The sequence below is a fragment of the Streptococcus sanguinis genome, assembly GCF_019928825.1.
GTDB lineage: Bacteria > Bacillota > Bacilli > Lactobacillales > Streptococcaceae > Streptococcus > Streptococcus sanguinis_L.
On record NZ_JAHZOP010000002.1, the window covers coordinates 172,611 to 230,281 of the forward strand.

51 protein-coding genes and 2 pseudogenes (2 of these 53 cut by a window edge) are annotated in these 57,671 nt (G+C 43.9%); 27 read left to right on the forward strand and 26 right to left on the reverse strand.

Features of this window, described 5'->3' with window-relative positions:
- Positions 1-640, reverse strand: the beginning of a protein-coding gene (locus K1J09_RS04415; protein WP_223323049.1) for a serine hydrolase domain-containing protein. It extends 1,142 nt beyond the left edge of the window; 640 of the gene's 1,782 nt are visible here — the first part of the coding sequence; it begins with the start codon at positions 638-640; the stop codon falls past the left edge of the window.
- Positions 641-657: 17 nt separating this feature from the next.
- Positions 658-2,439, reverse strand: coding sequence for a serine hydrolase domain-containing protein (locus tag K1J09_RS04420; RefSeq protein ID WP_223323050.1), 1,782 nt, complete (start codon positions 2,437-2,439; stop codon positions 658-660).
- Between the two features lie 260 nt (positions 2,440-2,699).
- On the opposite strand from K1J09_RS04420, the gene K1J09_RS04425 reads away from it, so the two are divergent.
- From K1J09_RS04425 to K1J09_RS04440, 4 genes are all read left to right on the forward strand, one after another.
- Complete coding sequence (locus K1J09_RS04425) at positions 2,700-3,380, forward strand: response regulator transcription factor (protein ID WP_223323052.1); 681 nt, start codon at positions 2,700-2,702, stop codon at positions 3,378-3,380.
- A 1-nt stretch (position 3,381) separates the two neighbouring features.
- Positions 3,382-4,257, forward strand: coding sequence for a sensor histidine kinase (locus K1J09_RS04430; protein ID WP_009659587.1), 876 nt, complete (start codon positions 3,382-3,384; stop codon positions 4,255-4,257).
- Positions 4,258-4,710: 453 nt separating this feature from the next.
- Positions 4,711-5,544, forward strand: coding sequence for a CPBP family intramembrane glutamic endopeptidase (locus tag K1J09_RS04435; protein WP_009659737.1), 834 nt, complete (start codon positions 4,711-4,713; stop codon positions 5,542-5,544).
- A gap of 109 nt (positions 5,545-5,653) precedes the next feature.
- The gene (locus K1J09_RS04440; protein ID WP_009659809.1) at positions 5,654-6,271 is read left to right on the forward strand and encodes a helix-turn-helix domain-containing protein; all 618 of its coding nucleotides are present in this window, start codon (positions 5,654-5,656) and stop codon (positions 6,269-6,271) included.
- Between the two features lie 88 nt (positions 6,272-6,359).
- Here the strand turns inward: K1J09_RS04440 and K1J09_RS04445 are convergent, their stop codons facing one another.
- The 8 genes from K1J09_RS04445 to pabB all read right to left on the reverse strand — a co-directional run bounded on the left by K1J09_RS04445 (position 6,360) and on the right by pabB (position 14,200).
- Positions 6,360-7,082 (reverse strand): lantibiotic ABC transporter permease, encoded by a 723-nt coding sequence (locus K1J09_RS04445; RefSeq protein WP_223323055.1) that lies wholly within the window; start codon positions 7,080-7,082, stop codon positions 6,360-6,362.
- Complete coding sequence (locus K1J09_RS04450) at positions 7,075-8,007, reverse strand: ABC transporter ATP-binding protein (protein ID WP_223323056.1); 933 nt, start codon at positions 8,005-8,007, stop codon at positions 7,075-7,077. Before K1J09_RS04450 ends, K1J09_RS04445 begins: the two co-directional genes overlap by 8 nt.
- Before the next feature lie 145 nt (positions 8,008-8,152).
- Entirely contained in the window at positions 8,153-8,848 is a 696-nt protein-coding gene (locus K1J09_RS04455; RefSeq protein WP_223323058.1) for an ABC transporter permease, read from the reverse strand.
- A gap of 12 nt (positions 8,849-8,860) precedes the next feature.
- Positions 8,861-9,769 (reverse strand): ABC transporter ATP-binding protein, encoded by a 909-nt coding sequence (locus K1J09_RS04460; RefSeq protein WP_223323060.1) that lies wholly within the window; start codon positions 9,767-9,769, stop codon positions 8,861-8,863.
- A 144-nt stretch (positions 9,770-9,913) separates the two neighbouring features.
- Positions 9,914-10,606 (reverse strand): ABC transporter permease, encoded by a 693-nt coding sequence (locus K1J09_RS04465; protein WP_223323062.1) that lies wholly within the window; start codon positions 10,604-10,606, stop codon positions 9,914-9,916.
- Between the two features lie 37 nt (positions 10,607-10,643).
- Entirely contained in the window at positions 10,644-11,402 is a 759-nt protein-coding gene (locus K1J09_RS04470) for a lantibiotic ABC transporter permease (RefSeq protein ID WP_223323063.1), read from the reverse strand.
- Between the two features lie 16 nt (positions 11,403-11,418).
- The gene (locus K1J09_RS04475; protein WP_223323065.1) at positions 11,419-12,327 is read right to left on the reverse strand and encodes an ATP-binding cassette domain-containing protein; all 909 of its coding nucleotides are present in this window, start codon (positions 12,325-12,327) and stop codon (positions 11,419-11,421) included.
- Positions 12,328-12,430: 103 nt separating this feature from the next.
- A complete protein-coding gene (gene pabB, locus K1J09_RS04480) occupies positions 12,431-14,200 on the reverse strand; it encodes an aminodeoxychorismate synthase component I (protein WP_223323067.1) in 1,770 nt (589 codons plus the stop codon).
- A 132-nt stretch (positions 14,201-14,332) separates the two neighbouring features.
- Here pabB and K1J09_RS04485 point away from each other — a divergent pair, with 132 nt between their 5' ends.
- From K1J09_RS04485 to K1J09_RS04520, 8 genes and pseudogenes are all read left to right on the forward strand, one after another.
- Positions 14,333-14,704 (forward strand): hypothetical protein, encoded by a 372-nt coding sequence (locus K1J09_RS04485; protein WP_061597186.1) that lies wholly within the window; start codon positions 14,333-14,335, stop codon positions 14,702-14,704.
- 88 nt (positions 14,705-14,792) lie between these two features.
- The gene (locus K1J09_RS04490; protein WP_223323069.1) at positions 14,793-15,887 is read left to right on the forward strand and encodes an AI-2E family transporter; all 1,095 of its coding nucleotides are present in this window, start codon (positions 14,793-14,795) and stop codon (positions 15,885-15,887) included.
- Positions 15,888-16,116: 229 nt separating this feature from the next.
- Positions 16,117-18,369: a 5-methyltetrahydropteroyltriglutamate--homocysteine S-methyltransferase gene (metE, locus tag K1J09_RS04495; RefSeq protein WP_223323070.1), complete on the forward strand. Its 2,253-nt coding sequence runs from the start codon at positions 16,117-16,119 to the stop codon at positions 18,367-18,369.
- Positions 18,370-18,507: 138 nt separating this feature from the next.
- Complete coding sequence (gene metF / locus K1J09_RS04500) at positions 18,508-19,386, forward strand: methylenetetrahydrofolate reductase [NAD(P)H] (protein ID WP_002896521.1); 879 nt, start codon at positions 18,508-18,510, stop codon at positions 19,384-19,386.
- Position 19,387: 1 nt separating this feature from the next.
- Positions 19,388-20,332, forward strand: a complete 945-nt coding sequence (locus K1J09_RS04505) for an AraC family transcriptional regulator (RefSeq protein WP_223323479.1) — start codon at positions 19,388-19,390, stop codon at positions 20,330-20,332.
- Between the two features lie 108 nt (positions 20,333-20,440).
- Positions 20,441-22,678 carry an alpha-galactosidase gene (locus tag K1J09_RS04510; protein ID WP_223323072.1) on the forward strand — a complete coding sequence of 746 codons (2,238 nt, stop codon included), beginning with the start codon at positions 20,441-20,443 and terminating at the stop codon, positions 22,676-22,678.
- A gap of 242 nt (positions 22,679-22,920) precedes the next feature.
- Positions 22,921-23,763, forward strand: coding sequence for an HAD family hydrolase (locus K1J09_RS04515; RefSeq protein ID WP_223323074.1), 843 nt, complete (start codon positions 22,921-22,923; stop codon positions 23,761-23,763).
- A gap of 14 nt (positions 23,764-23,777) precedes the next feature.
- Positions 23,778-24,383, forward strand: a pseudogene (locus K1J09_RS04520) (histidine phosphatase family protein).
- Between the two features lie 60 nt (positions 24,384-24,443).
- On the opposite strand, the gene K1J09_RS04525 reads toward K1J09_RS04520, so the two are convergent.
- The 4 genes from K1J09_RS04525 to K1J09_RS04540 form a co-directional block, all read right to left on the reverse strand.
- The gene (locus K1J09_RS04525; RefSeq protein WP_002914358.1) at positions 24,444-25,478 is read right to left on the reverse strand and encodes a DUF4839 domain-containing protein; all 1,035 of its coding nucleotides are present in this window, start codon (positions 25,476-25,478) and stop codon (positions 24,444-24,446) included.
- Positions 25,479-25,639: 161 nt separating this feature from the next.
- Positions 25,640-26,095, reverse strand: coding sequence for a hypothetical protein (locus K1J09_RS04530; RefSeq protein WP_223323076.1), 456 nt, complete (start codon positions 26,093-26,095; stop codon positions 25,640-25,642).
- Positions 26,076-26,987 carry a phosphodiester glycosidase family protein gene (locus K1J09_RS04535; protein ID WP_223323078.1) on the reverse strand — a complete coding sequence of 304 codons (912 nt, stop codon included), beginning with the start codon at positions 26,985-26,987 and terminating at the stop codon, positions 26,076-26,078. The genes K1J09_RS04530 and K1J09_RS04535 overlap by 20 nt, the downstream gene beginning before the upstream one ends.
- Positions 26,984-28,033, reverse strand: coding sequence for a bifunctional glycosyltransferase family 2/GtrA family protein (locus K1J09_RS04540; RefSeq protein ID WP_223323080.1), 1,050 nt, complete (start codon positions 28,031-28,033; stop codon positions 26,984-26,986). The genes K1J09_RS04535 and K1J09_RS04540 overlap by 4 nt, the downstream gene beginning before the upstream one ends.
- A gap of 390 nt (positions 28,034-28,423) precedes the next feature.
- On the opposite strand from K1J09_RS04540, the gene K1J09_RS04545 reads away from it, so the two are divergent.
- Genes K1J09_RS04545 through K1J09_RS04555 form a run of 3 tightly spaced genes read left to right on the forward strand, consistent with a single transcriptional unit; the run spans position 28,424 to position 30,368 of the window.
- Positions 28,424-29,047, forward strand: a complete 624-nt coding sequence (locus tag K1J09_RS04545) for a hypothetical protein (RefSeq protein ID WP_223323082.1) — start codon at positions 28,424-28,426, stop codon at positions 29,045-29,047.
- Positions 29,023-29,856, forward strand: coding sequence for a hypothetical protein (locus K1J09_RS04550; protein WP_002901408.1), 834 nt, complete (start codon positions 29,023-29,025; stop codon positions 29,854-29,856). The genes K1J09_RS04545 and K1J09_RS04550 overlap by 25 nt, the downstream gene beginning before the upstream one ends.
- Positions 29,856-30,368, forward strand: a complete 513-nt coding sequence (locus K1J09_RS04555) for a hypothetical protein (RefSeq protein WP_002901407.1) — start codon at positions 29,856-29,858, stop codon at positions 30,366-30,368. The genes K1J09_RS04550 and K1J09_RS04555 overlap by 1 nt, the downstream gene beginning before the upstream one ends.
- Positions 30,369-30,432: 64 nt before the next feature.
- Here K1J09_RS04555 and K1J09_RS04560 read toward each other — a convergent pair whose 3' ends face one another.
- Complete coding sequence (locus tag K1J09_RS04560; protein WP_002901406.1) at positions 30,433-31,254, reverse strand: PrsW family intramembrane metalloprotease; 822 nt, start codon at positions 31,252-31,254, stop codon at positions 30,433-30,435.
- Positions 31,255-31,414: 160 nt separating this feature from the next.
- On the opposite strand from K1J09_RS04560, the gene K1J09_RS04565 reads away from it, so the two are divergent.
- The gene (locus K1J09_RS04565; RefSeq protein ID WP_125356079.1) at positions 31,415-34,471 is read left to right on the forward strand and encodes an AAA family ATPase; all 3,057 of its coding nucleotides are present in this window, start codon (positions 31,415-31,417) and stop codon (positions 34,469-34,471) included.
- A 61-nt stretch (positions 34,472-34,532) separates the two neighbouring features.
- Here the strand turns inward: K1J09_RS04565 and hutG are convergent, their stop codons facing one another.
- From hutG to K1J09_RS04605, 8 genes are all read right to left on the reverse strand, one after another.
- A complete protein-coding gene (gene hutG / locus K1J09_RS04570) occupies positions 34,533-35,522 on the reverse strand; it encodes a formimidoylglutamase (RefSeq protein ID WP_317627832.1) in 990 nt (329 codons plus the stop codon).
- 142 nt (positions 35,523-35,664) lie between these two features.
- On the reverse strand, positions 35,665-37,206 hold the full coding sequence (gene hutH, locus K1J09_RS04575; protein ID WP_223323086.1) for a histidine ammonia-lyase: 1,542 nt from the start codon (positions 37,204-37,206) through the stop codon (positions 35,665-35,667).
- A 5-nt stretch (positions 37,207-37,211) separates the two neighbouring features.
- Positions 37,212-38,564 (reverse strand): APC family permease, encoded by a 1,353-nt coding sequence (locus K1J09_RS04580; RefSeq protein WP_009659819.1) that lies wholly within the window; start codon positions 38,562-38,564, stop codon positions 37,212-37,214.
- Between the two features lie 75 nt (positions 38,565-38,639).
- Positions 38,640-39,239: a HutD/Ves family protein gene (locus tag K1J09_RS04585; protein WP_223323088.1), complete on the reverse strand. Its 600-nt coding sequence runs from the start codon at positions 39,237-39,239 to the stop codon at positions 38,640-38,642.
- A 12-nt stretch (positions 39,240-39,251) separates the two neighbouring features.
- Complete coding sequence (locus K1J09_RS04590; RefSeq protein ID WP_223323090.1) at positions 39,252-40,925, reverse strand: formate--tetrahydrofolate ligase; 1,674 nt, start codon at positions 40,923-40,925, stop codon at positions 39,252-39,254.
- Positions 40,926-40,991: 66 nt separating this feature from the next.
- On the reverse strand, positions 40,992-41,618 hold the full coding sequence (locus K1J09_RS04595; RefSeq protein WP_223323091.1) for a cyclodeaminase/cyclohydrolase family protein: 627 nt from the start codon (positions 41,616-41,618) through the stop codon (positions 40,992-40,994).
- A gap of 14 nt (positions 41,619-41,632) precedes the next feature.
- Positions 41,633-42,532 carry a glutamate formimidoyltransferase gene (gene ftcD, locus K1J09_RS04600; RefSeq protein ID WP_223323093.1) on the reverse strand — a complete coding sequence of 300 codons (900 nt, stop codon included), beginning with the start codon at positions 42,530-42,532 and terminating at the stop codon, positions 41,633-41,635.
- A gap of 113 nt (positions 42,533-42,645) precedes the next feature.
- Positions 42,646-44,676: a urocanate hydratase gene (locus K1J09_RS04605; protein WP_223323095.1), complete on the reverse strand. Its 2,031-nt coding sequence runs from the start codon at positions 44,674-44,676 to the stop codon at positions 42,646-42,648.
- 199 nt (positions 44,677-44,875) lie between these two features.
- On the opposite strand from K1J09_RS04605, the gene hutI reads away from it, so the two are divergent.
- The 4 genes from hutI to rpsR all read left to right on the forward strand — a co-directional run bounded on the left by hutI (position 44,876) and on the right by rpsR (position 47,392).
- Complete coding sequence (gene hutI / locus K1J09_RS04610; RefSeq protein ID WP_223323097.1) at positions 44,876-46,141, forward strand: imidazolonepropionase; 1,266 nt, start codon at positions 44,876-44,878, stop codon at positions 46,139-46,141.
- Between the two features lie 178 nt (positions 46,142-46,319).
- The gene (gene rpsF, locus K1J09_RS04615; RefSeq protein ID WP_002896497.1) at positions 46,320-46,610 is read left to right on the forward strand and encodes a 30S ribosomal protein S6; all 291 of its coding nucleotides are present in this window, start codon (positions 46,320-46,322) and stop codon (positions 46,608-46,610) included.
- 11 nt (positions 46,611-46,621) lie between these two features.
- On the forward strand, positions 46,622-47,116 hold the full coding sequence (locus K1J09_RS04620; protein ID WP_002896496.1) for a single-stranded DNA-binding protein: 495 nt from the start codon (positions 46,622-46,624) through the stop codon (positions 47,114-47,116).
- Positions 47,117-47,152: 36 nt separating this feature from the next.
- Positions 47,153-47,392, forward strand: a complete 240-nt coding sequence (rpsR, locus tag K1J09_RS04625) for a 30S ribosomal protein S18 (RefSeq protein WP_000068664.1) — start codon at positions 47,153-47,155, stop codon at positions 47,390-47,392.
- 112 nt (positions 47,393-47,504) lie between these two features.
- Here rpsR and K1J09_RS04630 read toward each other — a convergent pair.
- A pseudogene (locus K1J09_RS04630) lies at positions 47,505-47,582 on the reverse strand (DUF1129 domain-containing protein); the annotation flags it as partial.
- Between the two features lie 532 nt (positions 47,583-48,114).
- Between K1J09_RS04630 and K1J09_RS04635 the strand changes: the two are divergent.
- The 6 genes from K1J09_RS04635 to K1J09_RS04660 are packed head-to-tail and all read left to right on the forward strand — an operon-like array spanning position 48,115 to position 53,345.
- Complete coding sequence (locus tag K1J09_RS04635) at positions 48,115-48,843, forward strand: hypothetical protein (RefSeq protein WP_125332043.1); 729 nt, start codon at positions 48,115-48,117, stop codon at positions 48,841-48,843.
- On the forward strand, positions 48,840-49,508 hold the full coding sequence (locus K1J09_RS04640; RefSeq protein WP_125356085.1) for an ABC transporter ATP-binding protein: 669 nt from the start codon (positions 48,840-48,842) through the stop codon (positions 49,506-49,508). Before K1J09_RS04635 ends, K1J09_RS04640 begins: the two co-directional genes overlap by 4 nt.
- A gap of 13 nt (positions 49,509-49,521) precedes the next feature.
- Positions 49,522-50,697 (forward strand): ABC transporter permease, encoded by a 1,176-nt coding sequence (locus tag K1J09_RS04645; protein ID WP_125332047.1) that lies wholly within the window; start codon positions 49,522-49,524, stop codon positions 50,695-50,697.
- A gap of 4 nt (positions 50,698-50,701) precedes the next feature.
- Positions 50,702-51,322, forward strand: coding sequence for a CPBP family intramembrane glutamic endopeptidase (locus K1J09_RS04650; RefSeq protein WP_125356086.1), 621 nt, complete (start codon positions 50,702-50,704; stop codon positions 51,320-51,322).
- Positions 51,323-51,333: 11 nt separating this feature from the next.
- Positions 51,334-51,726: a hypothetical protein gene (locus K1J09_RS04655; protein ID WP_125332809.1), complete on the forward strand. Its 393-nt coding sequence runs from the start codon at positions 51,334-51,336 to the stop codon at positions 51,724-51,726.
- A 2-nt stretch (positions 51,727-51,728) separates the two neighbouring features.
- On the forward strand, positions 51,729-53,345 hold the full coding sequence (locus K1J09_RS04660) for an ABC transporter ATP-binding protein (RefSeq protein WP_126435898.1): 1,617 nt from the start codon (positions 51,729-51,731) through the stop codon (positions 53,343-53,345).
- A 33-nt stretch (positions 53,346-53,378) separates the two neighbouring features.
- Here K1J09_RS04660 and K1J09_RS04665 read toward each other — a convergent pair whose 3' ends face one another.
- Positions 53,379-54,050, reverse strand: coding sequence for a DUF1129 domain-containing protein (locus K1J09_RS04665; protein ID WP_125331258.1), 672 nt, complete (start codon positions 54,048-54,050; stop codon positions 53,379-53,381).
- Between the two features lie 18 nt (positions 54,051-54,068).
- Positions 54,069-55,013 (reverse strand): magnesium transporter CorA family protein, encoded by a 945-nt coding sequence (locus K1J09_RS04670; protein ID WP_032912532.1) that lies wholly within the window; start codon positions 55,011-55,013, stop codon positions 54,069-54,071.
- A 129-nt stretch (positions 55,014-55,142) separates the two neighbouring features.
- On the opposite strand from K1J09_RS04670, the gene uvrA reads away from it, so the two are divergent.
- Positions 55,143-57,671, forward strand: partial view of an excinuclease ABC subunit UvrA gene (gene uvrA, locus K1J09_RS04675; RefSeq protein ID WP_223323099.1) — the 5' portion only. 303 nt of this gene lie beyond the right edge of the window; the window shows 2,529 of its 2,832 coding nt (coding positions 1-2,529); its start codon is at positions 55,143-55,145; the stop codon falls past the right edge of the window.

The following is a 57,671-nucleotide window of genomic DNA, read 5'->3' on the forward strand; positions in this document are numbered from 1 at the left end:
GGAAGATATGCTCGTGGGTATAGTCAGCAAAGGTCTGGCCGGAAATCCGCTCGACAATCAGAGAAGCTAGCCCAGCACCATAGTTGGAATAAGAGGTTACTGTTCCAGGTTCAAAGGACTGGACAGGCTGGAGCATGCGTAGATTTTCCTCTATATTTTTATCACCTTTTGTGTAAGACAGAGATTCATCAAATCCCGTCTGATGATTCATGAGATCCAGCATCGTGATAGCTTTGTCGAAGTGCAGATTTTTAAGAAAATTCTCTGGCAGATAGGTCTTGATATCTTCCTCTAGGTCAATCTTTCCTTGTTCCCAGAGTTGCATGACAGCTATCCAGACGGTCAGCTTGGTCACAGAGCCCCAATCAAAGACGCTACTGTTGTCAGCTTTGATGCCTTTTTCTTTATCCATATAACCGAAGTTTCCTTGGTAAATGGTGCTATCCTTGTCAAATACTGCCGTTTCCATAGCGGCAGTCGTCTTTTCATGCTCCTTGACATAGTCTTGGATTTTCTGGCCGATCTGGTCACGTTCGATACCAGATGGGAGCTTTTGAGCCTCCTCAGCTAGCGCCGTAGCTGGCTGGAAGAGTCCTAGAGTCAAAAGAGTTAAAAGGATTAGGGAAAATGTTTTTTTCATAGCTGGCTCCTTTCATATTAGAATACCCACCACTGATAGAGGGACCAATAGAGGATATTAGTGGCCACTGCTAAGGCAGATAGGCTGGTCATGGCTGTTAGGAAGAGGCGGACTTTGCTGAGCTTTTCTCTGAACTTTCTGAAGAGCGGTAACAGAGCGGCTGCGGTTAGCAGGAGTCCCAAAGCTGCAAAGAGCATGTAGCGCCACTGAGCGATCTCGCCGAAATTTCCTGGAATTGCTGACATGAATAGCAGAAAGAGATTGACGGGAACAGCCAAAATACCAACAGCTGTTAGGAGGTTCCAGACCTTCCAAGTGCGGTCTGGCTGGTCTTGTTTCTTGCGAAAGATAAGCCGATAGACTCCTAGAAGCGGGCTGATGATGAGCAGGCCGAGGGCGTAGATGATACCAAGTCCGGCAAAACCTAGAACAACATAGTCTTTAAAGAAATCAAAGTCAGAGACTTTCTCATAGTCTGCGACAGCCACTGCGATACGGGTCTTGCCTTGGCTCTGATAAATGGTCCAGAAGTTGTTTGGCAATCGCTGATCGTCAGATGGTTCCTGCAAGTAGTCTGCGGAGGCTGGAATCATTTTAAAGATAGCCAGAGGCCCTTGATTAAAGTTACGCAGAGTTCGATAATAGCCTGGACTGAACTGCTCTTTGGTTTCCTTACTGGCTGTTTTGCGCGGTCCAAAGACGAGCTCTGGCATTTGGAAATTATAATTTTGCTCTGTACCTTGATTGGTCATGACGACATAGCCGATACCGTGCTCCAAGTCCAACATTATCCGTGAAGTAGCGCCAGCTGTATTTCCGCCGTGGCCCAACACAGTAGTACCGTATTCGTTGGCCCAAAAGCCATGAGCATTGCGGATGATATCCGTGTCAGGGTAGGTGGAACTGGCAGTATAGAAGGTGTTCCAGGTCTCTGGGCGCTCAAAGAGCGTCTTGCGAGCCAGCAGGGCTTGGGCGAACTTCTCCAAGTCTTTCAAGGTGCCAGTAGCCGCTCCGATAGGATAGATGCTAGTGATGAAATGGTCCTTGCTCAGTAAGTTTCCTTTAGTGTCGTATCCTTTGGTTTCTTGACGCTTTTTCTGAACGTAGGAATTGTCTGATAGATCTGGCAAAATAGCCGTTTTATCCATGCCCAGTGGTTGGAAAATATGCTCATGGGCATAGTCGGCAAAAGTCTGACCAGAGATCCGCTCGACAATCAGAGCAGCCAAGCCAGCACCGTAATTTGAATAAGCTGTGACTGTACCAGGTTCAAAAGACTGAATAGGTTGTTGTTCTTTAAGGATTTCTTCGATACTTTTATCGTCTTGTAAGTACATGGTTACCTCATCGAATCCTGCCTGATGGCTCATCAGATCCAGCATGGTGATAGGCTTATCATAGCGGAGATTCTTAAGAAAGCCCTCTGGCAGATAGGTGCGGATGTCTTCTTCTAAGTTAATCTTACCTTGCTCCCAGAGCTGCATGACAGAGACCCAGATGGTTAATTTGGTTACGGAGCCCCATTCAAAAACGCTATCATCATCGGCCTTGATGCCTTTTTCCTTGTTCATATAGCCAAAGTTGCCTTGATAAATGGTACCATTCTTGTCAAAGATAGCAGTTTCCATGCCGGCTGTTGTCTTTTCATGTTCCTTGACATAGTCTTGGATTTTCTGGCCAATCTGATCCCGTTCGATACCAGATGGTAGCTTTTGAGGCTCCTCAGCCGATGCAGTAATTGGCCAGAAGAGTCCTAGAGTTATAATCGTTAGAAGCGTTAGAATAAATGATTTTTTCATGCGATTCTCCTTTTTTCCTTAGCCCTCAAGGGCGAAAGTAATACTTCTAAAAACGATTTTGCAAAAAATTTTAAACATTCTGAGCCTCCTTTTTATAGCACATACATTTCTTATTTCTTTCTATTTTAAAGTCCGATTCTCAAATATCCTTCAAGTAATTCTAAAATATTTCTAAAGTTTTTCGAATAGTCCATCTTTTATTGACTTAGCTTCTTATCCTTGCTACACTAGTGATAGGAAATTTCTGGAGGCGAGTGTTTATGGCTCATATTTTACTCATCGAAGACAATAGTGATATTCATGAAATTCTAAAAGAACTTTTTCAGAAGGAACACACGGTTTATTCTGCCTATTCGGGGACGGAGGGCATTTCGCTGTTTGAGCGGGAGGAGATTGATTTGGTTCTTCTGGACATCATGCTGCCGGGGAAGAACGGTGATGAAGTGTTGAAGGAAATTCGCAGCAGCAATGCTACGGTGCCAGTGGTTATGCTGACAGCTCTTGGTGAGAAAGCGCTGGTTAGCCAGTACCTGCTGAATGGTGCTAATGATTATATTGTCAAACCCTTCAATCTGGATGAGGTTTTTGCCCGTATCACCGTACAGCTGCGCAGCCAGCAGGCTTTGACTGGCGAGGAAGAAGGCCAGTCCTTTAAAAATATCCGTCTGCTCAAGGCTACCTTTGAAGCGGTCTGTGGTGAGAGAAGCGTCCGTCTGAGCAAGAAAGAATATCATATCCTCCAGCTCTTGCTCCGTCATCCCAAGAAGATCTACACCAAGGAAGAGCTCTTTGAGCAGGTCTGGGAAGAGAGTTATCTGCCTGGGGATAATACCCTGAATACCCACCTCAGCAACCTACGTAAGAAACTGGCTCAGTTGGACCCGACAGAAGAATACATAGAGACTGTTTGGGGTCTGGGTGTCCGTCTCAAGGAGGACTGATATGTTGGTGTTAGTCATTTTATTTGCCCTTATCAGTCTGTTTCTGGCTATTGGTTTCATACGCTATCATCTGGCGGTCAAGGATGTGGCACAGCAGATTCGTCGGAAGCGGCAGACAGGGAGCCAGAATCGTCTGACTCCTGCTGCTCATGCACCTAGTATTTTGGAGCTGACAGAGGAAGCAGAACTGCTCTTTGGGGAGCTAGATAAGACGACCTTTGTCGTCCAGCAGGAAAAGAAGACGCTGGATATGGCTATCAGTAATATCGCCCATGATATCCGCACTCCTCTGACCATTGCCAGTGGCTACACCCAGCAGCTCTTGAAGGATGATAGTCAGGAAAGTCAGCAGCTAATCAAAATTGCAGATAGTCTGGGAATGGTATCCAAACGGCTGGAAGCCTTGATGGAGTATCGCCGGCTGATGGAGGGTGCCATTCGAGCCAATGTCCAGCCGACAGATATATCCCAGCTGGTAACCCAGCAGCTTTTTACTTATTATGACGCCTTTCAGAAAGCCCAGATTGACCTGCAGGTAGAGTTAGCTGAAGGTCTAGAGCTAGAGACAGACCCAGAAATTCTTGAGCGCATTGTTCAAAATATGATAAGCAATGTCCTCAAGCACGGCCGTAAGACCGCCAGCATTTCTCTGAAAAAAGAGGGCGAGCATTGTATCTTTACCGTCAAAAATATCGTCCAGCAGCCTATCCAATATCTGGATAAGCTGACCAATCGCTTTTACTCAGAAAACCTATCCAGCAGCGAGGAGTCTTCAGGGTTGGGGCTCTACATCACCCAGCAGTTAGTCGAAATCCTAGGCGGGGACTTGACAATGAAAGCCGAGGACGACTGGTTTGAACTGGTTGTGACTTTGTAAAAAAGACTTGAAAAAGCAAAAAAGAAAGGCTAAGCTCTATTAGCTAGCCTCAAAATCCGCTCATAAACCTCAGCTAATTTTCGAATTGGCTGAGGTTTATTTTTAGATTAAATCAAAGAAATGCATGATAAAAATGTCTTTTTGTTTTGTGATTTGAAAAGCAAGTCATATCAGCGAGGTCATTTTAACAGTCAAAGTGAAAAATCAGCCAACTGCTCTAAACCCTTGATATAACTGACTTGCAACTGACAGTTGACAATGATTCCAAGTTCAATCACTCAAAAAGCAACTAGATTTTTTCTTTATTCCAAGTCCAGTCGCTAGAAAGGCAACTGGCTTTTTTGTTAATCTGAAAGCAGAAGCCGAGTTTTTGATTTCGGAATGAACGAGTTGCTGTCTTTGAAGATTTGGATCAAAAACTTGAGTTTAATTATATTATAAGGAGGTATTCTCATGAATACAGAAACAACTATCAAACCACAACCAAAACTAATTTTGCCGTTCCTAGCTTGGAACTTCGGCTGGACATGGGGATTCTGGCTGCTGGACATTATCCTCAAAAACCTTTGGCCAGACAGCCCACCTACAGCCTATCTTGCTCTTGAAGCTATTCTAAATGGTATTGCTATGTTTGGGCCTATGCTGGCCAGCCTGATCGTACTGAAAAAGAAAGGCTTCAAGGCCATTTGCTCCTATCTCTTTTCAGGCAAGAAAGAGACCTGGCTCTACTTGCTAATCTATGGTGGCGGTCTGACTGCCTTCTATGCCCTAGCTTCTGGTGGCAAGCTGGTAGACGGCGCTTTAGTAAGCTTTCCTTGGTTTTTTATCTATTGTATTGTCCTATCGGGCGGGATTGAAGAATTTGGCTGGCGCGGCTTCCTACAGCCGGCCTTAGAGAAAAAGTTTTCTTTCTTTGTCTCTACCTTGATGACCGGTGTTATTTGGGCCATCTGGCATATTCCTCTCTGGTTTTACGATCGCTTTTATGATAGAAGCCAGGATCTTTTCTCAGTTTATATCATTTTCTGTATCCTTCTATCTTTTTGGCTTGCAGCTCTGTATAAGAAGACCCAGTCTGGCCTTGCTTGTAACATCTTTCATGCGCTCTCCAACACCCTCATCCCGACTTTTGTTGGAATAGCTCAAGCTAACAATCAATTGGATTTCTCTCAAGTCAATCCCTTCCTTTACTTTGGCGGTGTGATTCTCCTGACACTTTATAGTATCTATCTCTGGTATCGGACGGATAGGGAGGAAAAAGCACTTCCGTCTAAAGAAGAAATCTAGCATTGTATGAAGAGGTGACAGGCAGACTTTGCAGTCTCTCCGCCTTGTGCTATAATAAGTTTCAATGAAAGAAAGTATAAAAAATAAGAAAGAATAGGTAAAATAATCCATGAATCTATCAGACAGAATCCAGTACCTGCGGAAAGCGCGGGGCATTTCGCAGGAGGGGCTAGCCGACCAACTCGGTGTGTCCAGACAGGCTGTTTCCAAGTGGGAGAGTGAGCAGAGTATGCCTGATTTGGATAAGATCATTTCCATGAGTGACTATTTTGAGGTGACCACAGACTATCTGCTCAAGGGAATTGAGCCTGTAGTCCAGAAAGAGGAAGAGCAGTCAATCGAGCACAGGAGAATAGCCAGCAATATTTGCTATCAACTTTCTCTTGGCTTGGTCGGTCTGGGTATCATCCTCTCCATTATCCTAGCTGATTTTCTCAAAATTAGTGTCTTGCTAACGCCGGTGCTGATCGTCCAGGGAGTAGGGCTGCTGGTGTGGGGAACAGGCCGCAATCTATCCGAGGTAAGACCTTCTTTTCAGGTTAAGCTAGCCTTGATTTTATTCCTGCTTTTTGTTCCCCTTGGATTTCTATCTAATGTTCTTTTTCCTATGGGCAAGATCTTTCCATATCCGACCAGTCTGGCAGCTAGTCTTGCTTTTGTCACTTTCTACCTTATCCTAGGAGTCTGCATCAGTCTGTTCTTGAAAAAGCAAGATTGGAAGCAGTGAAAGAAAGCCGATAAAGCCGGCTAGACCAGAAAGGGTGAAATCCGCTCAAAAAAACTCAGCTAATTTAGTGATTAGCTGAGTTTTTATTTTACAAATCTCTCTTCTTCAGTGTAGCCAGTCCTGCTAAGCTAAAGACCGTGATCAGACTGAGAGCAAAGATAGCTGTTTTGGTGATGACACCTGGTATTGAAGCGTCTCCGTAGACGAACTCCATCTTGATAGCCTTGAACCATTCATTATTGGCATCAACCATTTGACTAGGGAGGCCGAGTAAGATGTAGGTCATGATATAGGTGATAAAGACGACACTATAGTTTCGAGTCAAGTAGAGGACAAAGCTGGTAATGCAGTACCAAGCATAGGTACAGATGACCTGCATGACAAAGAGTATTGCGAATTGTCCCCAGAAATTATCTGGCAGGGTTCCCATATTACCACCGGTTCGGACAAATTCGATGACAATACCAAAAATGTAGAGTAGTATGAACTGCATAGGAAGTAAGCTACCGATAGTCAGTGATTTAGAGAAGTAATACTGGGTCCGAGTCTTGCCTGTAGTCAGGTTATTGTGATAAAGTTTGTCATTGAGATCAACACCGAGAAGCAAGCTAGTCATGACATTGCAGGCAATAAAGAGCATGCCGCTGTTGTAGGAGACGACATCTATGGCAAAAAAGATACCGTTGTCGGAACTGACAACTTTGGAAGTGAAAATGCCGAGGAGAATTCCAAAGATGCAGAAAGCCTGCACTCCCCAGAATCCTACGGAGCGGAAGAGACGGTAGTAATCCGCCTTGATACTATTAAACATGAGTGTTTCCTCCTTGTTGGTTGATTAAGTCTGTAAAGTATTTTTCTAAGTCTTTGTGGGCGTAGTAGATTTCCCCGATTGGGATGTCGGCTAGGACTAGTTCCTTGGCAATCTTGCGAATTTCTTGTACCTTACCGGAAATATGCAGCTCATCTTCCTTGTTGGTCGGTCTGAGCTGGTAGCCTAGCTTGTCTTGCACTAAATGAGCAGCTTGCTTGATATTATCCGTTTTGAGGATGATATAGTCGCCGCTTTCTCGGTCAAATTCTTCCTTAGACAGCTCCTTGATGAAACGCCCTTGATTGATAAAGCCAAAGCGAGTTGCTACTAGATAAAGCTCGGACAGGATATGGCTGGAAATGATGATAGTGATGCCTAATTCTTGATTGAGGCGCTTGACCATTTCTCTAAATTCCTGAATCCCAACTGGATCTAAACCATTGATGGGCTCGTCCAGAATGAGCAAGTCGGGACGCCCCAAAATGGCAATGGCAATGCCCAACCGCTGTTTCATCCCTAGAGAGAAATTGCGGAATTTTTTCTTTCCAGTATCGGTCAGGCCGACATATTGCAGGGTTTCTTTGATGACTTTGTCAGCATTTGGAATGCCCCGGTCGGTACAGTAGTAGCGTAGATTTTCATAGGCCGACATGTGGGCATGAGCTACAGGGGTCTCGATAACAGATCCAGTATGGCTGAGAGCCTTGGTCCATTCTTGTTGGTTCTGAGAGCCCAGAACAGACACGGACCCTCCGCTAGGATAGATGACTTGCGTGATGATTTTGATCAGTGTGGTCTTACCAGCACCGTTTTTTCCGATGAGACCGTAGATCTCTCCTTTCTTGATGGAAAGACTGACATCTTTCAGAGCATATTGATCACCGTATTTTTTAGTGAGTCCTTTCACTTCTAAAACATTTTGCATGATGTTTCTCCTTTAATTACTTTGTTTATACTTTTATTATACAAACTAATTATCAAATATTTCTCAAGAAATTCTAAAATATTTCTAAAGAAATTTAAAATTGGAAAGATTAAAATGAGCCAGTCGAGAGCCAGCTCATTGTTTACTATAAATCCTTTTTGTGGAAAGTATAGAGACTTGCTGCGGTGAAGACTGTTCCTAAAAACAAGGCGATTAGAACAATTCTTAAGGTTACACCGTTGCTTTGAAGCGTCTCAAAATCAAAGCTCATGGTGAAATGCTGCAGCCATAAAGATTTGGGATAAAATTGAGCAAGAGCTCCGGTTAAGGATGCGCAGAAAAGGTAACCTCCCAAAGCAGCAATCATAGATTTACTCAGATAAAGAATAAAGGAGATAATAGCTATCCAAGCAATGACAGTCAGGCACTGCACAAAGAATAGAAGAATAAACTGAAGCAGGAAGGTGGCGGATAAATCACCAATACCGTTTAGAATGGCCGCTAGGATAAAGTTGATGCTATAAAAGAGAGCCAACTGCAGGAACGTTACGCAGACCATGACTAGGGCTTTAGAGACGAAGAAACTAGTACGGGAAACGCCGCTGGTTAATGTATTCTTGTAAAGCTTCTTGTTCAGATCTGTCCCGATGACGACCATAGAGAGGATAATGATGATAAAAGTATTATTACCGATAGCGTTGGACACCGCTTGTATAAGCTGGACGGCATTTAATTTGCCAAAGACTGCGCTCAAGGTCGTCAGTAGAAAAATGAATTCGGTAATCCAAACAGCCTTGGAACGAAAGAAACGGTAAAAATCTGCTTGAAAAGTATGTAACATGGTTTTGTCTCCTTACTGGACTAAATCTGTAAAGTATTTTTCTAAATCTTTGTGAGCTGCATAGATACCATTGACATGAATGTTGGATAGGACCAACTCCCTGTTGATGTCATTTAGTTCCTGCTCTTGGGCGACAATGTGCAGTTCGTCAGATTTATCAGCGTCCTTGAGCTGATAGTGGAGCTTGCCTTGGATGAGATTGGCAGCCTGTTCTTTATCGCTAGTCTTGAGGACGATATAATCTTCGCTGGCTCGGTCAAAGTCATCCTTGGTGAATTCTGCGACAAGCCGTCCTTGGTCAATCACTCCAAACTTGGTGGCTACCAGATAAAGCTCGGACAAGATGTGGCTGGAAATGATAAAAGTGATCCCCAATTCTTGGTTGAGCCGCTGGATCATCAGTCGAAATTCCTTGATGCCAAGCGGATCTAGGCCATTTATGGGCTCGTCCAGAATCATGAGTTCAGGCTTGTTTATAAGGGCAATAGCGATCCCCAGACGCTGCTTCATTCCTAGCGAAAAGTTGCGGAATTTCTTTTTTCCTGTATTGCTCAATCCGACATAGTCCAGGGTTTCATTGATGAGGTGGTCGGGCTGGGCAATCTGGTGGACCTTGCAGTAGTAGTTGAGATTTTGATAAGCAGTCATCTGATTGTAAGCGACCGGTGTTTCGATGACGGTTCCTATCTTACGCAGGGCTTCATTCCATTCCTTGGAGTTCTGCGAACCAAAGACAGATACGGTTCCGCTGTTGGCATGGATGAGCCGGCTAATGGTCTTGAGAAGAGTGGTTTTGCCAGCTCCGTTCTTGCCAATCAGTCCATAAATATCGCCTTTCTGAATCGAAAGGCTCACATGATCAAGGGCATATTGCTGGCCATATTGTTTGGTAACTTGCTTTACTTCTAAAACAGTTTGCATGGTATATTCTCGCTTTCTTAGGTTTGATTTTAGTATACAAGCTAGACTTCAAATATTTCTCAAGAAATTCTAAAATATTTCTAAAGAAATGCAGAACCAATCCAAAAGCAATAAAAAAGCAGCCAAAGGGCTGACTGCTTAGATTTATAAGTCTCTGTGCTGAAAGGCTTGGTAACCACCTAAGAGAGAACCAGCTAGGATAAGGAATAAGAATAGTTCAGAATTTATCTGGGGGAAAACGATAACGAGGCTAGACTGAAGCATAATCAGGGCGAAAAAGACCAGATAACTAGCTAGGGTGGAGCGGGTCAGGTAGAGAAGACAGGTAACTACGGAACTGCAGGTCATAATAAAGAAAAAGGAGCGAAAGAAAGACAAGGAAAAGCTCCAGAAAAAGTTCTTTGGCATAGTCCCAAGTCCGTGGAAGAGGCTCCCAAAGATAAAGGCTACAGCAAAGGCTGCCACTAGTTGAAAGATGATAATTATGACAAGAACAGCTATTTTGGATAAGTAAAATTCTTTCCGAGAGACCCCGCTGGCTAATATATTTTTGTATAGTTTTCTAGTCAGGTCACGACCTAACAGAAAGATAATGAGCACAAGGACAGTAATCATGACAAAGGGCAGGAAATCTTTAGCAAGCTGCCCGAGGGCTTCAAATCCTGTCCAACCTTGGATGGCTATTTCTTCTGGATCAGAAGATGTAGAGATATAAAAATTAAAGTTTCGTTCACCAAGAGAGCTGATGAAAATGAGAAAAAAGAGCAGCCCTTCTATTAGCCAAAAAAGCTTGGAGCGGACAAGCTGGTAGAGTTCCGCCTGAATAGTATGTAACATGAAATCTCCTATGAATGATTAAGATTGTTCCTGCTTTTTATAAATCTTTCTTTTTGAAAACCATCAGCCCGCCACCTAGAAAGAGCAGGGTGACCGTTACCACTGTCAGGATAGCCTTGATAACAGCTCCGCTATCTGCTGCCATATCTGTGTTAAATCGCAGAGTCAGATAGATCAGCCATTCATTGTCAGGGTAAAAGATGAGGGGAATAGTCAGTAAGGTACCGCCAAGGAAATAGGTTAGAAAGCTAGATACAATTGAGTGGCTGGCATAGAGTACAAAAGAAATGATGGCAATCCATGCAATCGTGCCGAGAAATTGAACGAAGAAAGCAGCTACCAGCTGAGGCAAAAAAGAGCTGGGGGCACTACCAATTCCGTTGGACAGACTAGCGGTCACAAAGGAGATAGATAAAATCATCAGGAAGTGAAAGGCTGCGATGCTAACGCAGACAAAGAATTTAGAAAAATAATAGCTGAGCTTAGAGATGCCGTAGCTCAGACAGTTTTTATAAAGTTTCCGAGACAGGTCCACTCCAAGGACTATACTGATACCAATGATGGTGAAAAATAGCAGACTGTCTGTATTGCCTGCAAAATAGTCCAGAGCTTGAAGGCCGGTTAGTTTTCCTAGAGATTGACTAGCAGACGCATTACTTGAGATATTTGCTCCAAAATGAATATTTGCATGGAAGAAGGTTGTTGAGATAATCGCACAGAATAATAAAAACTCAGTAATCCAAAAGCCTTTTGAGCGCATGAGCCGGTATAAATCGGCTCTAATGAAATCCATCATGATAAGCCTCCCTTTTTCATTTGACCAAGTCTGTAAAGAAGTTTTCTAGGTTTTGTCGTGCATAGTAAATCTCCTGCACCGGTATATCTGCAGCTGCAAGTTCCTTGACAATATTGCTAATCTCATGCGAATGGGTGAAGATATGAATCTCGTCAGAAGCATTGACCACCTTGATGCGATGCATGAGCTGGTCGTGAATCAGCCGGCTGGCTTCATCTAACTGTGACGTTTTAAGCACGATATAGTCTTCGCTCTGTTCTTCAAACTCCGCCTTGGAAATCTCGCGGATCAGTCGTCCTTCCTCGATAATGCCGAATTGGGTACCAACCAAGTAGAGTTCAGACAGGATATGGCTGGAGATGATAAAGGTCATGCCCAACTCCTCGTTGAGCCGCTGAACCAGCTGGCGGAATTCCTTGATGCCGAACGGATCCAGGCCATTGATAGGCTCGTCCAGTATCATCAGGTCAGGTCTAGTAAGAAGCGCAATAGCCAGACCCAGCCGCTGTTTCATCCCGAGAGAGAAGTCACGAAATTTCTTCTTGCCGGTATCCGTCAAGTCCACGTATTCCAAGGTTTCATGGATGACCTTATCCGCATGGGGAATATGGCGGAGCTTGCAGTAGTAGCTGAGATTTTCATAGGCTGTCAGGTGGTTGTGAGCGACCGGTGTTTCGATAACCGATCCGACCCGCTTGAGGCTCTGCGTCCATTCTTGATAGTTCTGAGAGCCAAAAAGGGAGACATTGCCACTACTCGCTTCCAAGAGCTGGGTGATGACCTTGATCAGAGTGGTCTTACCGGCCCCGTTCTTGCCAATTAAACCGTAAATATCTCCTTTTTTTATCGTCAGACTCACATCGGTCAGAGCGTACTGCCGGCCGAATTTTTTGCTAACTTGCTGTAAAACCAAAACATTTTCCATGATCAATTCTCCTTTTCATGATCTTAGGAAAGAAAACTCCTCTTCTTATTAATTAGTATAGCGCCAAACCTTCAAATATTTATAAAGAATTTCTCAAATATTTCTAAAGTTTTTGATGAGGATTAAAAGCAAGTTGCAAATTGTGGAACTCTTCATCCTCAATCTCCAGCTCGTACAGTCCTCTGACTGCATTGCAGGCGTAGATTTTCTCTGCTTGAGCCAGGTCAGCTAGCGTTAAAACTTTCTCAGTAGCCTGACCCTTATCCAGTAGCTGCTGGCGGTAGATACCCTTGAGCAGGCCAAGTTTAGCTGGAGGCGTGTAGAGCCTGCCGTCTAGTTCCAGCAGCAGATTGCCGATAGAGGTTTCCAGCAGCTGGCCTTGAGCATTGTAGTAAATCTGTTCTTGCTGCTCCAAGGTCAGATGTGGCCGATGGCTGGTTTTGAAATAGGTAAAGGGCTGGGCTAGATTGGCTGTCTGCTCGAGCAGTTTTGCCTTTCTGAAAGTCTTTGTCAGCGGTAGTAGAGGAGTCGTTTCTAGTTCAATACTGCCGTCTTTTTTTAGAGCTATACGCAGCCTGTAATCCTGTCCTTTGTCTAGCTGAGCGCTGGTTTCTTCTAACTCTTGCTCTAGTTTGTCTTGGTCGAAAGGATAGGCGAAGTAGCTAGCTGCTTCTGTCAGTCTTTGCAGGTGTTGGTCTTGCAAGGTCAGCTTTCCGTCCGTCACTTTTCCTGTAGAAATCAGGTCGAATCGCGGATTTTTCCGATAGAGGACGGCAGATTTTTGCTGGGTTTCGATGTATTCAGATTTCCAGGTGCTGTCCCAAGTGATGCCGCCACCAACGCCATAGATGGCTTTCTTTCCCTCCAGCTGAATGGTGCGGATGGCGACGTTGAAAATCCGTCTCTGGTCTGGCAGGCAGATGCCGACTGTACCGCAGTAGACCCCGCGGGCGGCTTTTTCTGTTGCCTTGATGATAGCCATGGTCGAAATCTTAGGCGCGCCTGTGATGGATCCGCAAGGAAAGAGCGCCTTGAAAATCTCTGCCAGCCCGACTCTCTCCTGCAGCTGGCTTTTGATGGTAGAGGTCATCTGCCATACTGTAGAGTATTGCTCGACGCTACAGAGATGCTCAACCCGCTCGCTGCCTGTTTGAGAAATACGGTTCATATCATTGCGCAGCAGATCGACAATCATCATATTTTCTGCTCGGTTTTTGGCATCCTGGGCCAGCCATGCAGCCTGCTCTCTATCCTGCTCTAAGGTCAGTCCCCGATTGGTAGTTCCTTTCATAGGACGAGTGGTCAGTTGACCTCGCTGCTCCTCAAAAAAGAGTTCAGGACTGATGGACAAGATGGCGGTCTCATCATGCTCTACATAAGCATTGTAGGCAGCATTTTGCTCGACGACCAGCCTATTGTAAATAGCCAAGCTGTCCTCAGGATTGAGCTCCGCGCACAGCTGTACCGTGTAGTTGACCTGATAAGTATCGCCCTGGCGGATATGATGATGAATGGTCTCAATAGCCTTCTGGTACTCTTGCTCAGAAGTCAGCCCCTGCCAAGCCGCTGGCATTTCCACTTCCTCATAGGTCAAGGGAATGGAAGCCTGCTCGGCCTTATCGTGGATAGTAAAGTAGAGGAGATATTCTTTCTGGAGCGGAGCGGAATGAACTTGGAACTTTTCTTCGAAGGCTGGAGCTGCTTCATAGCTGACATAACCGACAGCATAGTATCCTTTCTCCTGCCAGCCCTCAATCTCTGTCAAAAGTTCTTCCAATTGGTCAAGATGGCGAGTCTTTAGTTCCTTGATGGGATTCGTAAAAATCAGGCGTTGGCCCAACTGCTTAAAATCAATAATCGTTTTCTTGTGCATAAGCTTATTTTATCATAAGATAATATGAATGAAAACGGATTTATCGGATGAAACAGTCATTCTTTTATAAAGGTTGACAGATTAGAAAGTGGCTAGGTATACTATGTTTAAAAAAGAAAGAATGAGATTGCTATGAAGTCAAAGAAATTGTTATTGGTAAATGGAATTACTGGAATTTTAGGAGGCCTCATCATCTTTTACGCTTCTTCTCAGAGATGGCACTGGGAAATAGTTGCTTTAGTTCCCAAAATGGTCGAAAAGTCTGACTGGGGCGGCTTGATAGTATTAATAAGCTTGCTGTTTTTGGGGCTTTCTATTGTCGGAATGGCTCATTATAGTGAAGAGCCAAGAGTCAATAAGATGAGCCATAAGCTTCTCTTTTTCGCCTTTCTTGCAGGAATCATTCCATTTTTGGGGAACTTGGCCGGCGTTCTAGCTATCATATCGGGGATTTTTTATCTTCAAGATGTACCCAAATTCAAGATCGATGACAAAGCGGACTGACCTGTGTGTTGCCATGCTTCCTCCTGCTCGAAAGCCCTCGGAAATTATGATAAAATAAGGAAATGACAAAACCTTAAAAGGAAGCCTTATGAAAAAAATAAATGAATCTTATAAACTAATCGTATTTGCGGCGCTTGCTCTGGCTCTGGTTCTCTATATCGGGAACATCTGGTCTGGCCTGCAGAGTCTGACTTCGGTTTTTTCACCCATTATATTGGGTGGAGTCCTAGCCTTTATCTTTAATGTCCCAATGAAAAAGCTGGAAGACCTCTTGGACAAATGCCGAGTCCCTCAGAAGTTGCAGCGCGGTTTGGCCTTAGTTTTAGAGGTGCTGATTTTAGTTCTCATTATGACAGGGATTGTTTCTATTGTCGTACCGACTTTGACCACAGCTGTCAATCAGCTGAGCGCAACAATCGGCAAAGTAGCACCTCAGGTAGCCAAGTGGCTGCAGCAGTCTGGCTTGCTTTCCTCTAGTCAGCTGAAAGATTTGACCAAGCAGCTGCAAAACAGCGACATTGTCAACCGAGCCATCTCTCTTCTGGGCAGTCTGACAGGCAATATCTCTGCCATCTTTGGCAATTTCTTCTCTGTCATCATGTCAATCTTTCTCATGTTTGCCTTCTTGAGCAGCAAGGAGCATTTGCAGACAATCACTAGCCGTCTCTTGCAAGTCCTGCTTCCTGGGAAGGCTGTGAAACGCCTATCCTATGTCGGTTCTGTCATTGTTGAGACCTATGATAAGTTTCTGATGGGGCAGATGATAGAGGCCGTCATTGTTGGGATTTTAGTCTTTATCGCCTACTCTCTGACAGGCCTGCCTTATGCTGCCTTGACAGGGGTTTTGGCCGGAGTGCTCTCTTTCATTCCCTACATCGGGCCTTTCTCAGCTTGTGCTCTGGGTGCTATCTTTATCTTCACCGACAGCCCTTGGAAAGCTCTTCTTTCAATCGCAGTCTTTCAGGGAGTGCAGCTGATTGAGGGCAATGTCATCTATCCGCGCGTGGTCGGCCAGTCCGTCGGTCTCCCAACTCTCTTTACTCTAGCCGCGGCCCTGATTGGAGGTAATCTCTTTGGCTTGGTCGGCATGATTTTCTTCACGCCCATCTTTGCAGTTATCTACCGCTTGGTTAGAGAGTTTGTTGTGGAGAAGGAGGAGAAAAAAGCGTTAGTAAAAGAATGAAAAGAAACCAGCGAGATTTTATTCTCGCTGGTTTTTCTTTTTCCAAGGTCATAATTTCTACCTATAGCAAACAATAATTTCAGTCAATAGTGCTGTTAAAATAGGGATTTTGAATTGGTTGATGAGGTTGGTTATAGTTTTAGGCTATATCAAACTCTGGGAAATTCCAATTATACAGAGGGGGGATTTTCTGATAAGATAAAATCAAGAAAAATTTTGGAGGACGTTTATGTCAACGACTATCATTGGTTTCCCACGTTTGGGTGAATTCCGCGAATTGAAATTTACAACTGAAAAATACTTTAGACATGAAATCTCAGCAGAAGATCTTCTGGCTGCAGCTAAGGAGCTGCGCGCTAAGCACTGGAATATTGTTAAGGAAAAAGGGATTTCAGAGATTCCGTCAAATGACTTTTCTCATTATGACAATGTTCTGGATGCGGCTTTTCTCTTTAACGTGGTGCCGTCATCTGTGCAAGGCTTGGAGTTGACTGACTTGGAGCGGTATTTTGCCTTGGCTCGTGGCTATCAGGGCGAAAAAGGGGATGTCCGTGCCCTTCCGATGAAGAAATGGTTCAACACCAATTACCACTATATCGTTCCTAAATTTGAAAAAGAAACCCAAGTCAAGCTGGCTGGGCATAAGATTTTTGATGAATTTGCAGAAGCGAAAGAGCTGGGATTGGTAACCCGTCCTGTTGTGGTCGGACCATTCACCCTCCTGCAAGTATCTGATTTTGAAGATGGTGTGGCGCCGGCTGACTTTGTAAATGGTCTAGCTGCAGCTTATCAAGAAGTTTTTGCAAAATTAGCAGAGCTGGGCGCAGAGCGTATCCAGCTGGATGAGCCAAGTCTGGTCAAGGATCTGTCAGCAGAAGAAAAAGCTCTCTTCTTGGATCTTTATAAGAAACTTTTGGCGGACAAGAAAGGCTTGGAAGTCTTGGTCCAAACCTACTTTGGTGATGTTCGTGACATCTATGCAGACCTTGTAGAGTTGCCAGTAGATGCGATTGGTCTGGACTTTGTCGAAGGCAAGAAAACTTTTGACCTTGTTAAAGGTGGTTTCCCAGCTGATAAGACACTCTATGCGGGTATCGTCAACGGTAAAAACATTTGGCGCAACAACTATGAAAAGAGCCTGGCAGTGCTTGAGCAAATCCCAGCTGAAAACATTGTCTTGACTAGCTCATGCTCACTTCTCCATGTGCCATTTACAACGGCTAATGAAGAGTTTGAACCAGCAATCTTGAACCACTTTGCATTTGCGGTAGAAAAATTGGATGAAATCCGTGACTTGGATGCTATCCGCAATGGTAGTGGTGCAGAAGCACTTGCTGCTAACAAAGCTCTCTTTGCAGCAGAGCGTGTTGGGCAAAATGCAGAGCTGGCTGCTCGAATCGCTGGCTTGACAGATGCAGACTACACTCGCCTGCCGGTCTTTGCAGAACGTGAGGAAATCCAGCACAAGACACTCAATCTGCCACCGTTGCCAACTACGACAATTGGTTCCTTCCCTCAAACCAAGGAAGTCCGTGCCAAACGTTTGGCCTTCCGTAAGGGTGAGCTGTCAGCAGAAGACTATGACAAGTTCTTGGCTGAGCAAATCGATGACTGGATCAAGTGGCAGGAAGAAGTTGGATTTGACGTGCTGGTGCACGGTGAGTTCGAGCGTAATGACATGGTTGAGTACTTCGGTCAAAACTTGTCAGGTTACCTCTTCTCTAAGAATGGTTGGGTACAATCATACGGTATGCGTGGGGTTAAACCACCAATCATCTGGGGTGATGTGACTCGTCTCAACCCAATCACTGTCAAATGGTCTAGCTACGCACAAAGCCGTACTGACAAACCTGTCAAAGGTATGTTGACTGGACCTGTTACCATCCTCAACTGGTCATTCCCACGTGAAGACATCTCTATCAAGGATTCTACCCTTCAAATCGCTCTTGCTATCAAGGATGAAGTGCTTGACCTTGAAGCTGCTGGCGTGAAGATTATCCAAATCGATGAGGCTGCTCTTCGTGAGAAATTGCCACTCCGTCGCAGTGACTGGTACGAAGACTACCTTGACTGGGCGATTCCAGCCTTCCGCTTGGTACACTCAACAGTAGCGCCAGATACGCAAATCCACACTCATATGTGTTACTCAGAATTTACAGATATCATCCCAGCTATCGACAACATGGATGCGGACGTGATTTCCTTTGAAGCCAGCCGTTCTAACTTGGAAATCCTGGATGAGCTCAAGGCTAAGAACTTCCAGACAGAAGTGGGGCCTGGAGTTTACGATATCCACTCACCACGCGTGCCAAATGAAGGGGAAATCGACCATACGATTGAGGCTATCTTGGCTAAGGTGCCAAGCGGCAAGGTCTGGATCAACCCTGACTGTGGTCTTAAAACTCGTGGTATCCCAGAAACCAAGGCTAGCTTGGTGCGCTTAGTAGAAGCAGCCAAAGCAGCTAGACAACATTTGAAATAATCCTCCTGGAACCTCAAAAGTTGAACTTGATGGAGGATACCCCCAAAAAATGAAGCAGAGCTGACAATCCTGCAGAAGCTGTTCTTCTAGGATTGTCCTCGGCTATCACTACCATCATTGAAAGGAACTTTTTGTTATATGGTTCGTCGTCACACACCCAGTCTCTCATTTGAAGTATTTCCTCCCAATCCGGCAGTAGGCAATGATAAGATTTTTCAGGCGTTGAGAGAGATGCAAGATCTGGCTCCTCACTTTATCAGTGTGACAGCCAGCAATAATAAGTTTGACATTGAGGAGACGACGGTTCGTTTGACGGAGTTCATCGCCAACGACCTCAAGATTCCGACGATTGCTCACCTACCCGCGGTTTATCTGACCAAGGACATGGTGTCCAATATTTTGCAGTCTCTAGATCGGGTTGGTGTCCATCAGATTTTAGCTTTGCGAGGGGATATTTTTCCAGATGTAGCACCTAAGGATGATTTTACCTATGCGACTGACTTGATCGAATACATCAAGACAGAAGCGCCGCATTTTGACATCATCGGAGCCTGCTATCCAGAGGGCCACCCGGATTCGCCTAATCAGATTTCGGATATTCAAAATCTCAAGAAAAAGGTCGATGCTGGCTGTTCTAGTTTGGTGACCCAGCTTTTCTTTGACAATGAGCGCTTCTATGATTTTCAGGACAAGTGTATTTTAGCCGGTATTGAAGTGCCCATCCATGCTGGGATTATGCCGATTCTCAACCGCAATCAGGCTCTGCGCCTGCTTAAGACATGTGAGAATATCAAGCTGCCAAGAAAATTCCGGGCTATTCTGGATAAGTACGAACATGATCCAGAGTCTCTGAGAGCAGCTGGTCTGGCTTATGCTGTGGATCAAATTGTTGACTTGGTGACTCAGGATGTGGCGGGCATACACCTTTACACTATGAATAATGCTGCAACAGCCTACCATATCTACAAGGCTACCCATGCCCTCTTTAATCATAATCCATCCGTTCAATCTTTCTAAGATGAATGAAGAAACCACTAATCAGATTCAGTTGCTGTTTAGTGGTTTTTGTTTTATAATAAGGATAAAAAACTTATCCAAATCTAAGGAGGAGCTGATGGAGCATTCGCTGACCTTGGTTAAGTCTATGCAGTTTGGCCAAGAAGATTGTTTTTTTGCCTTCTGCGGTTATTCGAAAACGGAAGCCCATCATAGCTTTGGGCCGGCTGTCCGGGATGTTTATGTCATTCATATCGTACTGGAGGGACGGGGGACTTACTCCGTGGGCAATCAGCGCTATGATTTGCAGGAAGGGCAGGGCTTTGTGGTGCCGCCAGGTCAGTCGGTCTTTTATCAGGCTGATGGAGAAGAGCCATGGTCTTATGTCTGGATGGGACTGGGCGGGCGTCTCTTGCCTCCTTATCTGCAGGCTCTGGGCTTACAGTCGAGCCAATGGTCTTTTGAGCTGACTTCTTTGCAGGAATTTAAGGCCTTGGTCTTTGAAAGTCTGGCTTATGAGGGCAGCGGAATAACAGCTGAACTGGCTCTGCAAAGGCAAGTTTATCGCTTCTTAGAGCTCTTGTCCCAGCGTCTTAAGCAGACATCTTTAATCACGGAAAGCCGTCGGGTCAATCCCTATGTCCAGCAGGTCTTGGAACTGCTGAGCAGTCATCTGCCAGAAAGTTTATCTGTGCAGGAGTTGGCGCAGAAATTGGCGCTGCACCCTTCCTACCTATCTCGGCTTTTCAAGGATGAAGTAGGCAAGGGGATCAAGGAGTACAGCAATGATTTGCGACTCAATATGGCAGCTGATTTGCTGACGGGCAGCCAGCTTTCGGTGGAAGAGATTGCCAATAAGACAGGCTTTGCCGGAACACAGAGCTTTTCAAAAGCCTTCAAGAAGGCGCGCGGCCAGTCGCCTTTGAACTTTCGCAAGGCTAGCTCTCATCTGGGGCAGGAGCTGTAAAAAGTCACATTTAGATAAATAATACTAGAAAGAAAGGCTTACCAAAAGGGGTGGCCTTTTTTATAATGAAAGGAGAAGTATGATTGCAGACTGTGAAAGGAGAAGGTCATGAATAAGGCGAGTATTTGGTTTAAGGAAGAATGCAGGCAATTTCATCTGACTAATGGTGAGATTTCTTATATCTTTCGGGTTTCTGAGGATGGTAAACTCTTGCAGCTTTACTACGGAGCGGCGGTACCAGATCGGGATTATTCTTATCTAGTGGAGCTGCAGCATCGGCCCATGACGACCTATCGGAAAGAAGGAGATTTACGCTATTCTTTGGAGCATGTGCGGCAGGAATTTCCAGAATACGGCACGACAGATTTTCGTCATCCCGCTATCTGTTTGCGGCAGGAAAATGGCTCGCGTATTACTGATTTTGTCTATGTCAGTTATCAGATAGCAGATGGTAAGCCAGCTTTAGAGGGGCTGCCCTCTACTTATACAGAGACTCAAACGGAGGCTAAAACTCTTATTCTAACCCTGCGAGATGCGTTGACAGAAGTAGAAGCTCAGCTGTTTTATACGATTTTTGCTGATTGGCCAGTTATCGCTCGCTCCAGCAAAGTGATTAATCAAGGCGGGGAAACTTGCTATTTGGAATCCCTAGCTAGTCTGTCGCTGGATCTGCCAGATGCTGACTATGACTGGCTGCAGCTATCAGGAGCATGGGCTCGGGAACGCTATATCAAGGAGCGCCCGCTTCAGCAGGGGATTCAGTCCATTGAGTCAACTCGTGGTATTTCCAGTCCTCACCACAATCCTTTTGTAGCTCTTAAGCGCTCGAAAACGACTGAGTTTTCAGGTCCAGTGCTAGGAGCGTCCTTGGTGTACTCAGGCAATTTTTTCATTCAGGCTGAAGTGGACACTTATGATGTGACTCGGCTGCAGATAGGCATCAATCCTTTCGGTTTTGAGTGGAAGCTGGCTGCGGGCCAGTCCTTTACCAGTCCAGAAGCTCTGCTGGTTTACTCTGAGCGGGGCCTCAACGGCATGAGTCAAGTTTTTCATCAGCTATTTCGTCGACGTCTAGCAAGGGGATACTGGCGCGAGCGAGCTCGTCCTGTTCTCATCAATAATTGGGAAGCTACCTATTTTGACTTTAGTGAGGATCAGCTGCTGGATCTTGCTGAAAATGCTCAAGAAGTAGGGGTGGAGCTCTTTGTGCTAGATGACGGCTGGTTTGGCCAGCGGACTAATGACCGAGCTGGGCTGGGTGATTGGTTTGTCAATCCAGAAAGGCTGCCGCAGGGGCTGGGCCCGCTAGCAGAGCGAATTCACGTTTTGGGCATGAAGTTCGGTCTTTGGTTTGAGCCGGAAATGGTCAATAAGGACAGCCAACTCTACCGAACTCATCCTGACTGGCTGTTGGCAGTGCCAGATAGACAGCCCCACCATGGTCGGAACCAGTTTGTTTTGGACTATTCTCGGTCGGAAGTAGTGGATGAGATTTTTGAGCGTCTATCGGTGGTTATCAAGGAAGCGCAGCTGGATTATATCAAATGGGATATGAATCGCCCTCTGACGGATGTCTTCTCAGCTGCCTGGCCAGCTGATCAGCAAGGAGAGATTTTTCACCGCTATGTCTTGGGTGTTTATGACTTGTATGAGCGTTTGATTAGTCGCTATCCGAGATTGTTATTTGAGTCCTGCTCTTCGGGTGGAGGCCGCTTTGATCCAGGTATGCTCTACTATGCTCCGCAAGCTTGGACCAGCGATGACTCGGATGCGATTGAGCGCTTGAAAATCCAGTATGGGACCAGTCTTCTCTATCCGCTTTCATCCATGGGAGCCCATGTCTCCATCGTGCCCAATCACCAGACCAATCGTCTGACTCCGTTGAAGACGCGGGGGAATGTCGCCTTTTTCGGTTCCTTTGGCTATGAGCTGGACCTTAATCAGCTAAGTCCAGAAGAATTGGCTGAAGTCAGGGAACAGATAGCTTTTTACAAGCGCCATCGAGAGCTGATTCATAATGGAACTTTTTATAGACTGCAGTCGCCATTTAAGGGAGATGGACAGACAGCTTGGATGCTTGTCAGTCAGGATCAGAACACTGCACTTTTAGGAACTTTCAAGGTCCTCAATCAAGTCAATCGCTCTCATCAGCGTTTGCAACTGAAAGGACTGGCTGCGGATAAGGTCTATCGGCTGGAGGGGCGTACCTATACGGGGGCTGAGCTTATGCGAGTTGGGCTGGTCACAACGGACGCTTCCAGCGGTCAGCTTTTAGAGGATTCTGAGCAAAAGCCGAGCTATGACTTTGATTCCAAACTCTGGCTGTTTGAAGCAGAAGATGAGTAGATAAGCTGGGTAATAAAAAAAGCAGAAGGAACAAGCTGATTAAAAGCTGTCCTTCTTGTTTTTTCTCTGAGAGAAAAGGATAGTACCATTATCTCTGATAATTCTATAAGAAAAGGCTTTCAAAAAGATATATAATAGGATGAAGAGTTCGTAAAATAATATTGGCCAAAAGTGAGAGAATTTGTAAAAAATGAAGAAAGCATTCGGCAAATGCGAGGAAAATCATGAGAAAAAGGGGCTTTATGACGAGAAAAATCATCTTTCTGGATGTGGACGGTACCATCATCGACTATGATAATCATATACCGGAGTCTGCTGTGGTCGCCATTCGCAAGGCACGGGAAAAGGGCCATCTGGTCTATGTCTGCACAGGTCGCAGCAAGGCTGAGATGCCGCCGGAAATTTGGGATATTGGCTTTGATGGCATGATTGGGGGCAACGGCTCCTATGTGGAGCATGAGGGGGAGGTTATTCTGCACCAACTGATTCCGCGAGATGTCGCTAAAAGGCTAGTCGACTGGCTTCAGGAGCGGGAGCTAGAGTTTTACCTAGAGAGTAATAACGGTCTCTTTGCAAGCAAAGGCTTCCGCGAAGCAGCACGACCAGTGCTTCGGACCTATGTACTTGGAAAAGGTGTCAATCCAGAAAAAGTAGTAAATATGGAGGCTGAAGAAGCTCTTCATGGCCTGGTTTATGGTGGGGAGATCTACCGGGACGACCTGAACAAAGTCAGCTTTATTCTCAGAAGCTATCAAGACCATCTGAACTCTAAGTCAGCTTTTCCTGAACTTAAGGCAGGTACTTGGGGAGGAAAGGACGAGCATGCTCTCTTTGGTGACTTGGGCGTCAAAGACATTACCAAAGCGCATGCCATTGAGCTTCTCCTGAAGCATCTGGATGCTGACAGGGCAGATACTCTGGCTTTTGGCGATGCCAAGGTTGATATTCCTATGCTGGACTATTGTCAGGTCGGGGTCGCTATGGGAAATGGCGGAGCGGAAATCAAGGCCATGGCTGATCTGGTGACAGACTCGGTCAGCCAAGACGGTCTCTACAAGGCCTTTGAAAAGTTAGAACTCATCTAAAGGAGAGATGATTGATGGCAAAAACACTTTATCTGATGCGGCATGGGCAAACCTTTTTCAATCAAGAAGGCTTGGTGCAGGGAGCTTGTGACTCCCCTCTGACTGAACTGGGACAGGATCAGGCACACCAGGCAGGAACTTATTTGAAAGAGCGGGGCATTCGTTTTGGTCAGCTCTATTCGTCCACTCAGGAGCAAGCTTCTGATACGCTGTAACTTGTCTCTGGTCGAACCGACTACACTCGCCTTAAGGGCATTAAAGAATGGAACTTTGGTCTTTTTGAGGCTCAGCCTGAACGTCTGCAGCCGAAATTTCGACCAGGAGCTACCTCTTTTGAAGACCTCTTCGTTTCCTATGGCGGAGAAGGTGTGGACCAAGTCGGTGAGCGCATGCTGGTCACTCTGACTGAGGTCATGGAGCAGGCAGGAGCAGAGCCAGTCTTGGCCGTCAGCCATGGCGGTGCCATGTGGGCCTTCTATCTCAAGATTGCAGCTCAAGCCCTGGACCCCAAGGTACGCTTTGGCAACTGCGCCATCTGCCATTACCATTATGAGAAGGGCTATTTTAGGCTGGCAGAAGTTATTGACCCTCTGACGGGGAGTGTGTATGAGTGTGAATGAAAAATCTGGTTTCTTATAGAGAAACCAGATTTTTATTATACAAAGATAAAACTAACTGTATCATCGTTCTGTTACTTCGACTGGGTCAAGAATCAGAAGCTCACCTTTAGTAAACTCTCTCACACTAGCCTTTATATGCATATTTTGTCCAATGCCAACTCCATCTCCACTAAAATTTTTAAATATTGAGGTCGGAACAACATCATTAAATTGAAAAGCTGGGCCAGGAGTAGCAAGATCAGGTCCAGGATAATCACCTGCATAAATTAGAATATCATAGCGAGTTTTATAATTAGCATGAGGATTTAAATAAGCAATATAACCATTAAATTCTACTGTCTTGCCTTTGTATTTTTGAACGAAGGAAGAAATTGCTGTTGGATCTTCAGTCTGTAAGATGGCAGCAAATTCTGGATTGTTGTCAGGAGTGATAGTTTGTGGTTCAGGTTTTTTTGATGATTCAGATGAGCTTGAGGAAGATTCGGAAGAGCTAGAAGAAGATTTAGTATCAATTGAAGAGGAACTGGAATTTTCCTTTTTTTTATTACCTTCTTGATTCTTTTCCTCTTTTTTAAAAGTGTGATAGGTGACTGTAATATGAGCATTTTTAGGAATTTTTTCTCCCTTTTGAAACTCCGTCTTTCCTTGAATAGATACACTTTCAATTTGTCCATCTTTTATAAGCCAGCCGTTGATAAGATCTTCAATTTTCTCAGTTTTCACATTTGTAAAACCAGTATCCTCTAGTTGACTAACAATCACTTTATAATTTTTTTGATTAATGTTTTCTGACTCTATTGGTAAAGAAAGCTCGTTAGAATTTTCTTTAGAAGACGAAAAAATACCGATACAAACAAAAGCAACTATTGCAATTGTTACTCCAACAATCATAAAAATTTTCTGATACTTTTTATGCTGAATTTCTTTTTCAGTAAGTGGCCTAATATCTACTATAGCTTCACTGGCAAATAAACCAAAGACTCCAGTATTTCCTTGATGTTTAACTTCGATTTTAACTTTATTTTTATCAAGTGCTAAATCTTTTAAACCTTTTTCAATTGCATCCTCAGTCGTTTTTCCTTTATATATAGTCATAATATCTCCCACCTTTTTCAATTTAAATTTATATAAATCTCTGATACTATATATAATACAGAAACATGTTTATGTCAATAAGTTTTTTGCATTATTATCTAATTTTATAATAATTTGACATTGAACTTATCCCCTTCAGCTAACTGGAGGGGATGAATTTTTTATGTTCTTCTAAGTTCAGTATATGTAAATTCTTTTTTCTTTTTGCTGATTTCCCCTTCTGCCTTCCACTCACTGCGAGTAAAGACCATGGAGAGTAGTGCCAGAGCCGCAAAGGCTGCTCCTACATACCAATAGGGAGTATCCAGTGTCGTGGAGCGGCCAGATAGGTTGACGATGCCACGGAAGAGCATGCCGGTTGTCATAATGGCTACAGCCGAGTTCCAGAGGTTGAGGCTGAGCCGAGAGAGGTTAGGGATGACCTTCATGAAGAGCAGGAGTAGGATGCCGCCCGCTAGAGGAATGGCAAAGAGATAGTGCATGTGGCTAGATGTTTCGCCGAAACTGAAAGATTCATAGATTCTGCTGAAAGCAAAGAAGAAAATAGTTAATAGTGCGTAGATAAGGGCCGTTTTTCTAAAACGTTTTTTGCTGGGATTAGTAACCGATGTAGACAATATCACTCACCGACCTTTCTGAGATAGTATTTCCGTTGGTTGTAGGTTTGTTAATGACCTGACCGTTAAAGTAAAGTGTAGAGGAGCCGCCGCCATCAAGGTTGTAGGCAGTCTTGACTCCGTAAGATTTCATGATTTCGGCCATCTGGTAGAGGGAAAGCCCCTCGCTTTCTGAGGTGCGTCCGTCTGAAACGATAATGATATAGTGGTTTTCATCAATGATACCGATAGCTGTCCGTGGATTGGAAGACATGGACTGGCCGACTTCGGAGTTGGTATCAACGACAATCTCACCATTTTCTACAAGAGATGGGCCGAAGGCCAAGAGATTGACCACACCGTCTTTGACCAGTTGATCAGCAGAGATTTCATTTTCGTAAATGATTTTAAAAGAGCCGTCTTTGTAAATGGCCAAATCACCATTGCTGGAGTCTTCTCGGACGGTATCGCGGTAGACGACGCCGTTGCGGATGACATAGCCAGTTGTGTTGGCCCCATAGTAGTCGCCATTGACCGCTAGGATAGCATTGTTGTTGGCGGCCGTTTCTGAAGTTTTGGCTGTGACATTGTTTCCGTAGGTGTTTTGGGCAAAGGCTGTTTTCAGGTATTCTGATGAGCTGACGGTCACATCAGCCATGTAGACTTGGGTGTTGCTGACGGTCTTTTCAGTCAGCGTGACCGAGATGTTGTCGTCTGAATAGCTGGTATCCGTCACAGTTGCTGTTTCCGCAGCCTTGCTGGCAGCCTCGGCATTGGACGATGAACTTGTGCTTGAAACCGTGGAAATGGTCTCTGCGATGACGAAGGTTTTCAGCATGGAGTAGCTGAAAGAAGCTGTCAGAAGCAGTCCGAAAATGGAGGCGTAAGCATAGCGTTTCTTTAAAAATTTCATGATGCGGTGTTTGTCCTTTCCTTAAAAATAAATCTCTTTTGCACCATCCAGGAGGCGGTGAAGAGCAAGATGCCGACGATGATTTTGACAATCAGAAGATTAAGACCAAAGACAGCATAGAAGAGGCGAATCAGCAGTGTGTCCAGGATAAAGAGCACCACAGCTAGGCTGAAATAGCCAGTTCCTGTCTTGAGTATACTGTCATCGTTCTTAAAGACCAGCCTTTTATTGGTCGAGTAATTAAAGATTGAGCTGGTCACGCGGGCAATCCCGTTAGCTAAAAGAATTCTCAGGCTGGTCGGCACAGCAGTTAAAAACAAGAGAGCCATTGCATAGACGATGTAGTCCACGACGAAACTGCTGAGAGAAGTCAGGGCAAATTTAAAAATATTTTTATAAATCATGAGCCCATCCTGAATTGGCCGAAAGTGGGAGCCTTGATTGTCATTGATATAGACCGTCTCAATGGGCACTTCCAAAATGGGATATTCCTTGCTGGCTTCTAAGAGCATGTTCATTTCATACTCATAGCGCTGCCCCTCTACCTTTAGCATAAAGGGAATCATGTTGGTCGTAAAGGCTCGTAAGCCTGTCTGGGTATCGGAGACATCCACCCCAGTCTGGGCTTTGAAGAGAGCTCGAGTCAGACTATTGCCGAAGCGGCTGCGCAGAGGCACCTTGCCAGTAAAGGCACGTGCTCCCAGAATCAGCTGATTGGGATTTTCAGAAGCTTTGCTCGCTACGCGGAAAATATCCCAGACCTTGTGCTGGCCATCCGCATCTGCTGTTACCACCGTTCCATAGATCTTTAGTGCTTGGATAAAGGTGAAAGCAGTTTTCAGCGCTTGCCCTTTGCCTTGATTGACCTGATGACGGAGCACGGTCGCGTATTGCTCTGCCTGCTCAAAGACTATCTGGCATTTGGAAGAGCTGCCGTCATCGATAACAATGATATGAAAATCACTTTTATGGTGAATTTTTTTTATCAGCTTAATAAGATTATAATCAGGCTCATAGGCCGGAATCACTAGATAATCCATATCCATACCTCTTTCTTAGATGATTTGTAGAAAGTATACAGACTGCGGCTTAAAGATTCCTAATATAAGTTAGTTTTAAGAAAATGTTAACATTTCTTTAAGGAAAGAGCATGGAAAGAAGAGGATGGAAGATGTTGGAAAAGGTTGGTGGGGAGAGGATTAGAGATAAGATTGTAGAATAAAATGTAAGATGGAGCAGAGAAGTTTGACTTATTTTAAAAAGTAATATATAAACAGCGGTATTGGAAAGTTTCTAAAATCTTATGAAAAATTCCAAGAAGCATTTGTTTGGGATAGTATTCGTGGTAAAATATTGGAAGATGAATAAAAAGAAGAATATAGATTGGAAAAGGATGAATGCTCAGTATCAGGCATCCAGAAAACGAGGAGAAGCGAATGAAAAGATTCCAGAATTTTAAATGGCAGATGTGGCATGTGCATTTGATTGGGATAGTGGTGTTTTTTCTATCTATTTTTATCTGTGGTTTCTGGTACAAAAGTTATGAGGAAAAACTGGCTTTAAAAGAAAATTATCTTACTGTAGGCCACAATCAGGGGATAGTAGAAATTGACTATATTACATCTATACCGTCTGTGTCTGCATCCTTAAAACGCCCTCTCGATAAGGATGAATATGAATCAATTGATATTGGGCGTCATTATATAGTTTTCCAAGATTCTAGAACAAGAAAAGATGAAGGTTATACCAAAGATCCACATGAGTACTTTAAAATTCACTATTATCGTTTTGATCATAAAGGAATCAAAAAAGAGACAATGGATTTGCTTAAGATTGCGTATGAGCAAGGTTTTGTAAGGCTAAGTGGTAGAATAAAGTTATACGGCGATGGTAATGATGACTATGTTGGAGTTTGGACTAGAGAAAAGCAAATGCTCTATATCAATCTCCGGACTCAGAAAGTTAGCAGGAAAGAACTAAGAGAACTATTTGACTGGGAAATTAAAGATGATATTACTGGTAAGGATGCGATTACATGGGTCAAAAGAGAGGAGAAATGATGATTAAAAGAGTATACCGAGGTTTTATTTCATTATTCCTTTTTTTCCTTTCTCTCTTTCTGCTCTGGTTATTGGGGATAAAAAATTTAGAAAGTCGCCTAAAAGCAGGCTACCAAGCTCAATATTTTAGTGGAAAAGTTCAAGTTAAGAGCTTCATTCCTGATGATAAAAGAAATTGGGCATCTTTGGAAGTGTCTTATATTTATACTGAAAATGTTGGGAGTAAGGTTTATACTTTTCCTATTAAAAAAAATATGAGTTGGTTGGATCTTGTTTTGCCAGCCTACAAAGGAGAGGTTTCTTATCCAATATCTTCTAACACGCCTGCATATTCAAGAGATGGATTGGGTAATTATGGTTATGAAATATACGAACCAATAATCAAGAAGGTCTTTGAAGAAAAAAAGGAGTATAAAATTATTGAGAGGGATTTTGCAAAAAGGTTACAAAAGTCATCTGAGTTAAAGGGGGCTAGAATCAGTCTTAAAAGTACTTTTTCTGATAACTTTATAGGTAGTCAATCACTCCATTGGCTCGATGAATCCAGGCTAAGTAATATACAAAAAGGTCATTCTACTTTTGGCGGCGCAGAAGAACTATCTGTGAAAGATGCAATTGCAAATGGTCTAATTTACGTTAGTATCGATTTACCGAATAATTTGAGCAATAATGAGAAGACAGAGTTTTTTAAAAAAAGCCTGAAAGAATTGAACGATGAAGAGCCTTTGCCAAATGGTATTTATCGTTTAAAAGGTGAAGAAAAAGGTTTTGCTGTTGAGGATGGGAAATTAAGATTGGAGAATTGGTGATGAGAAAATATCGTGGGAGTGTAAATTTTAAAGATGAAGATTTTAAGGTAGAAGTAATTTTCATTTTGGTTTATTACTTTGGTATATTTATTTTTCCAACGGTAGTGATTGATGATAAAGTTTTTATGTCAATCTCAGATTTGAAATCAGTTGATAGTATTAATCATTCTAATCTGGACTTGCTAGTATCGATGTCATGGTCAATCTCGCTTGTTTTGGTGTTGTCATTTATTCTGAAACGTATTCTACTGCACAAGAATTTAGAATTTTTAGCATTTCTGCAAATGTTTCTTTGTATGATCTATTGCGTCGTGGCTCTCTTCTATTTTAAAAATATTTTTAAAGTATTATTGCATTATAACCAGATTGGTTTATTGTACGATGTCCGTCATTTCTGTTTATTAGCCATTTTAATTGTAAATTATCAAAGTTTGAGAAACTTGCATAAACAAGAGAATCAGTATACTAGTTTAGTTGACATGCTTCACCGCATCCTATTTGCTGAAAAATAGTATTAGATAAAGACGTATTTATAATATGTATCAAAAAAACGACCATAACGGTCGTTTTTTTGCATTAATGCACTCCCAATTCTTCCTGATCGATTTTATGGGCTGTTCGGTAGGCTTGGTAAAAGATAAAGACAGCTAGAGCAGTCATGGCTGGAACGATGACGGGGATGTCGGTTTCAATAGCAGTCAGCGGTGAGTTCCAGAAGAAGTGGAGGACGAAGGCTGCTAGGAAGTAGAAGAGCCCTGCTCGGAAGTGGTTTTTCTGAGTCTTGGCATAGCGCAGCATGAGAGCTAGACCGAGAGTGGTTAGGGCAGTGTAGAGCCAGTGAGAGGCAACGCCGCCTGTGATGCGGCCTAGGATACCAGAGATAGTGAAGGAGAAGCCTTCGGGCAGGTCAGAGAGGATATAAGAGAAATCCTCGCTAATCTGAAAGCCCATGCCAGCTGTAATACCCAGCATCAAGAAGGATTTGAGCTTTTTGACGGGGACTAGATAGACTGCGAAGGCAACTGCCAACAGCTTGAGGGGTTCTTCAACCAGCGGAGCTGCGATAGCATTTTCTAGGTCGCTGAGCAGAGTATTTGGGAAGCTCGTGCTGACCCACTCGTGGATATAGGTGTTGGCCAAGCCAGAGGTCCAGCCAGAAATGAAAAGGCCACCTAGCAGAGCTACCCCAAGACTAAGTGCAGGCGTCTGCCATTTTTTTCCCAGTTGACGAATCAAGAGCAGGGAAGGAATGATATAGAGCAGGGCCAAGAGGGCTGATAGTCCGACAATCCCATAGGAAGTACCTGACATACTGCCAGTAGTATAGGCTTGTGTCTCGTATTCTAAGCCAATCGCGCTCAGAAGGAGAAAAATGAAAAGAACAATATTTTTCTTCATAAGTAACTTTCTAAAATTTTATTTTCATCCTAGTATAACAAAAAAATCCTAAATAAAACCAATTTAAAAACTGGAAATTAAGGGCTAGTATAATACTTTACTTGCCAAACTGTCTCTTTTTGTTTATATTAGTTCTATAAGGTTTCTTGGAGGCGTTTGCATGTCGAAAAATCTGTTGAGGTTGAAATTGCTGGGAAGTCCGAGTGTCTTTCTCAATCAAGAGGAAGTCTTTTTTCCTTTTGCCAAAATCAATGCTCTGCTTTACTATCTTCATATCAATGGTGCAGTCAATAGAGAAGAGATTGCAGGAATCCTATGGGAAAATAAGGATAATCAGACCGCCAAAAAGAATCTGCGCAACACGATTTATCAAGCTAACAAGCTACTAGGTGGGGAATGGATTGTCGCTCCAAACCGGACTGTGCTGTCGCTTAATCCCGAGTGTGCGATTGAAAGTGATGTAGAACGTTTCACAGACCATCCAGCGGAGCATCTGTCGCTCTATCAGGGGGATTTTTTGCAGGGCTTCTATCTCAAGGACAGCGAGGCCTTTGATTACTGGGTGTCCAAGATGCGGACGCGATATGAGCAGCTTTATATCCAAGCCTGCTACCAGCAGCTGGAAGCGGAAAAAGACCAGCTGGATTTGGAAGAGGCTGAGCGGAATTTGCGCCGCTTGATCAGCATTGATGAGTTTGATGAGAAGAACTATCATCTGCTCATGAAGCTCTATCAGGATAATGATCGGCCTGGAAAGGTCATTGAGACCTATTACAAATTGCTGAATCTCTTGGATAAGGAACTGGGCATTAGTCCTACGGAACCTATCCAGCAACTATATCATGAGGTGCTAGCTAAGGACCGTAGCGAGCGCAAGACCAAGCAGTTTCTGCGCAATACGGATCACTTTTTCGGGCGGGTCGATGAAATTAAGCGCTTGGAATCTTATTTCTCCAAAGTGATAGAGGCTCAGGAGGCGCGTGCTCTGGTCCTAGTCGGTGGTACTGGTATCGGAAAGCGGACAGTGACTCGTCAAGTATTGGCCAATCAGACCAAGTATTTCCAGATTGTCATGGCTGAGTGCTTCAAGGAAGAGATGAAGGCAGAGCTCCAGCCTTGGCGTAGCTTGCTGGACGGCTTGGGGGACTTGGTTATTCAGCACCAGATTCTCTCTATCAGCCAGTGGCAGGTCATTTTGGAGAGTTATTTTCCCATTTTGACAGGCGGCACTTCTAGTCTTCAGTTGGATGCGGACAAGATAGCTCAGTTTGTGGTGGATATTCTGCAGAAGATTTCTAAGAAAAAGGCTTTGATAATCTTAATTGAGGACTGTCACTGGATGGATAAGGCCAGTGTTGCTGTCTTGGAGCAGGTTATGAATCATTTGACCGGCTATCCTGTGGCCTTTGTGCTGACCAAACATCTGAGCACCCCTTCTTATTTGGAACATTTTTTCAATCACCTGCTGGTACGCAATAAGCTGGGCTTTATTGAGCTGCAGCCGCTGAATTTTAAGGATAGTGTTGCTTATTTGCAAGCCCAGACGGGTCAGCTAGCCATGTCTGAAGCACGCCTTGAGGATATTTATCGGGTCAGTCAAGGCATCCCTTTCTTCCTGTCGGAATACGCTGAGCAGCTCCTGCGAGGAGAGAAGTTTTATCCGTTGACTCCGGCTATTAAGGCTAAGCTGTCTCTGAAGCTGGATTACCTGAGCAGCCAAGAGGAGGAGTTGGTAGACTACCTGGCTTGCTTTAGGGCTCCTGCGTCGGTTTCGCTCTTAGCTAGGTTATTAGGCCTGCCGATGGAAGAAGTGGTCGAAATCACTGAGGAGTTTGGACAGAAGCAGCTGTTGATGGAAGAGGAGCAGGGCGAGGACTTGGTGGTGCGATTCAGCCAGGAGCTTCTAAGAATCTACGCCTATGAGCGCTTGTCACTTGCCAAGAAACGAATGCTGCATCACCAGATTGCCCAAGGCATGGAAGACCAGCTGGGAGACTCTCTCCAGCATGCCCAGCTGCTCAATGAAATCGCCTATCACTACAAGATGTCCAAGCAGCCCATTAAGTCTCTGGAGTACGAGCTGCATTATCTTGAGGCTACCTTGCAGTTTCATCACGAGCTCTTTCCGATTTACTCACGGGAGTTTGGCTTTATCGAAAAGACGGATGATAGCAATCAGTCAGCGGTTTTAGACCAGTTTGACCGTATTCGTCGGGAAATAGAGGGCTTAGAGAGAAAACACCAGAATCACAAAGATTTTCAGCTCTTGGTTCTCCGTTTCCTCTATCTAGAAGGGCGCTATGCTATCCGGACAGGGGATTACCAGCAGGGGATGGACAATATCCAGCAGGTGATTATTTCGGCCAAGGAGCTGCAGCAGATGGATTTTCTCTTAGAAGGCTATCGGCAGATGATTTATTACTGCATCCAGACAGAGAATATCCCTGAGATGCGCTACTATACGGAATTGGCTCTGGATGCTTCGGTCCAGGCCAACAATCACGAAGCCATTGCCATCAATCTCCGGCTCAAGGGGCTCTATCATCTCATGATTGGGGATGAGGAGCAGTCGCTCCACCACCTCTACCAGTCTATCGACTGTTTCAGCTTGACGGCTTCGCTGCGTTCCAAGTACTCAATTCAGATTGCGGCGGCTCTAGACTATCTGGCGGAGATTGAGCAAATTCGCGGGAATTTCACGGCATCTCTGGCTCATCAGAAAGAGGCCATTAAGCTGACGGAAAATAAGACAGCAGAGCCTTCGATTTTTGCTTTCTACATCAGCTTGGGCATGACCTATTATCAGCTGAAAGATTATGAGCAGGCAGAGCGAATTTTCCTCAAGGCGAAAACAGCTCTGAAGTCCCTTAGCTTCCCTTGGAAAGAGACCCAGTTGGAAGTTTATTTGGCCTTGATTGGCTATGAGAAGAGAGACTACCAGCCGATGCTTGATCTGCTGCGGAAAAAGGATAGTCTCATCAGTCGCTATGGCAATCCGAGGGACAAGGGGCTGATCTACTATCTGATGGCTGTGATTAAGTATGGACTGCTGACCGGAAACTTGCAGGGAGCAGGCTTTGAAGTCTTGCTGGATCAGGACTTTGACACCTACTATGAAACGGCTAAAAGCCAGCTCAATCCCTACCGAGACCGGCACCAGCTAAAGGAATTAGAAAACTTACGTCAGAACTTGTCTCAGGCATTAAACGCACGATAAAAGAGGATGAAAGCAATGTTCATCCTCTTTTGATGTTTGTAATGAAGTTTTTAAATGCCCATCAATCGTGTGCTTGTGCCCAGACTTGGGTCAGGTAAAAGACAAAGCTGGCAGCCAGATTAGCCGTATGGTTGTCTATATCGTGAGGCGGAGAGACTTCGACGATGTCAAAGCCAATCAGTTTGCCTGAGGCGGCGATGTGCTGGAAGATCAAAACAGCCAGATTGGGATTCACACCCAGTGACTGAATGGCACTGACACCAGGAGCGGCACCAGCTGAGAAGCAGTCAATATCAATGGTCAAATAGACCTGCTCCTTGCCGGCTAGAAAGGTATCAACCACTTTACAGACTTCCTTGTAACCCATTTGGTACATATCCATTCCAGTCAGAAACTGGATAGCCTTGGATTTTGCCACAAAGTCAAAGAGAAAGAGATTGTTATTATGCTCCTGAATCCCTAGGATAAGGTAGTTAAAGGCCTGCTTCTGAGCCAGAGTGTCATCGAACATCTGGCGAAAACCGGTACCAGAGTTGGGACCAGTCTGGTCATAAGGCCGCAAATCAAAATGGGCATCCATATTGATAACGGCCAAGTCTTGGTCAGGAGCTAGTGACGACTTAAGTCCCAGATAGTGACCGTAGGCTGTTTCGTGGCCGCCCCCTAGGACAATAGGCCGGAGATTGAGCTCTCGCAGGCGTTTGACTGCTCGAGCCAAGCTTTGCTGCAGCTGCTCCAGAGAGCGATTAGGACCGTCAATATCGCCAACATCAAAGACGCGGACGTTTCTGCCCAGATGCCAAGGAAGCTTGGCCAGCTGGGTTCGGATAGCTTGTGGCCCTTCGACAGCCCCCACTCGGCCGTGGTTGATATAAACTCCTTTGTCACTCTTGAAGCCAATCAAGGCAAAGTTAACGCCGTCAAAGGGTTTTAAGTTAGGGTCATTTAAGTCCAAAAACTCAATAACCATCCCCCATTTGGCAGCATATAAATCATCATCCAGTCTCTTATGATAGTAGCTGTTATCTAGCTGATAGTAATCTTCTAACATGATTTTGTCCTTTTCCATAACGATACTTGCGACTTTATTATAAGAGTTTCCGCTAAGCCTGTCAATGACTTTTGGCGGGAAAAGAAGCCCAGCTGAACGAGAGCGGGCTTCTTATGTTAGTTTTTTTACAGAGCCACCAGCTTTAGAACTGAATGCTCAAGTCTACAGCCTTTTCAACGGCTGCTAGGAATTCTTCGTTTTCAATCAGCTCAGAAGCCTTGTTGAGCTCTTCGTAGATTTCAATGTCCTTATCAAACTCGATAAAGCGGACATGCTGACGGAAGAGGTCATAAGCTGGCTTGGTTCCCTTGCCTAGTTCATGATTTTCTGGTTTCAGATCTAGAGCTTGGCAGGCTGCCATGATTTCTGTTGCCACGATGCGGCGAGAATTCTTAAGAATTTCAGCTGCCTTACGTGCTGCAGTAGTTCCCATGCTGACAAAGTCTTCTTGGTTTTCACAAGATGGGATAGAGTCTACGCTGGCTGGATGAGACAGAACTTTGTTTTCAGATGCGAGTGAAGCACAAGCATACTGGGTAATCATAAAACCAGAGTTGAGTCCTGGGTGTTTGACTAAGAAGGATGGAAGCTTGCTCAGTTGGCTGTTGACCAAACGTTCTACACGACGCTCGGATACATTTCCGATTTCAGAAATAGCGATGCCGAGGAAGTCGAATGGCTGTGCCATTGGTTCTCCGTGGAAGTTACCGCCTGAGATGACGTGGCCTTCTTTTGTGATGATTGGGTTATCTGTAACTGAGTTAATCTCAATCTCGACCTTGGTCTTGACATAAGCGATAGAGTCCTTGCTGGCACCATGAATCTGCGGAATACAACGCAGGGTGTAAGGGTCTTGGACCCGTTGTTGAGTGGCTACGGTTGTGTTGCCACTGCCTTCCAGCAGGTTGCGGATATTGCGGGCTGTAGCTAGCTGTCCGCTCTGAGGTCGAATGGTATGCAGGTCTTCTTCGAAAGGACTGGTAATACCATTATGGACTTCCATGGAAAGAGCACCAGCGACATCTGACAGCTTAAGCAGCTGGATGGCATCATAGGTAGCCAGAGCTCCGATACCTGTCAGGACAGTCGTACCGTTAATCAGCGCCAGCCCTTCCTTGGCTGCTAGAGCAATTTTCTCGATACCGGCCTTGTCCAAAGCTTCTTGTCCAGAGAGCAATTCACCTTGATAGTAAGCGCGGCCCAGTCCTAGCATAGGCAGAACCATGTGAGCCAGGGGAGCTAAGTCACCAGAAGCTCCCAAAGATCCTTTTTCCGGAATGTAAGGCACGACACCTTTATTGAGCAATTCCAGAAGCTTTTCGACAGTAGAGAGACGGATACCAGAATATCCCTTGACCAAGGAATTAATCCGGATTAGCATAATCGCACGGACTGCATCTTCAGGTAGGGGATCGCCGTAGCCTGAGGAGTGCGTCCGAATTAGGTTTTCTTGCAGTTGAGTCGTATCTTCTGGTGAGATGCTGACATTGCAGAGAGAGCCAAAGCCAGTTGTAACACCGTAGACTACCCGCTTTTCGCGGACGATGTCATCCACGATTTTGCGGGAAGCTTCTACTGCTTTCTTAGCTTCTTGGTCGATTTCGCAAATGGCTCCATGACGAGCTACTGCGATGACGTCTTCTAAAGTAAGGTGTTCGCCATCCAAATTAATTACATGTGTCATAAGATTCATTCTCCTTCTTGTTTAAGAACTTTATTTTTACAAATCAGTACTATATAGATAAAGTATACTGCACTGGCGATAAGGACACCGATGAGGCCGTAAACATAGTTCATTGGGTTTTCACCCCAAATCATGACAAGGCTGACTAGAACCGCCAAAATTGGAATTACTGGACCAAATGGAACGCGGAAAACTACTTTCTTGTCTGGATATTTCTTTCTTAATACTAGTACAGCTAGAGCAGTTGGGATGTATTGGAAGAAGCGGAAGACCACGCTGAGAGCTGCTAATTCTTCAAACTTACCAGAGAAGAGCAGGGCGATAGCCAGAATTCCTGAAATAATAATGGCAACTATAGGGGCATTTTTAGAGTTGGTTTCTGCAATTTTCTTAGGAAGCAGGCCTTCATTTGCGATAGCTGCACCATAACGCGGAACCATGACGGACTCTCCGATATTAAGACCAGTGATAGAGATGAGTGCTCCAATGGAAATAATCCAAGCACCAGCAGGGCCAATCATCTCAACAAAGGCGTCTTGTACAGAAGCATCTGTTTGCAAGATACGGCTGCCCAGCATGGAAATGGTTCCAGCGATAATCAACATATAGAGAACTGATACAATACTGATAGAGCCTAAGATAGCCCGAGGTACATTCTTTTCTGGGTTGCGCATTTCACCAGCAACGATAGACATGGTTTCAAATCCGATAAATCCGTAGAAGATATAAATGGCTGTACTTGAGATAGCTTTCATGATATCTACTTTAGGATCTAGTTGTAGAAACGGAGTGAAGTTACCTTTATCAATTCCCGATTTAATAAAGAAAATTGCGCATAAACTAAAGGCAACGATTGGAATGAGTTTAGCTACAGTAGCAGTCAAGGTAAATATTTTTGAAGTCTTAAGACCAGATATATTCATCAAGCTGAGCAAAATAATCAGGCTCACACTGAGCAAAAGTTCATAAGGTTCAAAGGCTTTAAAAGTGATGACAAAAAGTCTTGCAAATGCTGCTGCCATAGCGGCCCAAGCGATAATGGTTACGACCCATCCCAGAAAACCGACATTAAAGCCTACAAAGTTTCCGAAGGCCGCTTTGGAATATTGGAAAGCTCCGCCATTTTTATTAAAATAACCAGCAGTTTCTGCCAAGCAGACGGCTAAGAGAATAACGAGGAGTGCAGTTCCAAGCATGACAGCTAGAGAGGCAGGACCAAGTCCTTTATAAATCTTTTGCGGTAGGAGGAAAATCCCTGATCCGATAACGGCATTGATACCGTAGAGAGTTGCACCGGAAAAGCTGAATTTCGCTTTTTCCTGTTCTTGTTCTTGTGCAGTGAGTTTAGTTGCATCCATAATAATGTTTCTCCTTTAGAGATATGGGATCCTTTCCAAGTAAAGATAGAATGGTGACAAGGCATCATGGTATCTTTACTTAGTAGGGATGTGGGTCAAACCAGCCCATATAGCAAGGGGAGCACCCTTTGGCTGGTTACTCGAAAACATTATATGCAACTCAGTTTCCTGAGTCTCTTTTTCCACTATCAGAAGCTGCTCTGCCTCTAGGTTAAGTGCTGGCAGGTTTGTTCCCGTCACCGTCAGATTCTCTAAGGCATAGATAAATTGAATTTCGTCATCTCGGCTAAGCTCTTGCCCATTTGAGATGGCAATCATCTGTCCCTGATAATGGTCGCTGTAGATTAAATTAAAGTCGGTACAAGTCCCCCGACTTGTGATAGAATCACTCCCTTCAAAGACATAGGGAGTAAAGGGAGCTAGAACCGTTTCCTCCTGCCGGCTGGCATTGTGGAGATGAAGTGTGTGGTCCAGGCTCATGAGAATGCGGTGAAAGCCGCTGAGGTCAGAAAACTGACTTTCAGCTAACTCCACAGTCGCTGTTGAGAGTCGATAGTCAAATTCCCGCTTGCCATAGTGGCCAGTTTGCGGGGAAAGATAAAGCTGTTTTGTCTTTCCCCCCGACCAATCGGAAACTTGAAAATCGTTTGCTCTTAAAAGGGTTATATTTGTCATTTTTGGTATTTATTAGAACAAACCGCTGATATTGCCGTCTTTGTCAACATCAATTTTTTCGCTGGCTGGTACTTTAGGCAGTCCTGGCATGGTCATGATCGCACCAGTCAGAGCAACGATGAAACCTGCACCAGCAGAAACTTTGAGCTGGCTGATAGTCACAACAAAGTCTTTAGGCGCACCTAGCTTTTTAGCATCATCTGAGAAAGAGTACTGAGTCTTAGCCATACAGATAGGATAGTTGGAGAAGCCTAGCTCTTCCAGTTGTTTGAGCTCGCATTTAGCAGCAGGAGTCAGGCGAACGCCCTTGCCTCCATAAACCTTAGTAACAATTTTGTTCAGCTTGGTCTCGATGGAGTCCTCTTCATTATATACAAATTGGAAGTGATTGTCTCCTTCGGCCAGTTCAACGACTTTTTCAGCCAACTCTTTACCGCCAGCTCCGCCATTTGCCCAGACGTCGGAAATCACTACGTCAACGCCGCGCTTTTGGCAGGCCTCATAAACTGCTTGCAACTCTGCTTCGGTATCCAGCGGGAATTTATTGATGGCAACGACTGCTGGAAGACCATAAACATCTTGAATGTTTTCCAGATGTTTTTCCAAGTTTGGCAGACCATCTACAACGGCTTGGACATTTTCTTCAGCCAGATCGCTCTTAGCCACACCGCCGTGCATCTTGAGAGCGCGGATGGTAGCAACTAGAACTACAGCCGATGGACGAAGTCCAGATGTACGACACTTGATATCAATGAATTTTTCAGCACCGAGGTCAGCACCGAAACCAGCTTCTGTAACTGCATAGTCGGCATATTTGAGAGCCAGCTTAGTAGCTAGGACACTGTTACAGCCATGGGCAATGTTGGCAAAAGGTCCACCGTGAATCAAGGCTGGTGTGTGTTCCAGAGTTTGAACCAAGTTTGGATGGATAGCGTCTTTGAGCACAGCAGCCATAGCGCCACCAGCTTTCAGATCCTTGGCAGTTACTGGCTTACCTTCAAAGCTGTAACCAATGATGATTTTTTCCAAGCGGTTCTTAAGGTCAGTGATATTTTCTGACAGACAGAGAATGGCCATAACCTCAGAAGCAACTGTAATGTCAAAACCATCTTCACGCGGAACACCGTTGACTTTACCTTGCAAGCCGTCTACGATGTGGCGCAACTGCCGGTCATTCATATCTACTGCCCGCTTCCAAGTGATGCGGCGAGAGTCGATGCCTAAGGCATTGCCATGATGGATGTGGTTATCAATGAGGGCTGCCAGCAGGTTGTTGGCAACACCGATGGCATGAAAGTCACCAGTGAAATGGAGATTGATATCCTCCATAGGCACAACCTGAGCGTGTCCACCACCAGCAGCTCCGCCCTTGATACCAAAGACAGGTCCGAGAGAAGGCTCCCGCAGAGCGATAACGGCTTTTTTACCGATAGCAGCCAAAGCATCGACCAATCCGACAGAAGTCGTGGTCTTGCCTTCTCCAGCTGGTGTCGGAGAAATAGCGGTCACGAGAATCAGTTTGCCGTCTGGCTTGTCTTTTAAGGCTTCCAGTTGGCCGGCACTGATTTTTGCCTTGTAATTTCCATAAAGAGACAAGGCGTCTTCAGCAATTCCTAGCTTTTCTGCCACCTCTTTGATGGGCTTCATTTGAACCGAATTCGCAATTTCAATATCTGATAAAACCATATTGTTACCTCTTGAGAAGAGGAAGTCCATTCATAGGAATGAGCGGACTTATCTTCCATTTATCTATTAGACAACTTTCAAAATTTCTTGATAAATTTCATCTGCTAGAGCGCAGCCTTTTTGTAGGAGATCTTCACCCTTGCTGCGGTAGTCTGCGACAAATGCTTCATCCTTGACACCTGACAGGTTGATGAGGACATTGAGCCAAGCTCCTTGCAGACCAGCCTTAAGGTTGAGAGCTGCGACTCCCAGGTCGCTGGCAGCATTGGTATTGGACTTGCCAACAGCCTTTTGAGTTGTTTGCAGGGCAGTCAAGATGTCTTCCATCATGCCATAAGGTGACTTGGTCGCTTCCTTGAGGGCTTGTTGCATCGCTTCTCGACGGGCAGCCTTGTCTTCCTCCGTTTCCTTAGGCATATCAAAGACGGCGGAGACCAGATTGAATGCTTCAGTGTCCTTGTCAATAGCTGCGAGCAGGCTTTCTTGCAGGCGGGCACTTTCTGCGTGCACTTGAGCAATTTCTGCTTCAAATTCTACGTATTTTTTTTTGCCTAGGGTCAATTCACAGACCATCTTAGTCAGGGAAATACCGTTCGCTGCTGAAAGAGCAGCGGCAGAGCCACCTCCTGGTGCAGGAGCATCTGATCCTAGGACTTGAGCAAATTCTGTCAAACTTAAATCTACTAATTTCATAGGTTTCAGTCCTCCTAGCCCAGCAAATGGTTTTCCAGAACTTGCTTGCCGTAGTCAAAGTCTTCGATTTGCAGATAGTATTCTGCTGCGTCAATCAAAGCCTTGGCTGGAGCTAAACCGATAACTTCTGAGCCGAGGATTCCAACTCCGTAGCGCTTAGCTTCAAAGCGAACAGTTTCAAAGACACGATAGAGTGGGAATTTTTCCAGATTGACCATATTGATAGAAACCTGAGCAATGTTGCGGTCTTCCAGCATAACGCCGATAGCTTTACAATACTTGTAGCCACCGCTTGATCCACGGATGATTTTGGAAATATTGTTGGCGATTTCCAGGTTGTCTGTATCCAAGTTGATATTGTAGGCGATGAGAGGCATTCTAGCTCCGACAGCAGTAACACCAGCAGTTGGGTGAATCTTTCTTTCACCGTAGTCAGGCGCCCAGTCTGGTTCCAAGAGTTTTTCAGTCATGCCTTCAAACTGTCCTTTACGAACCTTAGCCAAGTTCTTACGCTCTGGACGAGTCGCTGCATCTTCATAGAGGAAGATAGGAATACCGAGCTCACGATTAATCCGCTCAGATACGGTCTTCGCAATTTCTACGCATTCCTCACTTGTGATGTCCTTGATAGGTACAAAAGGCAGGACATCAGTTGCGCCCATACGAGGGTGTTCACCCTGGTGCTTGGTCAAGTCAATATTTTCAGAAGCGTATTTAACCAAACGGAAGGCAACTTCCTGAATGTTTTGGTCATCACCGACCAAGGTAAAGACGCTGCGGTTGTGGCTGGCATCAGAAGAGTGGTCCAGAAGTGTTACGCCTGGCACGCTCTTAGCTACTTCAACTAGACCGTCAATAACCGCTTGATTGCGGCCTTCAGAAAAGTTAGGAATACATTCAACAATTTTTGCCATAAGATATTACCTCGTGATATATATTATTAAAATTACAAAGTGAATAAAGTGGAACTTCCAGCTGAGCTAGGTTGATACCCAGCTCAGGTCGGAAGTTGGGGGACAAGTTTTTCTTATTCGAACAACTTCTTAACAGATTCTTTGACCAAATCTTCGTCAGTTAAGTATGGAATGGTAATGTGGTCTGTTCCTTGGTGGAGGCGGTTGTACTCGATAGCTGTCTCAATAGCATGCTCATTGCGAGCCCAGTTACGACGTGCAACTCCGCCGATCGTATCCCAAGCGATAGCAGATTTGATGATTTCATCAATACGTTCACTACCGTCTAAAACCAAGCCAAAGCCACCGTTGATTGCTTTACCGATACCAGTTCCGCCACCGTTGTGGAGAGCTACCAGACTCATACCACGAGCGGCATTACCAGCGTAACATTGCACAGCCATGTCGCAGGTAACATTAGAACCGTCCTTGATATTAGAAGTTTCACGGAATGGAGAGTCAGTACCAGATACGTCGTGGTGGTCACGGCCAATCATGACAGGACCAATCTTGCCTTCGCGTACTAATTCATTGAACTTGAGGGCGATATTGACGCGTCCCATACAGTCTTGGTAGAGAATCCGAGCCTGGGTTCCAACAACCAGCTGGTTCTTTTCTGCATCGCGGATCCAGTTGTAGTTGTCGCGGTCTTGGTAGCGGCGGTTAGGGTCGATCACTTCCATAGCTGCGTGGTCAGTAGCGACTAGGTCTTCGTGCTTACCGCTCAGACATACCCAACGGAAAGGACCATAACCATAGTCAAAGAGCATTGGGCCCATGATATCTTCTACATAAGATGGCCAGATGAAACCGTCTTTGTCGTCAAAGCCATTCTTAGAAATTTCCTTGATGCCAGAGTCATAGACTGCCTTCATGAAGGCATTACCATAGTCAAAGAAGTAGGTGCCGTTGTTAGTCAGGGTCTTGATTGCCTTGAAGTGACGTTCCAATGTTTGGTCAACCAACTTAGCAAAGGTTTCCTTGTCTTCAGCCAGGAGGCGAGTACGCTCTTCAAAGCTAATGCCAGCCGGACAGTAGCCGCCGTCATAGACATTGTGGCAAGAAGTTTGGTCAGACAGTAGGTCTACATGGATATTGTTTTCGTTGACATATTCCAAGAGGTCTACGATGTTACCATGATAGGCAATAGAAGTTGATTCGCCAGCTTCCAGAGCTTTTTGAGCCAAGTCGATAGCTTCTTTCGGACTTTCAGCCAATTGGCTAATCCAGCCTTGGGAGTGACGAGTTTCAATCCGAGATTGGTCTACTTCAGCTACGATTGCCACAGCTTTAGCAATTTCGGCCGCTTTCCCTTGAGCTCCACTCATGCCACCCAGACCAGAAGAGATGAAGAGTTTGCCGGTTAGATCACCATCATCTGCCACACCCAGTTTCAAACGTCCAGCATTGAGGAGGGTGTTGAAAGTACCATGGACGATACCTTGAGGGCCGATGTACATCCAGCCGCCGGCTGTCATTTGACCATAGTTGGTCACGCCCATTTCTTCTGCAATTTCCCAGTCCTTCATATTGTCATATTCACCGACCAAGAGGCCATTGGTGATAATAACGCGCGGAGCTTCTGGTTTAGATTTGAAGAGTCCGAGCGGGTGGCCAGATTCCACGACCAAAGTTTGATGGTCGGTCATGATTTCCAAGTATTTCTTGATCAGGTTGTACTGCATCCAGTTGGCGCAGACAGATCCAGTTTCTCCGTAGGTAACCAATTCATAAGGATAGAGGGCGATTTCAAAGCTCAGATTGTTGTCAATCATGACCTGCATAGCCTTGGCTGCGGTACAGTTCCCTTTATACTCATCAATTGGTTTGCCGTAGATGCGTTCTTTTGGACGCCAGCGGTAGCCATAAATTCGTCCGCGAGTTTTCAGCTCTTCCAGAAATTCTGGAATCACTTCCTCATGGAATCTCTTTGGAATATAGCGAAGGGCATTTTTAAGAGCAATTTCGGTTTGAGCTTGAGTCAAACGGAAGCCCCGATCAGGTGCTCGACGGATGCCTTCTTGGAAAACTGTTTTTTCAGGCAGTACATCGTCTAATTTGACGGTCATTGCTGCTGCAATTTCATTTTCGCTAAAGTATGACATGAAAAATCCTCCTTTTAGTCAAGTGTAAAATATCTTTCTCCTACATTCTATAAGACTTCCGTCCACAAAGAGTCAAGAAAATGACAAAAACAGTAAAAAAAGCGGGGCTCCTATCTTTTACAAGCTTTTGACTATAATTTGACGATAGTGTATTATGATGAAAAGCAAATATGTCGGAAAACGAAATGGAGGAACAAGCATGACTGCTGATTTACTATTAACTCACTTTAATCAAGTCTTCTGTCCCAAGGATCTCGGCCATCCCCTTTTTGGTGAGGAGATGAAGGAAGCACAGGTCTTAGAAGATGGCTACATTGCAGTCAAAGACGGCAAAATCCTAGCAGTTGGCAGCGGAGAGCCGGACGCCAGTCTGGTTGGACCAGATACTAAGATTCAGTCCTATGAAGGTAAGATTGCCACACCTGGCTTAATCGACTGTCACACTCACTTAGTTTATGGCGGTAGCCGGGAGCATGAGTTTGCTAAGAAGTTAGCCGGTGTCCCTTATCTGGAAATTCTTGCCCAAGGCGGCGGTATTCTCAGTACGGTCCGGGCGACGCGAGAAGCTTCTTTTGACACTCTCTATGATAAGTCTAAGAGACTGCTGGACTATATGCTGCTACATGGGGTGACGACTGTTGAGGCCAAGAGTGGCTATGGTCTGGATTGGGAAACGGAGAAGCGCCAGCTGGATGTCGTTGGAGCTCTGGACCGTGACCACGAGATTGACCTCGTTTCTACCTTTATGGCTGCCCACGCCGTCCCACCAGAATATAAAGGACGTTCTCAGGAATATCTGGAGCTCATCGTCGAGGAAATGCTTCCTCGGGTAAAGGCAGAAAATCTAGCTGAGTTCTGTGATATTTTCTGTGAAAAAGGTGTCTTTACAGCTGACGAGTCACGCTACTTACTTTCTAAGGCTAAGGAAATGGGCTTCAAGCTTCGTATCCATGCTGATGAAATCGAGTCTATCGGCGGAGTAGATGTGGCAGCTGAGCTAGGAGCAACCAGTGCAGAGCACTTGATGGTAGCGACAGATGAGGGCATTCGCAAGATGGCAGAAGCCAAGGTTATCGGCAATCTCCTGCCGGCAACTACCTTCAGTCTGATGGAAGATACCTATGCACCAGCTCGCAAGATGCTGGAAGCTGGTATGGCTATCACTCTGACTACCGACAGTAATCCAGGCTCTTGTCCAACAGCTAACCTGCAGTTCGTCATGCAGCTAGGTTGCTTTATGATGCGTCTGACGCCAGTAGAAGTTCTCAACGCTGTAACCATCAATGCGGCCTACTCAGTTAACCGCCAAGATAAGATTGGCAGCTTTGATGCTGGCAAGCAGGCTGACATTACCATCCTAGACGCTAAGAATATCGACTATCCACTTTATTTCTTTGCGACCAACCTGACCCATCAGGTTTACAAGGCTGGAAAACTGGTCGTAGATCAAGGAAGAATTGTCTAGACTCTCTAAAAACGAATCGTATTTTTCGGACTCTCTCTGGTGACAGAGAGAGTTTTCTTTATATCAAAACTTTCCCTTGCCATTCTGCTGGAAGTCTGCTATAATAATTATTTGTGAGCAAACCTCACTTACCCCTTGCAAAGTCTCGGGGTCATTAGACCAAAAGGAGGAAAAATCAATGGCTAAATACGAAATTCTTTATATTATTCGTCCAAACATTGAAGAAGAAGCTAAAAACGCTTTGGTAGCACGCTTTGACTCTATCTTGACTGACAATGGTGCAACTGTTGTTGAATCAAAAGACTGGGAAAAACGTCGTCTTGCATACGAAATCCAAGATTTCCGTGAAGGACTTTACCACATCGTTAACGTTGAAGCAAACGACGATGCAGCTCTTAAAGAGTTTGACCGTCTTTCAAAAATCAACGCTGACATTCTTCGTCACATGATCGTCAAACTTGACGCTTAAGAAGGTAGACTATGATTAATAACGTTGTACTGGTGGGTCGCATGACCCGTGATGCCGAGCTTCGCTATACTCCGCAGAACCAAGCGGTCGCAACATTTACTCTAGCTGTCAATCGCAACTTTAAAAATCAAAGTGGCGAGCGAGAAGCAGATTTTATCAATGTTGTCATCTGGCGCCAGCAGGCAGAAAATCTTGCAAACTGGGCTAAAAAAGGAGCCCTGATCGGAATTACAGGCCGTATTCAAACGCGTAACTACGAGAATCAGCAAGGCCAGCGTGTCTATGTCACAGAAGTTGTTGCGGACAATTTCCAACTCCTGGAAAGCCGCTCTAACCGTGAAGGTCAGTCATCTGGCGGATACGGTGGGAACAGCTTCGGCGGCAGCTCTGCTCCAAGTTATGGCAGTGCAGACTCGTCTAACCAAGTACCGAACTTTTCTCGTGATGAGAGCCCATTTGGCAATTCTAACCCGATGGATATCTCAGACGACGATCTACCTTTCTAAGGATCGAATCTAACTATAATATAAAGGAGAAAACACATGGCTCAACAACGTCGTGGCGGATTCAAACGCCGTAAAAAAGTTGATTACATCGCAGCGAACAAAATTGAATATGTTGATTACAAAGATACTGAGCTTCTTAGCCGTTTCGTTTCAGAACGTGGGAAAATCCTTCCTCGTCGCGTAACAGGAACTTCAGCTAAAAACCAACGTAAAGTAACAACAGCTATCAAACGCGCTCGCGTAATGGCTTTGATGCCTTTCGTAAATGAAGACTAATTTGAGTCCCTGCCTTTGGCAGGGATTTTTTAGATGCTAGAGGAGTGAAGAGAACACAATGAAAAGACAGCCAAAATTAAGCTGTCTTTTTATTATTTATTTGATTTGCTGGTTAATATCTCGTCGGCCCCATAGTTGCGCTCTTGATATTGAAGCGTTTTTTGAGATAGAAGCGCAGGGCTAGATTGATGAGATAGGGAATGTTGAAGCTAGTTTAGAGCCCTTTACGAGTTAATAGCGCTAGGGAAAATGATATAGGAGTCCAAAATTCTATGAAAAAAGATAAAATGTTATTTAATTAAATTACGCGGGTTAATTAAAATATTTAAAAATAATTAAAATAGCTAAATTAAAATATGTAAATAATTGCACATAAATAGTTGACATTATTTTAATATAGGATTACAATGAGGTTATTAGTGGGAAGGGCTTTCATTTATCTTGTTTCAAAAAATTTAAATTCAAATATTTAATAAAGAAGGTGAAATTATGTTCCGCTTCGACTTGGAAAAACTTTTGGCAACAGTTACAATTTCTGTTGGTTTTGCAACTATTTCTTTTAAACAGTATATTAAAGAACTACGTAAAACTATTTGATATTTTAATATAATAATATTTTAATATGAGATGAAGTCCTTCCTGCTATAGTTTGTAAAATTTTTCTTACTTTTAAAAACTGACGAGGCTTATAATCAACTTTAATAATGATGGAGGTATTTCTAATGAAAATCAAAATATTACTTTCTATTATTTTGGTTCTTTTATTTTCTGGCCTGTTAGTCTTTGTAAATAACTATAATAACCAACAATCAAATGTTCAAGAAAATAAACCGCGTTATTTTAAGGTAGAAGCACAAGAGGATTTGATTTTAGATGGAGTGGTAAAGGCCAGAAAAGTTCAGGAGCTTGAGGATGCAGAAATGAGTCGCCTGCTTGTTGTTAATGGCCAGCACGTTACAAAATGGCAGCAGATTTATAATACGGGCTATGTGGCTCCTATTGATGGTACATTTACTGTTGATGAAAATAAAAAATTTGCCATTATCAGCGATGAACAATACATTTTGTCTTCTTTTTCAGAACTAGATAATGGCTTGATTAATCAGGATATGGAAGTGACTGTGAAGAGTTTAGATGGTAGTCAGGCTTTTCAAAGTCATATAAGTTGGGTTGGACTTTTACCTCGTGAAGGAGGGGAAGATGTCTCCAGATACGGATTTGAAATTCAGAGTAATGGTCTTCATATAGGGCAGCATTTTAATATATATGTTAAGTATAAAGAAGTTGTTATCCCCGAAAAGTACATATCCTCAGGCTTTCTCTATATGAAAAAACCAGATGCAAAAGCATGGGAAAAGTTTAAGCCAAGCTTGGTTCAAAGAGGTGGTGTCTATTATGCACCGCTTAGCGAGGTCCCTGTTGGAACACTTTTAAAGGAACATAAATCATGATTCATTTAGAGCTCATTAATAAGGATATTTTTTATAAAAATGGAGATGCTAAACAACGGATTTTAAATAATATCTCTTTGAAAATAGAGGCCGGGGAGTTTGTTTCTATAGTGGGGCCATCTGGTTCTGGGAAATCAACTTTAATCAATATTATTGGAATGTTGGATTCTGAGTATTCTGGAAAGTATTATTTTAATGATAAATTAGTCAGTAAATTTTCAGATGAAAAGATTTCAAAAATTCGTAATAGAAGTATCGGCTTTATTTTCCAAAATTTTAAACTTTTATCAAAATATACTGTAAAGGAAAATATCCAGTTACCGCTTATCTATAGTCCTTTTGGGGATATGTCTGATCGGCATATTAGAGACTTGCTGGCTATGGTAGAGTTGGAAGAAAAAATAAATGAATACCCGACTAATCTATCCGGAGGTCAGCAACAACGGATAGCTATTGCTAGGGCTTTGGTTAATAATCCAGAAATAATTATTGCTGATGAACCGACGGGTGCCTTAGATTCAAAGATGTCGCAGAAGATTCTCAGCATTTTGAAAAAGATTAATCAGACTGGTAAAACAGTTATTATGGTTACCCACTCCTTGGAAGCTGCATCTACAGCGGACAGGACTCTGCACATTGTTGACGGAGTATTGACAGAAGACTGAAGGGAGAAAAGAGATGAGACTTACCTTTCTTTTAAAGAGTCTGTTTAAATCCTTGAGTGCTAATAAAAGGCAGTCGTTACTGACGATAGGATCCTTGGTTATAGGAGTTGTGAGTCTCTTGCTTGTGCTTAGCCTAGGAAATGGAGTAGGCCAGTCGATTGTTCAACAGTTAAATTCGGTCACTGGAGGACGGAAGACCTTTACTATTAATTGTACAAATTATAAGGATGGGGCTGGATTTACTGAGAATGATAGACAGAGATTGATGGGATTTGCTAATATTCAAAATGTAGAACTCTCAATTAATCCTCAGCTCAACACAGTTTCTGTTCACCTCCTTGGAGATAGGAGTATGGATGGAAGCGTTGTGAATTATGATCAACTCTCATCAAAATATAATGAGAAGAATAATGATATTAAAGTTATTAGTGGGAAAGCCCTAAGCGAGATTCAGCAATCAAACGGAAATGAAATTGCTATTAAGGACACGGCTTCGAAAAAACTGTTTCCTACAACTAGTAGTGAGGGAGAACTCGTTTCAATAGGTGGGGATTACTACAAGATAAGTGCTGTCTATCAGGGAAGTGAGGAGACACCGGATTTATTAGTGACGGAGAAAATGTTTCTTAGGAATACTAGCTACAGAAATCATTTTAACCAAGCAAAAATCAAATATAGAGGAAGTAAAAGCAAGGCTGAAAAGCAAGTCCTCAAGTATTTAGAACGCTATGGTTCCTCAAAAAAGAAGGGTGTCTATGAGATTGAAGATCTTCATCAAGTGGTAGGTCAAATCAATCGAACAACCTCTCTAGCGACTAATTTGATTGCCGGAGTTGCTGGGATTTCTCTAATTGTTGCAGGCTTTGGAGTCATGAGTGCAACCTATTCATCTGTCGCAGGAAGAAAGAGTGAAATTGGTCTCAGGAGAGCATTTGGGGCAAAAAAATCCAGTATTCGCAACCAATTTATCGTTGAAGGATTATTTTTGGCTTTTATTTCCTCATTTATCTCAGTGGTTTTTGTACTTGTCATTAGTCAGCTTTTGGGAAATTCTATGGGGGTTCGTTTAATCGTAACAAGGGATAATATCCTCACAGCTGTCTTGGTTCCTTCGGTGATTTGTTTTATTTTTACCTATTTTCCAGCGGTATCAGCTTCAAGAAAGAATGTCCTGAATTTATTGAGGTAAAAAGATGGCAAAAAGAAAACTAGAAAACGTTTTAGTAGCGGCGGGTCTTGTCGTTCTAGTCTTACTGTTGTCAATGTTTGGAAGCTTGCTTATCCTGATAATAGCCAGTAATAAACTTTCAGTGGATATGTTGTTTTTGTCTACGAGAGTCTGTTTGCTTTTGGCATTTCTAATAGTATTTTACCTATATTATTGTATTTATAGGGAAAATTTTTTAAGATCCTCCAAATTTAAGCAAAAGAGCCCATTGAACGCTTTGTTAATATTTTTCACTTTCTTTGTATCATTTATAGTTCTTATACATGTCATTGATAAATATCCTAGGGAGCAATTGTATACGCTTTTATCAATTTTTTTAATAACTTCTATTGCGGAAGAGTTATTATTCAGAGGGTTGGTAGAGTTTCATTTGAAAAAAGAATTTGATTTTGTTTGGGTCATTATTATTCAAGCTTGTTTATTTGCTTTTTTAGGTCATCAGTCTTTTGATTTTTTTAGCAATCTTTTCATTAGGCTTCCATTAGGAATCGGCTTGTCTTTGATACATCGGTATACACATTTATATAGTTCCTGTATTGTTGTGCATTTTGTTTATGATACAGTTATGTTTGCTTTATCTAAATAAGGAGAGAAACAATGAAAAAATTTGATTATTTTATTTTAACTGCCCTAACTTTAGAAATGATAGTTACTTATGTTTTTAGGTTATCTCTAAGCGCAGGTATTTTAGTTGTTCTAACTACAATGTTACCTTTGGTCGTTTTAGCGCTTGTTGGGGGACGTTTCATCCAGTCTATTAGTAATAAATTTTCAGTGTTTAATATTTTAGCCTCAGCCATAATTGCTACTTTGATAGTTTTGCCCTATAGCTTGCTATTTCCTTGGCAAGAGATACTAAAAACCGATCAGTCAGGCATCGCATTTTCTCCCAGTGTAGGAAGTATAGTATCAACATTGATTACTCAGATAATTCTTACTTCGCTGGTGTTTATCATAGTTAAACATGCTAGAAAAGAGTCAAAAGAATAATAATGAAGTCTCTATATAGATATATCGTTCATCGTAATTTTTTAGGAATTGGAATATTTATACTTCTGCTTTCAGTTGCTGTAAATATTCTGATTCCTCTAATTGTAAGAGAACTTTTTAATGAATTTGTAAAAGGCCAATTTCAATACTCAAAAGTATCTATTTTAGTTCTTTTATTCTCGCTGAATGTACTATTAGGTACAATTGGTAATGCTATTATTGAGATAGTGGGAGAAAAGTCTGTCTACGAATTGAGAACCAAGTTAATTGATGGAATTGAACATCTAAGAATAAGAGTTGCTCAAGATTATAATACTAACGAAACAGTGAATCATGTTGTGAATGATACTGAAATATTGGGAGAGGTAATTTCTTCAACTTTACCAAGCTTCGTTGTAAATGTTGTATCGTGGATAGGAGCAGTTGTCATGCTGTTTGTGATGGATTGGAAGTTGACATCACTGGTTATTGTTTTTGCAATATGTATAATAATTATTATTAAATTTATAGGCAAAAAACTTGCAATCTTAGCTGATAGTTTCCGGAATCAACTTGCAATACTAAATAACAGATTGTCTCAGCTTCTAAATTTTTTGTTGAGTATAAAAATTAGTGATTCAACGAGTACCTTCGTTAGTTATGTAAAATTAGAAAATAAACGCTTATATGATTATGCTTTAAAAGGGGTAAAATATCGTGTTATTTTAGCGCCTTTAATCAATTGTTTGTTATTATCATTGATAGTCTTGGTCTTCAGTTTAGGTTTTTACGAAATTAAAATAGGACTTCTGTCAGTCGGTACTTTTATTTCTTTCATGATGTATTTATATCAATTGGTTCCAACGACTTTAGCTATTTCAACCTCTCTTGGAAATTTTGCTGCAGAAAAAGGAGCTTTAACTAATATAATTGAGCTTATGAAAAATTTCTCGGAAAATTCTCAGGATTTTAGTGTGAGTGCTAGAGAATTTTCTTTAGAAAATATTAGATATGAGGATGTCTCTTTAGAGATAGATGATTTTAGATTACTAGAGCATATTAATCTGGATATAAAATTGGGGGAAATTGCAGTAATTATAGGGCCTAGTGGAGTTGGTAAGACAAGTTTTATCAAGCAATTGTTGAAAGTTTATGATATAAATAGCGGGAAGATTTTTATAGGAGATATTGATTTAAAAGATATTGCTATAGCAGAATGGTACAATTCAGTAAGTTACGTTAGTCAGGAGACTTTTTTCATTGATGGTTATAGTTTGATAAGTAATTTAAAAATGGGGAAAGAATATTCGGATGAGAAAATCAGGAGTGTGCTGAATGATGTAGGCTTGTGGCAAGAGTTAGATTGTGGTAATCAATTAAATGAGATAATCATAGATAAGAATAGACTTTCTGGCGGTCAATTGCAACGTTTGGCTCTTGCAAGAGCTCTTTTGGAAGACAGGAAAATACTTATTCTTGATGAAGCAACATCGTCTTTGGATCAATTTAACGAGAGGAGAGTATTGGATCTTTTAAATAAGAGAAAATCACAAGCATTGATTATCCAGATATCTCACCGAAAACAAGTTATTGAATGCGCCGATCAAATTATAGATTTGGAAAAGTTCAAAATATCATAATAAAAGAGGCTCAAACGAACCTCTTTTTATCGTTTATCTGCCTGGCCCCATAGTCGCGCTCTTGATGTTGAAGCGTTTTTTGAGATAGAAGCGCAGGGCTAGGGCGATAGCGCCGACAATAGCAACTACGATATTGGACAGGCGGGGGTTTAGGAACTCAGGCAGGAGACTAGTCAGGACGATGGACATGCTCCAGAGGAGAATAGCCGCTGCCATGGTCAGGATGGATTTGAGCAGCTTAGGGCGCTGGCTGCGGTCTTTGTCTGGTCCGTAGAAACGGTAGATAAAGTGGTAGAGGGCATAGAAAGAAAGGCCACCGACGATGCTTCCGAGTACGAGAGTCGTCAGCCCATAGACAGACGGTTGAGAGGAAGCTAGATTGACGATTGAGGTCAGGAGGGTAAAGAAACCAAAGATAAAGAGGACGGAGTCCAGCATCATCCATTTAGGATCGTCATTTTCTTTTGGATGTTCGGCATCATAGCGCTCTTTTGCAGTCAGAGAAGCTGCCCAAGTAGTTGGGGCTCCGTAGAGGCCGCGGGCTGTGATACCCTTGGTTTGGTTTTCCAGGATTTCCGGCAGAATGCCTTCTAATATGGTCTGGATTTCCTGATCGGATTTGCCGTCTTGTAAGAGCTGGTTAGTCGCGATATGGATAAATTCTTTGTTTTTTTTGCTGAGTTTGTCGAGGGATACTTGTGACATAGGTCTTCTTTCTAAAGGTTAAAATAGTTTTTTGTGCATGAGATAGGCCATGACCGAAGCACTCATGGCAAAGGCGATGAACATGATAATCCAGAAGGCATGTGGTTCACCGTTGAGAGGCAGTTCGTTATTTTTGAAGTTCATCCCATAGGCCGAGAAAATCATGGTTGGGATAGACATGACGATGGTCACCAGAGCCAAGGCTTTCATGATATTGTTCTGGTTATTAGAAATGATAGAGGCAAAGGTCTCTGTCATACTGTGGAGGATGTTGCCGTAGATATCAGCCATCTCAATGGCCTGTTGGGTCTCAATCAAGGTATCTTCCAGCAAGTCCTCGTCTTCTAGGTATTTCTTGATATTGCTGGTGGAGCTGGTCAGCTTCTTAATCACGCGCTCATTTGTTTTGAGAGAGGCCTTGAAATAGACGATGGTCTTTTCCAACTCCATAAGCTCAATCAGTTCTTCATTTCGCGTGGACTTGTGCAGTTGACTTTCAATCTGCTCACTCTTGCGGTCAATGGAGCGCAGGGCTGTCAGATACAGCTCGGCATTGTGGTAGAGAATCTGAAAGATGAAACGTGACTTCATAAAAGTATAGAAGTTGCGCAGGCGCCTGTGAATGAAGATGTCCAGCAGAGGTAATTTTTCCAAACAAGTGGTAATAATAGCCTCTTCCGTGATGATAATACCAAGGGGGATCGTGACATAGTAAGTCTGGTTATTCCGCTCCTCAGTGATGGGCACGTCAACGATGATCAGTGTATACTCATCCTCGATCGTAAGTCGGGACATTTCTTCTGCATCGAGCGGTGCTCGCAGGTCTGCGATGTCAATACCAAAGGCGTTGGCGATTTCGATTGATTCACTCTGGGAAGGGTTGACAAGATTGATCCAAGTGCCTGATTCGAGCGAATCAATCTCTTTGAATTCTGTCGTAGTTGATAAAAAGACTTGCTTCATAATCATTTTCCTTTCCAGAGTGTTTTTTTGCATACCGTACTATTATACTACAAATTCGGGTTTTTGGGGCAAAAGTTTGCAGAAAAATTTGTTATAATGGAGAAGGTTTATAAGTGAAACGAGGTCAAAATGCAAGATAAAATTGTGATTCACGGAGCGCGAGCTCATAATTTAAAAAATATTGATGTAGAAATTCCGCGGGACAAGCTAGTCGTGGTGACGGGGCTGTCCGGTTCGGGCAAGTCCAGTCTGGCTTTTGATACCCTATATGCTGAGGGGCAGCGCCGCTATGTGGAGAGTCTGTCGGCCTATGCTCGGCAGTTTTTGGGCAATATGGAAAAGCCGGATGTGGACTCGATTGATGGTCTCAGCCCGGCTATTTCCATCGACCAGAAGACGACTAGTAAAAATCCGCGCTCAACAGTAGGAACTGCCACTGAAATCAATGACTACCTGCGCCTGCTCTATGCTCGTGTTGGAACGCCATACTGTATCAACGGTCATGGAGCTATTAAGGCTTCGTCTGTCGAGCAGATTGTTGACAAGGTCTTGGAATTGCCAGAGCGTCAGCGGCTGCAGATATTAGCGCCGGTCATCCGCAAGAAAAAGGGTCAGCATAAGACCGTTTTTGATAAGATTCAGAAGGACGGTTATGTCCGTGTGCGGGTGGATGGCGATATTTACGATGTGACGGAAGTGCCAGAGCTTTCTAAGAGCAAGCAGCATGATATTGAGGTCGTAGTAGATAGAATTGTCATCAAGGAAGGGGTGCGTAGTCGTCTCTTTGACTCGGTCGAAGCTGCTCTGCGGATTGCTGAGGGCTATGTGGTGATTGACACTATGGATGGTCAAGAGTTGCTCTTTTCTGAACACTATGCCTGCCCTGTTTGTGGCTTTACAGTGCCAGAGCTAGAGCCACGTCTCTTCTCTTTCAATGCGCCTTTTGGCTCCTGTCCGGACTGTGATGGTCTGGGGGTTAAGCTGGAGGTGGATCTAGATGTGGTTGTGCCAGAAGCTGGCAAGACCTTGCGCGAAGGAGCGCTAGCGCCTTGGAATCCCATCTCCTCCAACTACTATCCGCAGATGCTGGAGCAGGCCATGGCAGCTTTTGGTATTGATATGGACAAGCCTTTTGAGGAACTGACTGAGGAAGAAAAACAGCTGATTTTCTTTGGTTCAGATGGGCGGGAGTTCCATTTCCACTATGAAAATGAATTTGGCGGCGTGCGCGATATTGACATTCCTTTTGAGGGGGTTGTCACTAATATCAACCGCCGCTACCATGAGACCAATAGTGATTTTACTCGGACACAGATGCGGGCTTATATGAATGAGCTGACCTGTGCAGCTTGTCATGGTTATCGACTCAGTCCTCAGGCCTTGTCTGTCAAGGTTGGCGGCGAAGACGGCTTGCATATCGGTGAGATTTCAGACTTGTCCATTGCAGATCATTTGCTTCATTTGGACAAGCTTAGCTTGACTGACAATGAAGCTACTATCGCACGCCCTATTCTTAAAGAAATTCATGACCGCCTGACTTTCCTCAATAACGTTGGTCTCAATTACCTAACTTTGTCTCGCTCGGCTGGGACTCTATCGGGAGGTGAGAGTCAGCGGATTCGTTTGGCGACCCAGATTGGTTCTAACTTGAGTGGCGTCCTCTATATCCTGGATGAGCCCTCTATTGGTTTGCACCAACGTGATAATGACCGCCTGATTGCCAGCCTCAAGAAGATGCGCGACCTGGGCAATACCCTCATCGTGGTTGAGCACGATGAGGACACCATGCGGGAGGCTGACTGGCTGATTGATGTGGGACCAGGAGCCGGTGTTTTCGGTGGTGAAATCGTCGCAGCTGGCACTCCTCCACAAGTAGCCAAGAGCAAGAAATCCATCACAGGCCAATACCTGTCAGGTAAGCGCGAGATCCCAGTACCATTGGACCGCCGTGTAGGCAATGGACGCTTTATCGAAGTGACTGGTGCTCAGGAAAATAATCTGCAGAATATCACGGCCAGATTCCCCTTGGGAAAATTCATCGCTGTGACGGGAGTTTCTGGGTCTGGTAAGTCAACGCTTGTCAACTCTATCCTTAAAAAGGCCATCGCACAAAAACTCAACCGCAATTCTGCCAAGCCAGGTAAGTTCAAGAAAATCAGCGGCATTGAGCATGTGGATCGACTGATTGATATTGACCAAAGTCCGATTGGTCGGACACCGCGCTCTAATCCCGCTACCTATACTGGAGTCTTTGACGATATTCGCGATCTTTTTGCCAAGACCAACGAAGCCAAGATTCGCGGCTACAAGAAAGGCCGTTTCAGCTTTAACGTCAAGGGCGGTCGCTGTGAGGCCTGCTCTGGTGATGGAATTATCAAGATTGAGATGCACTTCCTGCCTGACGTCTATGTGGCCTGCGAGGTCTGCCACGGCACCCGCTATAATAGCGAGACTTTAGAAGTCCACTACAAGGAGAAGAATATCGCTCAGGTTCTGGACATGACGGTTAATGATGCGGTAGAATTCTTCCAGCATATTCCCAAGATTGCCCGCAAACTCCAGACTATCAAGGACGTGGGGCTAGGCTATGTGACTCTGGGACAGCCAGCCACGACCTTGTCAGGTGGTGAAGCCCAGCGGATGAAGCTGGCCAGCGAA

Bases quoted from the DNA above. Each gene is read 5' to 3' on its own strand.
- K1J09_RS04420 (WP_223323050.1), bottom strand. From the start codon at position 2,439: ATGAAAAAATCATTTATTCTAACGCTTCTAACGATTATAACTCTAGGA.
- K1J09_RS04425 (WP_223323052.1), top strand. From the start codon at position 2,700: ATGGCTCATATTTTACTCATCGAAGACAATAGTGATATTCATGAAATT.
- K1J09_RS04430 (WP_009659587.1), top strand. From the start codon at position 3,382: ATGTTGGTGTTAGTCATTTTATTTGCCCTTATCAGTCTGTTTCTGGCT.
- K1J09_RS04435 (WP_009659737.1), top strand. From the start codon at position 4,711: ATGAATACAGAAACAACTATCAAACCACAACCAAAACTAATTTTGCCG.
- K1J09_RS04440 (WP_009659809.1), top strand. From the start codon at position 5,654: ATGAATCTATCAGACAGAATCCAGTACCTGCGGAAAGCGCGGGGCATT.
- K1J09_RS04445 (WP_223323055.1), bottom strand. From the start codon at position 7,082: ATGTTTAATAGTATCAAGGCGGATTACTACCGTCTCTTCCGCTCCGTA.
- K1J09_RS04450 (WP_223323056.1), bottom strand. From the start codon at position 8,007: ATGCAAAATGTTTTAGAAGTGAAAGGACTCACTAAAAAATACGGTGAT.
- K1J09_RS04455 (WP_223323058.1), bottom strand. From the start codon at position 8,848: ATGTTACATACTTTTCAAGCAGATTTTTACCGTTTCTTTCGTTCCAAG.
- K1J09_RS04460 (WP_223323060.1), bottom strand. From the start codon at position 9,769: ATGCAAACTGTTTTAGAAGTAAAGCAAGTTACCAAACAATATGGCCAG.
- K1J09_RS04465 (WP_223323062.1), bottom strand. From the start codon at position 10,606: ATGTTACATACTATTCAGGCGGAACTCTACCAGCTTGTCCGCTCCAAG.
- K1J09_RS04470 (WP_223323063.1), bottom strand. From the start codon at position 11,402: ATGATGGATTTCATTAGAGCCGATTTATACCGGCTCATGCGCTCAAAA.
- K1J09_RS04475 (WP_223323065.1), bottom strand. From the start codon at position 12,327: ATGGAAAATGTTTTGGTTTTACAGCAAGTTAGCAAAAAATTCGGCCGG.
- pabB (WP_223323067.1), bottom strand. From the start codon at position 14,200: ATGCACAAGAAAACGATTATTGATTTTAAGCAGTTGGGCCAACGCCTG.
- K1J09_RS04485 (WP_061597186.1), top strand. From the start codon at position 14,333: ATGAAGTCAAAGAAATTGTTATTGGTAAATGGAATTACTGGAATTTTA.
- K1J09_RS04490 (WP_223323069.1), top strand. From the start codon at position 14,793: ATGAAAAAAATAAATGAATCTTATAAACTAATCGTATTTGCGGCGCTT.
- metE (WP_223323070.1), top strand. From the start codon at position 16,117: ATGTCAACGACTATCATTGGTTTCCCACGTTTGGGTGAATTCCGCGAA.
- metF (WP_002896521.1), top strand. From the start codon at position 18,508: ATGGTTCGTCGTCACACACCCAGTCTCTCATTTGAAGTATTTCCTCCC.
- K1J09_RS04505 (WP_223323479.1), top strand. From the start codon at position 19,388: ATGAATGAAGAAACCACTAATCAGATTCAGTTGCTGTTTAGTGGTTTT.
- K1J09_RS04510 (WP_223323072.1), top strand. From the start codon at position 20,441: ATGAATAAGGCGAGTATTTGGTTTAAGGAAGAATGCAGGCAATTTCAT.
- K1J09_RS04515 (WP_223323074.1), top strand. From the start codon at position 22,921: ATGACGAGAAAAATCATCTTTCTGGATGTGGACGGTACCATCATCGAC.
- K1J09_RS04525 (WP_002914358.1), bottom strand. From the start codon at position 25,478: ATGACTATATATAAAGGAAAAACGACTGAGGATGCAATTGAAAAAGGT.
- K1J09_RS04535 (WP_223323078.1), bottom strand. From the start codon at position 26,987: ATGAAATTTTTAAAGAAACGCTATGCTTACGCCTCCATTTTCGGACTG.
- K1J09_RS04540 (WP_223323080.1), bottom strand. From the start codon at position 28,033: ATGGATATGGATTATCTAGTGATTCCGGCCTATGAGCCTGATTATAAT.
- K1J09_RS04545 (WP_223323082.1), top strand. From the start codon at position 28,424: ATGAAAAGATTCCAGAATTTTAAATGGCAGATGTGGCATGTGCATTTG.
- K1J09_RS04550 (WP_002901408.1), top strand. From the start codon at position 29,023: ATGGGTCAAAAGAGAGGAGAAATGATGATTAAAAGAGTATACCGAGGT.
- K1J09_RS04555 (WP_002901407.1), top strand. From the start codon at position 29,856: ATGAGAAAATATCGTGGGAGTGTAAATTTTAAAGATGAAGATTTTAAG.
- K1J09_RS04560 (WP_002901406.1), bottom strand. From the start codon at position 31,254: ATGAAGAAAAATATTGTTCTTTTCATTTTTCTCCTTCTGAGCGCGATT.
- K1J09_RS04565 (WP_125356079.1), top strand. From the start codon at position 31,415: ATGTCGAAAAATCTGTTGAGGTTGAAATTGCTGGGAAGTCCGAGTGTC.
- hutG (WP_317627832.1), bottom strand. From the start codon at position 35,522: ATGTTAGAAGATTACTATCAGCTAGATAACAGCTACTATCATAAGAGA.
- hutH (WP_223323086.1), bottom strand. From the start codon at position 37,206: ATGACACATGTAATTAATTTGGATGGCGAACACCTTACTTTAGAAGAC.
- K1J09_RS04580 (WP_009659819.1), bottom strand. From the start codon at position 38,564: ATGGATGCAACTAAACTCACTGCACAAGAACAAGAACAGGAAAAAGCG.
- K1J09_RS04585 (WP_223323088.1), bottom strand. From the start codon at position 39,239: ATGACAAATATAACCCTTTTAAGAGCAAACGATTTTCAAGTTTCCGAT.
- K1J09_RS04590 (WP_223323090.1), bottom strand. From the start codon at position 40,925: ATGGTTTTATCAGATATTGAAATTGCGAATTCGGTTCAAATGAAGCCC.
- K1J09_RS04595 (WP_223323091.1), bottom strand. From the start codon at position 41,618: ATGAAATTAGTAGATTTAAGTTTGACAGAATTTGCTCAAGTCCTAGGA.
- ftcD (WP_223323093.1), bottom strand. From the start codon at position 42,532: ATGGCAAAAATTGTTGAATGTATTCCTAACTTTTCTGAAGGCCGCAAT.
- K1J09_RS04605 (WP_223323095.1), bottom strand. From the start codon at position 44,676: ATGTCATACTTTAGCGAAAATGAAATTGCAGCAGCAATGACCGTCAAA.
- hutI (WP_223323097.1), top strand. From the start codon at position 44,876: ATGACTGCTGATTTACTATTAACTCACTTTAATCAAGTCTTCTGTCCC.
- rpsF (WP_002896497.1), top strand. From the start codon at position 46,320: ATGGCTAAATACGAAATTCTTTATATTATTCGTCCAAACATTGAAGAA.
- K1J09_RS04620 (WP_002896496.1), top strand. From the start codon at position 46,622: ATGATTAATAACGTTGTACTGGTGGGTCGCATGACCCGTGATGCCGAG.
- rpsR (WP_000068664.1), top strand. From the start codon at position 47,153: ATGGCTCAACAACGTCGTGGCGGATTCAAACGCCGTAAAAAAGTTGAT.
- K1J09_RS04635 (WP_125332043.1), top strand. From the start codon at position 48,115: ATGAAAATCAAAATATTACTTTCTATTATTTTGGTTCTTTTATTTTCT.
- K1J09_RS04640 (WP_125356085.1), top strand. From the start codon at position 48,840: ATGATTCATTTAGAGCTCATTAATAAGGATATTTTTTATAAAAATGGA.
- K1J09_RS04645 (WP_125332047.1), top strand. From the start codon at position 49,522: ATGAGACTTACCTTTCTTTTAAAGAGTCTGTTTAAATCCTTGAGTGCT.
- K1J09_RS04650 (WP_125356086.1), top strand. From the start codon at position 50,702: ATGGCAAAAAGAAAACTAGAAAACGTTTTAGTAGCGGCGGGTCTTGTC.
- K1J09_RS04655 (WP_125332809.1), top strand. From the start codon at position 51,334: ATGAAAAAATTTGATTATTTTATTTTAACTGCCCTAACTTTAGAAATG.
- K1J09_RS04660 (WP_126435898.1), top strand. From the start codon at position 51,729: ATGAAGTCTCTATATAGATATATCGTTCATCGTAATTTTTTAGGAATT.
- K1J09_RS04665 (WP_125331258.1), bottom strand. From the start codon at position 54,050: ATGTCACAAGTATCCCTCGACAAACTCAGCAAAAAAAACAAAGAATTT.
- K1J09_RS04670 (WP_032912532.1), bottom strand. From the start codon at position 55,013: ATGAAGCAAGTCTTTTTATCAACTACGACAGAATTCAAAGAGATTGAT.